Source organism: Janthinobacterium sp. PSRC1-1 (assembly GCF_049897525.1).
Taxonomy (GTDB): domain Bacteria; phylum Pseudomonadota; class Gammaproteobacteria; order Burkholderiales; family Burkholderiaceae_D; genus Janthinobacterium; species Janthinobacterium tructae.
In genome coordinates, this window is record NZ_JAFCWK010000008.1 from 168,221 (window position 1) to 225,488 (window position 57,268).

Sequence of the window (57,268 nt, forward strand, 5' to 3'; positions counted from 1 at the left end):
AAACTGGCCGAGGTGCAGATCGTCGATGCGCTGCCAGACTCGCCAGCGGCCGTCGCCATCGTCGGCACCACCAAGCTGATGCTGAAAGTGGAAATCGACGTGGCTGCAGAACGCGAACGCCTGGGCAAGGAAATCGCCCGTATCGAAGCAGAAATTGCCAAAGTGAATGGCAAATTAGGCAATGAAAGCTTCGTCGCGCGCGCCCCGGCCGCCATCGTTGCGCAAGAAAACGAGCGTTTGCTCAGTTTTTCGGCCACAATTGAAAAATTGCGCGAACAGTTTGCTAAACTAGCCAGCGCATAAGGCAAGTTTGGAAGGATTGCGCGGCCGTCCCAGTGACGCCGCGCAGCACTCTTGGTCTTGCCTTGGTATATAACTGTTCGTGCCCCGATCAAAAAAAACCATTGGAGACTGGCAATGCATACACTATTCAAAACAAGCATCACAGCAAGCATCATGATGGCCGCCCTGGCCATCGCCGGCAGCGCCACCGCGCGCGACGGCAACTACACCCCCGTCGGTACGTGGAAAACCATCGACGACGCCAGCGGCAAGCCGAAATCGCTCATCGTCATCACGGAAAACAACGGCGTCCTGCAAGGCAAGATCGACAAGCTGTTCCGCGGCCCTGACGAAGACCAGAATCCCAAGTGCGACAAGTGCACGGGCGCCAACAAGGACCAGCCCATCGTCGGCATGGTGATCCTGTCCGGCCTGAAATATGATGGCAAGGAATGGACGGGCGGCGAAATCACGGACCCGGCCAATGGCAAGACCTACAAGAGCAAGGCAGAACTGACGGAAGGCGGCACCAAGCTGCAAGTGCGCGGCTATGTCGGCGTGCCGATGTTTGGCCGCTCGCAGACGTGGGTGCGCGCAGAGTAAGCAACGCACGCCCTGCCCTGATGAGGCCGGCCCTGCGCCGGCTTTTTTGCGTCCAGCGGCGCCACCGCTGTTGTTTTCCAGGCCGAATTCCTCTCATTTCAACGTATTTCCAAGTACGAGCAAGCTAAGCGCGCCAGCGCACATACCTCCAGTTTCCTAAATGAAATAGTGCATGCCTGTGACGCCATCGCCCTGTAGCGACGGGCGGCATGGCTCTGCCGGATGACCTCATCCGCGGATGCCCGGCAGTGACTGCCATGCACAAAGGAACACACATGAACCTCTTCAAGCGATATCTGAACCCGCTGCTCGTCTCGGCCGGTTTTCTGGCCATGGCCACCCTGGCCGGTTGCGGCGGCGGCGACCAGGGACGCGATCCCATCCTCGGCTTGCCGGCGGCGACCTTGTCCAGCCTGGCTGTCACGCCAGCCACGGCGACGGTCGCCATCGGTGCCGGCCAGCAATTCACGGCCATCGCCACGTATAGCGACGGCTCCGCGCAAGACGTCAGCGCCAAGGCGGCCTGGACGTCGGCTACGCCTGCCAGCGCGACCGTCAATGCCGCCACGGGCATGAGCACCGGCATCGCTGCCGGCAACAGCAACATCAGCGCCGCGTTCGGCGGCAAGAGCGCGGCGGCCCAGCTGACCGTCTCGCCGGCCACCTTGACGGCGATTGCCATCACACCGCTCACGCCAGCCATCGCCATCGGCGCAACGCAGCAATTCGCGGTAAGCGGCAGCTTCAGCGACGGCGCCACGCGCGACATCACGGCCGTGTCGGCCTTTGCCTCTGCCAATCCCGCCACGGCCAGCATCGCCGCTGGCGGCCTGGCACTGGGCAAGGTTGCCGGCAACACGCAAATCACGGCCACCGCGGGCACGCTCAGCGCCAGCACCGTGCTGACCGTCACGCCAGCGACCTTGCTGGCTATCGCCGTCACGCCGCAAAACCCTACCGTGCAGATCGCCGCGACGCGCCAGCTGGCCGTCCTTGCCACCTACTCGGACAACAGCACGGCCGACGTCACGGCCGGCAGCAGCTTCGTGTCAGTCACGCCAGCGGCGGCCACGGTCGCCAGCAGCGGCCGCGTCACCGGCGTTGCCTTTGGTACCAGCGTCATGACGGCCAGTTTCGGCGGCAAGAGCGCCAGCACCACCGTCAACGTGCCTGCCGCCACCATCGTCAGCATCGCCGTCACGCCGGCCACCGCCAGCGTCGCCGTAGGCGCCCAGCAGCAATTCATCGCCACCGCCACGTATTCGGATACTTCGACCGCCAACATCACCGCCAGCGCCCTGTGGACCAGTTCAGCGCCTGCCACGGCCACCGTGCTCAATACGGGCATAGCGACCGGCAATGCAGTCGGCATCGCCAACATCACGGCCACTTCAGGCGCCCTGTCGGGCAGCGCCGCCCTGACGGTGACGGCGGTGGTTGTGCCGCCCGTAGTGCTCGCGTCAATCGCCGTCACGCCGCAAAACCCGACGGTGCAGATCGCCGCAACACGCCAGTTGGCCGTCATTGCCACCTATTCGGATGGCTCGACCGTTGACGTGACCGCCAGCAGCGCCTTCCTTGCCGCCACCCCGGCTTCGGCCAGCGTCGCCAGCAATGGCCTGGTCACCGGCGTCGCCGCAGGCACCAGCCAGGTCACTGCCAGCTTCAACGGCATGAACGCCAGCACCACCGTCAACGTGCCTGCCGCCACCGTGGTCAGCATCGCCGTCACGCCAGCCACTGCCAGCATCGCCGTCGGCACGCAGCAACAATTCATCGCCACCGCAACGTATTCGGACACCTCGAATGCCATCATCACCGGCAGCGCCACCTGGAGCTCGGCTACAGCGGCAACGGCAACCGTCCAGAATACGGGCGTCGCCACCGGCGTCGCCACCGGCACCAGCAACATCAGCGCCACGTTTGGCGGTCAAACAGGCAGCGCGCTGCTGACCGTCACCGCCATCCCGCCCGTCCTGAACCCGATCGTCCTGGGCCGCGCGGCGCCATTCGGCGTGCTGGCCGGTACCTCGATCACCAACAATTCGGGTGGCACCACGCTCATTCGGGGCGACGTTGGTGCGCCTTCGCAAACGGTCGACCCGACCCAGGCGGCAGGTTTTACCAACTACAAGTCGGGTGCCATCCTGGCCGGCGCCATGACGGATTTGCAAGCGGCGATCACGGACGGCAATAGCCGCACTTGCGACGTCAGCTTTGCCGGCGGCATCGACCTCGGTGGCCAGACCTTCGGCCCCGGCGTGTACTGCTATGCGGGCGCCATCAGCATCACGGGGACGCTGACGTTGAACGGTCCTGGCGTGTACATCTTCCGCACGGCATTGACGCTCGATTCGACCGTCAACTCCATCGTTGCCCTGAACAATGGCGCCACCGCGGACAACGTCAGCTGGCTGCCCGTCGGCCCGACCACCCTGGCCGCGAACAGCGTCTTCAAGGGCAATATCCTGGGCCAGTCGGCCGCCATCACGGTGGGCGACAACACGACCTTGCTCAATGGCCGCGTGCTGACGGCTGCCGCCGTGACCCTGCGCAACAATCAGATCACCAAATAATCGGGACATGACCATGACTATCGCACACACACTGGGCGCCCTGAGCGTGATGACGGCCTCGCTGCTGGCAGCGCAAGCGGCGCAGGCGCAGGACAACACTTTCATCAACCCGGACTGGGCCAACAGCGCCTGGTACATCGGCGCGGGCGTGGGCCAGTCGCGCGCCACCATCGATGAGCCGCGCCTGCGCGCCAGCCTGGCCGCCAACGGCGAAACCGTCACCGGTTTTACCAAGGACCAGCGCGACACCGGCTATAAACTGTTTGTCGGCCGTCAACTGAACCAGTATTTCGCCGTGGAAGCCGGTTACTTTGACCTGGGAAAGTTCGACTTCAAGTCGACCACCAGCGGCAACGGCGTGCTGAACGGACAAGCGGGCTTTCGCGGCGTGAACCTGGACTTGCTGGGCCAGTTGCCGCTGTCGCAGCGCCTGTCCCTGCTGGGCCGGGTCGGCATGCATTACACCAAGACCAACACGGAATTCAGCGGCAACCGCCTGCTGGGCTCGACCAATACGCATGCCAGCGAGCGCAAGCTCAACGCCAAGCTGGGCCTGGGCCTGGAATACAAGTTCAGCGAAGCGCTGGCCCTGCGCGGCGAAGTCGAGCGTTATCGCCTGAACGACGCCGTCGGCAACCGCGGCGATGCGGACCTGTATTCCGTCAGCCTCGTGTATAAACTGGGCCGCCCGGCCAGCGCCACGCCAGCCTACCAGCCGGCGCCCGAAGTCGCCCCTGTCGTCGCCATGCCGGCGCCGCTGATCGAGGCCAAGCCGGCGCCAGCCCCCGTGTCGGAAAAAGTGTCATTTGCGTCGGAAGCACTGTTTGATTTCGATCAATCGACACTCAAGCCGCAAGGCAAGGCGGCACTCGACCAGCTGCTGAGCCAGTTGACGGGCATGGACCTGGAAGTCATCGTCACGGTCGGCCATACGGATGCCGTCGGTTCCGACGCCTACAACCAGAAGCTCTCGCAGCGCCGCGCCGAAGCCGTCAAGGCTTACCTGGTGGCGCAAGGCGTCGAGACGAGCCGCGTCTACACGGAAGGCAAGGGAGAAACGCAGCCCGTGGCCGACAACACGACTGCCGCCGGCCGCGCCAAGAACCGCCGTGTAACGGTGGAAGTGGTGGGCACGAGAAAAGTCGCGCGTTAAGTTGCATGCGCATAAAAAAACCGGCTTGCGCCGGTTTTTTTTCGTCCACCGTTTTTTTGTCCACCGCTTATTGCGCTGGCGCCGGCTTGCGGTGATGCTTGCTCAGATGCCGGTCCAGGCTGTTGGCGAACTGCTGCCGGTCGGACTGGCTGAAAGCGGCCGGGCCGCCCGTGTCCACACCGCCGCTGCGCAACTCTTCCATGAAGGCGCGCATCGTCAGTTGCTGGGCAATATTGTCCTTCGTGTAAAACTCGCCACGCGGATTGAGCGCAAAACCGCCCTTGGTCAGCACGTCGGCGGCCAGCGGAATGTCGCCCGTGATGACGAGGTCGCCGGGATTCAACAGCCGCACGATTTCCTGGTCGGCCACGTCGGCGCCGGACGGCACTTGCACGGTACGGATAAAACGCGAAGGCGGCACGCGCAAGCCCTGGTTGGCCACCAGGGTGAGCGGTAACTCCAGGCGGTCGGCCACGCGGTACAGGATTTCCTTGATGACCACGGGACAGGCATCGGCGTCGATCCAGATCTGCATACCGGGCACAGCAGCTTCCGCCATCACAGTTCCCACGCTTCGCCGCCGGGGCCGATGCGCGGCGCGCTGACGCCGAAGTGCAGGTAGGCGGCCGGCGTGGCGACCCTGCCACGCGGCGTGCGCTGCAAGAAACCTTGCTGTATCAGGTACGGTTCCAGCACGTCTTCGATGGTATCGGCCGCCTCGCCGATGGCCGCCGCCAGATTGCCTATGCCGACGGGGCCGCCGCCGAACTTGAACAGCACGGCTTCGAGCAGCTTGCGGTCCATCACGTCGAAGCCGGCGGAATCGACGTCGAGCATGGCCAGTGCGCGGTCGGCCACCACCTTGGTGATCTCGCCATTGCTTTTGACTTCCGCGAAATCGCGCACGCGGCGCAGCAGGCGGTTGGCGATGCGCGGCGTGCCGCGCGCGCGCTGGGCGATCTCATGCGCGCCTTCCGGGTCGATCGGCGCTTTCAGCAAGGCGGCGCTGCGCGTGACGATCTTCGTCAATTCGCTCGTGTTATAAAACTCCAGCCGTGCAACGATGCCGAAACGGTCGCGCAGCGGGTTGGTCAGCATGCCGGCGCGCGTGGTGGCGCCCACCAATGTAAACGGTTGCAGATCGAGTTTCACGGAACGGGCAGCCGGACCTTCGCCGATCATGATGTCGATCTGATAATCCTCAAGGGCCGGATACAGAATCTCTTCCACGACGGGCGACAGCCGGTGGATTTCATCGATAAACAGCACGTCGTTCGCTTCCAGGTTCGTCAAAATCGCGGCCAGGTCGCCCGGGCGCTCCAGCACGGGGCCCGAGGTTTGGCGCAAATTGACGCCCATTTCGCGCGCGATGATGTGCGCCAAAGTCGTCTTGCCCAGGCCAGGCGGGCCGAATAGCAAGGTGTGATCGAGCGCTTCCTTGCGCTGGCGCGCGGCCGTAATAAAAATTTCCAGCTGGTCGCGGATCTTTTCCTGTCCCACGTACTCGTCGAGCTGCTTCGGGCGCAAGGCCCGTTCGATCGCCTCTTCGTTGTGCGAGATGGGCGCCGCGTCGATGATGCGCTGCTCCGTGAAGATATCGGTCTGGATGCTCATGCGTTATCAGCCTTTCGACAGCGCTTTCAGCGCCAGTTTGATGCCGTCCGACACGCCGCTGCCAGCCGGCACGTTCTTCACGGCGGCCAGCGCTTCCTTGTCCGAATAGCCGAGCGCGACCAGCGCGTTCAAAATATCCGATTGCGCATCGGGCGCCGCATGTGCGCCCAGCGGGCCGAGATCGGCACCGATCTTGCCCTTCAGTTCCAGCAACAGGCGCTCGGCCGTCTTCTTGCCGATGCCCGGCACTTTCACCAGGCGGCCCGAATCCTGCAGAGTAATCGCCTGCGCCAGGTCGGCAATCGTCATGCCGGACAAAATCGACAACGCCATGCGCGCGCCCACGCCCGTGATCTTGATCAACTGGCGGAACACGGCGCGCTCGGCCGCATTGCCGAAACCAAACAACAGATGCGCATCTTCGCGGATGGCCTGGTGCGTGAACAGCACGACTTTTTCGCCCACGTGGGGCAGGTTGTAAAAGGTGCTCATCGGCACGTCGACTTCATAGCCGACGCCCTGGCAATCGACCAGCAATTGTGGCGGATTCTTTTCAAGCAAAATACCGGAGAGACGGCCTATCATCGCGTGTTCCTAATGTTGTGTATCGTAGTTTTTATTGATTATGAGAGCCATGCAGCTATCCGACCAGGCGGCCGCGCTTCATGCGCAAGCCCTGCAGTTGGGGCGCCAGCGCGCCGAGCATGGCCAGCGCATCGATGCTGTTGGCATGGCAAATGGCCACGCCCAGCGCATCGGCCGCATCCGTGCCGGGCAAGCCGGGCAGTGACAGCAGACGCGACACCATGTCTTGCACCTGCTCCTTGGCCGCCTTGCCATGGCCCGTGACGGCCTGTTTCACTTGCAGCGCCGTATATTCGGCCACCGACAGGTCGGCGTGGACCAGCGCGCAAATGGCCGCGCCGCGCGCCTGGCCCAGCAGCAAGGTCGATTGGGGATTGACGTTGACAAACACTTTTTCGATGGCCGCGCAGTCGGGCTGGTAGGTGCCGACGATTTCGCTCACGCCCCGCAGGATGATCTTCAGGCGCGGCGGCAATTCCCCTTCGGAAGCCGTCTTGACGGTCCCCGACGCGATATAGCGCAGCTTGTTGCCGTGTTTTTCAATGACCCCAAAGCCGGTCGTGCGCAGGCCAGGATCGATGCCAAGAATAATCATCGCCAGATTCTATAATGAATACGGCAGGCACCGGTGAATAACCGGTGCCTGCCGTTTAACCACCTTCAAAGAAGGTGGGATAAACCGTAGCGAGCGGCGATGCGGCGTGGCCGAGAAGCGCAACTGTGCTATAGCACAGTGAGCATCGCAGGCCGCGCCCCGCGCCGCGCCGTAGGTTTAGACCGCCTTCTTAATGACGGAAGTGACGCGTGCCCGTATACAACATCACGACGCCGCGCTCGTCCGCCGCATCGATCACTTCCTGGTCGCGCATGGAGCCGCCCGGGTGGATGACGCAGGTCGCGCCCGCGTCGACGACGACGTCGAGGCCGTCGCGGAACGGGAAGAAGGCGTCCGACGCCACCACGGAACCGGTCAAGCTCAGGCCGGCGTTTTGCGCCTTGATGGAAGCGATGCGGGCCGAATCGATACGGCTCATCTGGCCAGCGCCCACGCCCAGGGTCATGTTATTGCCGCAGAAGACGATGGCGTTCGACTTGACGAATTTCGCCACTTTCCAGGCGAACATCAGGTCGGACAATTGCTGCGGCGTCGGCTGCAGCTTGCTGACCACGCGCAAGTCGCCGATACCGACGTTTTTCGCGTCCGGCGATTGCACCAGCAAGCCGCCGCCGACGCGTTTGAAGTCCATGGCGTTGACGCCGCTGCCCAGCGGGATTTCCAGCATGCGCACGTTTTGCTTGCTCGACAGAATCTGTTTCGCTTCGGCGGAGAACGATGGGGCGATCAGCACTTCGACGAACAGCTTGGCGATTTCGCCGGCGGTAGCGCCGTCCAGTTCGGTATTAAACGCGATGATGCCGCCAAACGCCGAGGTCGGGTCCGTCTGCAGGGCGCGCGCGTACGCTTCGGCCGCATTCTTGCCTAGGGCGACGCCGCATGGGTTCGCATGCTTGACGATGACGCAGGCGGCGCTTTGCTCGAAACCGCCCAGGCTCTTCACGCATTCCCAGGCCGCATCGGCATCGGCGATGTTGTTGTACGACAATTCTTTGCCTTGCAGCTGGCGGTAGTTGGCCAGCGCGCCATCGATGGTGACGAGGTCGCGGTAGAAGGCGGCGCTCTGGTGCGGGTTTTCACCGTAGCGCATGTCTTGCACTTTCTCAAATGCAACATTCAACACTTGCGGATAAGCACCGCGCTCGGCGTGCACTTTCGTCGGGCCCAGGCTGGTCAGGTAGTTGGTGATGGCGCCATCGTATTGCGCCGTGTGCGCAAAGACTTTTTTCGCCAGCATGAATTTGGTGTCGTAGCTGACCGTGCCGGCCGTGCCGTCGGCCGAGCGCAACTCCGCCAGCACGGCGTCGTAGTCGGTCGGATCGCAAATGACCACCACGTCCTTGTGGTTCTTGGCCGCCGAACGCAGCATGGTCGGGCCACCGATATCGATGTTTTCGATCGCGTCTTCCAAGGTGCAATCGGCCTTGGCGACCGTGCCCTGGAACGGGTACAGGTTGACCACCACCATGTCGATGGTCGGCATGTCGTGCTCGACCAGTTTCGACATGTGCTCAGGGAAATCACGGCGCGCCAGGATACCGCCGTGCACTTTCGGGTGCAGGGTCTTCACACGGCCATCGAGCATCTCCGGGAAACCGGTGTAATCGGCAACTTCCGTGACGGGAACACCGTTGTCGGCCAGCAATTTGGCGGTACCGCCGGTGGACAGGAGGTTGACGCCGAGGGCGGACAGGGCACGGGCGAATTCGAGAACGCCGGTCTTGTCGGAAACGGAGAGGAGAGCTTGTTTGATCATGGCTGTGGCTAGGTGGTTAAGTGTTCTTGGCGAATGGCGCCGCTCAGTCGTCTGGCTGAGGCGGCGGCGGATTCAAATCTTGGCGTCACTTGCATGCCGGCATTACAGCAAACCGTGCTCCTGCAATTTCTTGCGCAGGGTATTGCGGTTGATGCCCAGCATCTGCGCGGCGTGCGACTGGTTGCCATCGGCGCGTGTCATCACGACTTCCAGGATGGGCTTTTCCACGGTCAGCACGACCATGTCATAGATATTCGACGCTTGCTGTTCGCCCAGGTCATTGAAGTAATCTTCTAGACTTTTCTGTACGACTTCCTGAATGCTTTCTTTGCTCATTTTTATGCTTCAACCGGCTGAACACCAGGCCATCGGGCGCCGCGCCGCTCATGCGGTCCGCGTGCTGCCCTCTTGCCTCGGTGTTGTAATTAATATTGCATGACGCTCTGTATATAGGCGCTCGCCCTTGTACTGCTGGTCACTGATTTACCCTGCTTGTTGCTATCTGCTCATGCTGCCGTGGCCGTAGGTTCGATCACATCGAGCAGACCACTTTCACTGGATTCGGAGAGGCGGTATTGTAACCGTTCGCCAAATTTCCATTGCGACTCAAAAAATTGATCCACGGCCAGCAATTGCGCATCCGTCGACTCCAGCAAGTTCATTTGCTGTCGGAACGCCTCGCCGCCTTCCAGATCCTTGACGTACCAGCCGATGTGCTTGCGCGCCGTGCGCACACCGAGAAATTCGCCATAAAACGCGTAATGGGCGCGCAAATGCTCATCCATCAGGGTGCGCACTTCATCCACATACGGCGCCGGCAATAACGTGCCGGTGCGCAGAAAATGGTCGATCTCGCGGCAAATCCACGGCCGGCCCTGCGCCGCACGGCCGATCATGACGGCATCGGCGCCCGTTTGATCAAGCACAAAGCGGGCCTTTTCCGGACTGGTAATGTCGCCGTTGGCCACCACGGGGATGCCCACCGAAGCTTTCACGGCGGCAATGGTTTCATATTCGGCATCGCCCTTGTAACCATCGGCGCGCGTGCGGCCGTGCAAGGTCAGCATCTGGATGCCGGCCTGCTCGGCGATGCGGGCGATGGTCAGGGCATTCTTGTTTTCACGGTTCCAGCCCGTGCGAAATTTCAGGGTGACGGGCACGTCGACGGCATTGACGACGGCGTGCAAGATCTTTTCGACCAGGCTTACGTTTTGCAGCAAGGCCGAACCGCACCAGCTGTTGCACACCTTCTTCACGGGGCAACCCATGTTGATGTCGATGATCTGCGCGCCCCGGTCCACGTTGAACTTGGCGCAATCGGCCAGGTCTTGCGGATCGGCACCGGCGATTTGCACGGCTTTCGGCTCCATTTCGCCTTCATGGTCCGTGCGGCGCGCGCTTTTTTCCGTCGCCCACAGGCGCGGATTCGACGCCGCCATCTCCGACACGGCATAGCCGGCACCCAGCTGCTTGCACAACTGGCGGAAAGGCCGATCCGTCACGCCCGCCATGGGAGCGACGAAAACGTTGTTGCGCAGAATGTGAGGGCCGATTTGCACTGAAGAACCTGGAATGGACGGAGGAACCTGCTATTTTAACCGATTCCCTGCCTAATTAATAAGCACTATTTTTTTCGATCAGTGCGTCAGAGTGAGGATGGGGCCGCTGTGAGCGCTCTTAGCCCAGCTCGTCCATCGCGGGCGCGCTCAGATGTTCGATATTTCCCCAATGCACCAAATGCAGCTTGCCGTCCGCATACGAAAAACGGTTGACGCTGGCATTTTTCACCTGGAAGTCGCGCGGACTGTCGAGCGTCATGCCGACCGCCTCGCGGTAAGCGCATTCGAGCACGCCGCCATGCGCGACGATGGCGATCATCTGACCGTCATAGCGTTCGGCCCAGCGGGCGATGGCGCCGTTCGCGCGTGCGTAAAACTGGCGGAAGCTCTCGGCTTCGCGCTCGCCGGACGGCATCACGGCATCGATCTGGCGCGATTGCCATTGCGCATACTCGTGCGGATAGCGCGTGGCAATATCGGCATACAGCAAGCCTTCGAACGCGCCATAGCAGCGCTCGCGCAGCAAGGGGTCCGTCTGCACGGGCAAGTCTTTCACATCGGCCACGGCTTGCGCCGTTTGCTGCGCGCGCTGCAGATCGCTGGCGAGGATGGCGGCCAGCGGCTCATCGGCCAGCGCCTGCCCCAGCGCGCAAGCTTGCGCCAGGCCCGCCTCGTTCAGGGCGATGTCGATATGGCCCTGCAGGCGGCGGCCCGCATTCCAGGCCGTTTCGCCATGGCGTATCAGTAAGATCGTGGTGCTCATACGTTATTTCTTCAGGGTAAGTGCCAGCTCGGGGTTGAGCGAGTAGGCAACGACGAGCTGGGCTTCGTCGAGGATGTGGCCGTAGAGCGCGGCATGGGCTTGCTGCCCCGTAAAGCGCTCGGGCAAGGCCAACTTTGGCACGTCGAGCGCATACAGGCGGAAAATATAATGGTGGATGCGCTCGTCATTCCACGGCGGGCACGGACCATCATAGCCGTAATAGTCGCCTGCCATGTCCGGATCGCCGGAAAACCAGCCCGTGTAATCGTTGATGCCCTGGCGCAGCCCAGTAGCGGTCCCGGCAGCGGCAGGCTTGCCGCGCGGCGTGATGCCGCTGGAAAACTCCCCGGCGGCAATCACCCGCATGGCGGGCGGCAAGTCGAGCACGCTCCAGTGATAAAAATCGCCGCGCGGCGCCGTCAGCGGCAGGGATTGGTCGTCGCGGTTGGCCAGGCTGGCGTCTTGCGGCGCATCGGGGTCGATGCAGAACAGGGCCAGCGACTCGGTGCCGTTCGGCACCTCGTCCCAGGCCAGATGGGGATTGCGGTTACCGGCGAGGCGCACGCGGCTGGCCGGATCGATCTCGGCAAAAGCATACTCGGCCGGCATCAGGCCGCCATCACGAAACGTCTCGCTCCACAATTTCATCGCTTGCTCCTCTTTATCGTTATTGTTTGGTGCTGACCTGCAACCAGAAGGTGACGGGGCCGTCGTTCGTCAGCGACACCTGCATGTCGGCGCCGAACTGCCCCGTTTGCACGCTCGCATGGCGGTGGCGCGCCTGCTCCACGAAACGCGTGAACAGGCGCAAGCCGTCCTGCGGCGCGGCCGCCGGCGTGAACGACGGGCGCGTGCCGGACTTGGTGTCGGCCGCCAAGGTGAACTGCGGCACCAGCAGCAAGCCGCCAGCCACGTCCGTCACGCTGCGGTTCATCTTGCCCGCCGCGTCGGCAAACACGCGGTAGCCGAGCAGTTTGGTCAGCAGGGCGTCCGCTTCCTTTTCCGTATCGCCGCGCTCGGCGCACACGAGCACCATCAGGCCGGCGTCGATGGCGCCGATGGTGGCGCCGGCAACGTCGACTTTCGCCTGGGTAACGCGCTGCAGCAGCGCGATCATGCCGTCAGGGTGACGCGCGCGAAACTGCGCTTGCCAACTTGCAACACGAATTCGCCCGCCGCCACTTGCAAGCCCTTGTCGCTGATGACGGTGCCGTCGATGCGCACGCCGCCCTGGTCGATCTTGCGCATGGCTTCCGAGGTCGATGGGCACAGGCCAGCCTGTTTCAGCAATTGCGGAATGCCCAGCGGGGCGCCAGCCAGGGTCACTGCCGCAATATCGTCGGGAATGCCGCCCTTCGAGCGGTTGACGAAGTCGGCCAGCGCATCTTCGGCCGCCTGCTGCGAGTGGAAACGGGCGACGATCTCTTGCGCCAGTGCAACCTTGGCATCGCGCGGATTGCGGCCTTCTTCGACTTCGCGCTTGAGCTGCGCCAGTTCGTCGATCGAACGCCACGACAGCAGCTCGTAGTAGCGCCACATCATGACGTCGGAAATGCTCATCAGCTTGGCGAACATGATATTGCCCGGTTCCGTGATGCCGATGTAGTTATTCTTCGACTTGGACATTTTTTCCACGCCGTCCAAACCTTCCAGCAGAGGCATGGTCAAAATACACTGCTGCTCCTGTCCGTACTGCTTTTGCAGTTCGCGGCCCACCAGCAGGTTGAACTTCTGGTCCGTGCCGCCCAGTTCCAGGTCCGATTTCAGGGCCACCGAGTCGTAACCCTGCATCAGCGGGTACAGGAATTCATGCACGGAAATAGGAATGCCGCCCTGGAAGCGCTTGGTGAAGTCGTCGCGCTCGATCATGCGCGCCACCGTGTAGTGGGAAGCGAGCTGGATGATGCCGCGCGCCCCCAGCGGATCGCACCACTCGGAGTTATAGCGGATTTCCGTCTTGCTGGCATCCAGCACTAAAGATGCTTGCGCGAAATACGTCATCGCGTTAATCTCGATCTGTTCACGGGTCAAAGGCGGGCGCGTGATGTTGCGGCCCGAAGGGTCGCCGATCATGGATGTGAAGTCGCCAATGAGGAAAATGACTTGATGGCCGAGGTTTTGCAGCTGGCGCATCTTGTTCAGTACGACAGTGTGACCCAGATGCAAGTCGGGTGCAGTCGGGTCCAGGCCCAGTTTGATGCGCAGTGGAACACCGGTTTTCTCGGAGCGCGCTAATTTTTGCGCAAATTCGCTTTCGATCAAGAGTTCGTCGACGCCACGCTTGGTAATCGCGAGGGCTTCTTGTACTCTGTCCGACAGTGGAAGTGCGGTCTGAGCGGCGTTAGCCTTGGCAGGCGATGCGGTGGTGTTGATTTCCATAAAATTTGACTATAAATCTCAAAATGGTAGTAGGTTTGCGGAGTTTGTTATAATGCTCGATCCCATCAATCTTGCCGTATGAAAACGAACCAAAATAACAATAACAAAGAGCATTAGTTCAGGTCACGTTCAAGGGCAAATTTTAACTGATTGCATGAACCCTATACATAAAATCACAAGCTCACGCTTGTACACACAGCTGACGACGACACGCAAGGCGCGCATTATCGGCGCCTCCGCAGTGCTGCTCGCCGTGGCCGCCTTCGGCGCAGTCGCTGTGTCGCCCATGGCACCCGACGCATCGGACTTGCCGGTCACGTCCATCGCCCAGAACCTGGAAATGCCTGATCTTGCCTCGCAAATTTCCGCGATGGAACAGGTAGACCAGAATTTCACCCACGAAGAAAAAGTCCGCGCCGGCGATACCCTCGCCACGTTGCTGACCCGTCTCGGCGTGGATGATCCGGCGGCCGCCAATTTCATCAAAACCGACAAGATCGCGCGCGGCGTGATGTTGCTGAAATCGGGCAAGCGCGTGCAAGCGCAAACGACCGAAAACGGCGACCTCAACTGGATGCGCGCCACCCTCGTCGACGGCACGGACAAATCGGTCAAGAACATCCTGATCACCCGCAAGGGCGACAAGTTCGTGGCCACGGAAGTGGCAGCCCAGCTGGAACGCCGCGTTGAAATGCACGCGCGCAAGATTACCTCCACCCTGTTCGCCGCCACCGATTCCAGCCTGGACGGCACCCGCCTGCCAGACTCGATTTCCGCGCAAATCGTGGAAATGTTCTCCACCAATATCGACTTCCGCTCCGACCTGAAACGCGGCGACGCCTTCAATGTCGTCTACGAAACGTTCTGGCAAGATGGCGAATTTGTCCGAGCGGGCCGTATCCTGGCCGGTGAATTCACCAACCGCGGCACGACTTACCAGTCCGTTTGGTTCGAAGACCCAGCCAGCAAGCAAGGCGGCGGTTACTACAGTTTCGACGGCAAGTCCCTCAAAAAAGCCTTCCTGAAATCCCCCCTCGAATTCTCCCGCATCTCGTCCGGCTTCTCCATGCGCGTGCACCCGATTTCCGGCAACTGGAAAGCGCACAAGGGCATCGATTTCGCCGCAGCAACGGGTACGCCCATCCGCGCCTCGGGCGACGGCGTGGTCGATTCCGTCGGCAGCCAAAACGGCTACGGCAATGTTGTTGTCCTGAAACACTGGGCCAACTACACCACCGCCTACGCCCACATGAGCCGCTTCGCTTCGGGCCTGAAAAAAGGTCAAAAAGTCAGCCAGGGCGATGTGATCGGCTACGTCGGCACCACCGGCTGGTCCACAGGCGCCCATTTGCACTATGAATTCCGCGTCGGCGGCGTGGCACAAGACCCAAGCAAGCTGAACGTACAAGCCCAGGCACCACTGACGGCCGCCGAGCTGAGCCGCTTCCGCATGGTCTCGGCCGACATGATGCACCGCTTCACCCTGCTGCGTCCGAACGACACGGCACTGGCGTCGCGCTAAGCAACACTGCCTTCGGGCAATCGTCAAAGGCACCGCCCATGCAAATGGCCGGTGCCTTTGTTTTATGTACGCCAGAAAATGCGGCACAATGTACCCATCACTGACGCCTTCAAGGAAACACCCATGCTGTATATCGGTTTGATGTCAGGCACCAGCCTGGACGGCGTCGACGGCGCCCTGGTCGATTTTTCCGACGATGGCAGCGTGCGCAGCCTGGGCGACGCGTATATCGCCTTTCCGGCCAGTCTGCGCGCCGACCTGATGGCATTGCAAAGTGCCGGCCAGAATGAAATCGAACGCGAAGCGCTGGCGGCGAATCAACTGGTGCGCCATTACGCCGACTGCGTCGCCTTGCTATTGAACAACGCGGGCATCGGTGCGGACGCCGTCGCCGCCATCGGCGCGCATGGCCAGACCATCCGCCACCGCCCCGAACTGGGCTTTACGCGCCAGTTGAACAACCCGGCCCTGCTGGCCGAACTGACGGGCATCGATGTCATCGCCGACTTGCGCAGCCGCGACGTGGCGGCCGGCGGCCAGGGCGCGCCGCTGGTGCCCGCTTTTCACCAGGCCATTTTCAATGTGCCCGGCCACACGCGCGTGCTGGCCAATATCGGCGGCATCAGCAATATCAGTGTGCTGCACGCGGACGGCACGGTGACGGGCTACGACACGGGCCCCGGCAATGCCCTGATGGATGGCTGGGCCCTGCGGCACCTGGGCCAGCCGTATGACGCCAATGGCGCCTGGGCCGCCACGGGCAAAGTCTTGCCTGCCCTGCTGGCGGATTTGCTCAATGACCCGTATTTTGCCTTGCCGGCGCCGAAAAGCACGGGCCGCGACCTGTTCCATGCCGACTGGCTACAGAACAAGCTGAGCAACCATGCGCAGGCCACACCTGCCGACGTGCAGGCCACCCTGACCCAGCTGACGGCCGCCAGCCTGGCGCATGCCATCGCGCGCGACGGGGCGCAGGCGGAAAACGTGTATGTCTGTGGCGGCGGCGCGCAGAACGCCAGCCTGATGGCGGCGCTGGCGCGCGCATTGCCGGGCATGGCGGTGGAGTCCACGCAAGCACTAGGCGTGGCGCCCAGCCAGGTCGAGGCGCTGGCGTTTGCCTGGCTGGCCTGGCGTTTTAACCAGCGCAAGCCGGGCAACTTGCCGGCCGTGACGGGCGCGGCGGGCTTACGTGTGCTCGGTGCGCTGTATCCGCATTAAGCCGATGTAGAAACACAAATAGCGGATCATCGATCCGCTATTTTTATGCTGCGCCTATAAACCGGCGCGCCTGAAAAACGTTCAGGGCAAGGCGCATTGCCGAAGACAGTACGAATAGTACGGCGAGGCAATGCAACGCCGCCATGGACGTTTTCTCAGGTGTGCTTATACCGAGAAGGATGAACCGCAACCGCAGGTCGAGGTGGCTGTCGGATTCTTGATCACGAACTGCGCGCCTTCCAGGTCATCCTTGTAATCGATTTCCGCGCCGACCAGGTACTGGTAGCTCATGGAATCGATCAACAGCTGGACGCCGTTCTTGACCATGGTGGTGTCATCTTCATTGACGATTTCGTCGAAGGTGAAACCGTACTGGAAGCCGGAACAGCCGCCACCCTGCACGAAGACGCGCAATTTCAGGTCGGGATTGCCTTCTTCCTCGATCAACTGCGCGACTTTTTCGGCGGCGCTATCGGTAAAGATGATAGGCGAAGGGATCACATCTTGCATTTCAGCGACTGCATTCATTTCAGACTCCTCAGAAAACATAGCCTCATTATAGACTGTTGGCACAACTCGCGCTGCGGCCGCCGCTGATGCCGCCGGGCGGTGTTGTTCCTGCTCACATTTCCGACACGGCCAGGTGCAGCACGGGGTCGGCGCTGTCGTGGCGGCTGAGCTTGCCGTGCACCTGGGCGCCGCTGTGCATTTCCAGCACCTTGTAATAGACCTCTCCTACAATGCGGGCTTTCGGCTGGATTTCAAGCATTTCAGAGACATACACGGGGCCATTGATCTCGCCGCTGACGACCAGGCTGGAGCAGCGCACTTCGCCATCGATGCGGCCCGCCTCGCCCAGCACCACATGCGTGGGCTCGCCCGGCTCGCCGGTGACGTTGCCGCGCACATGGCCATCGATGCGCAAGCCGCCGCAAAACAGCAAGTCGCCCTCGATCCGCGTGGAGGCGCCGATCAGGGTGTCGATGGGATTTTTCGCGTTGCGCTCGAACATGAACGTCATCCTGTCGGGGTAGGCGGCAATCCAATTTATCACAGGTCCGGCAAAAAGGCGCCGCACCTGCGCAAACGCTCATGCCTATATTTAAGGCATCACGGCGATGTGTTGCAAACCGGCTGTTTCTTTCAAGCCAAACATCAAGTTCATGCATTGCACGGCCTGGCCCGCTGCACCCTTGACCAGGTTGTCCTGCACCACCAGCACGATGACGGTATTGCCGCCTTCGGGACGGTGCAAGGCCAGGCGCAGCATGTTCGAGCCGCGCGTGGAGCGGGTTTCCGGGTGCGAGCCGAAGGGCATCACGTCGACGAATGGCTCATCCTTGTATTGCTCTTCGAACAAGGCTTGCAATTCTTCATTGCTGACATCCTTGTTCAGCTGCGCGTACAGGGTCGAATGCATGCCGCGGATCATCGGCACCAGGTGCGGCGTGAAGGTCAGCCCCACTTTGTCGTCCGTGAAACGCTGCAATTGCGCCGTCGTTTCCGGCAGGTGGCGGTGACCGGCCACGCCGTAGGCCTTGAAGCTGTCGCTTGCCTCCGAGAACAGGATGCCGATTTCCGCCTTGCGGCCGGCGCCGGACACGCCCGACTTGCAGTCGGCGATGAGACCGCCCGCGTTGACCAGGCCGGCTTTCAGCAGCGGGTAAAAGCCCAGCTGCATGGTGGTCGGGTAGCAACCGGGGTTGGCGATCAGGCTGGCTTTTTTAATGTCTTCGCGGTTCAGTTCCGGCAAGCCATACACGGCCTGCTCGATCAGCTCGGGCGCCGTGTGGGCAATCTTGTACCATTGCTCGAACTTGGCCTGGTCTTTCAGGCGGAAGTCGGCGGCCAGGTCGATGACTTTCACGCCGGCGGCCAGCAAGTCTGGCGCTTGCGCCATGGCAACACCATGCGGGGTGGCAAAGAAGACCACGTCGCACTGTGCCAGGTTCGCCTTGTCCGGCGCAGTAAACGCCAGTTTGACGTGGCCACGCAGGGAAGGATACATGTCAGCCACGGGCAAGCCATCTTCCTTGCGCGAGGTAATCGCCGTCAATTCGACATCTGGATGGGTAGCGAGCAAGCGCAGCAATTCCACGCCCGTGTATCCAGTGCCGCCGACGATGCCAACTTTGATCATGTTCTTTCCTTGTGTATAGAGTGCATAAAGATGAAGGGAAACGCTGCCCTTGCGGGTTTTCCGCGTATTTTACAGCGCAACGGCGCATCCCGCTGAAATGCAAAAAAGCCGCGGGACCGAAGTCCAGCGGCTTTTCGACCAGCACCCCGGAAGGTGCTGTAGCGTAGAAATTAACGCTTCGAGAATTGCTTTGCGCGACGTGCTTTGCGCAGACCAACTTTTTTACGCTCGACTTCACGTGCATCGCGGGTCACGAAGCCGGCTTTCGCCAGTTCCGGTTTCAGCGCTGCATCGTAGTCGATCAGAGCGCGGGTGATACCGTGACGAACTGCACCAGCCTGGCCCGACTCACCGCCGCCATGGACGTTGACTTTGATGTCGAAACGCTCGACATTGCCGGTCAGTTCCAGTGGTTGACGGATGACCATCAGACCCGTTTCGCGCGAAAAGTATTCGTTTGCTGGTTTGCCGTTAACAACGATCAAGCCTGTGCCAACTTTGATAAAAACCCGAGCCACTGCACTTTTGCGACGGCCGGTTCCATAATTGTAATTACCGATCATGTCAGTTCCTTAGAGAACAAGTGCTTTAGGTTGCTGAGCAGCGTGCGGATGGGAACCTTCCGCGTACACTTTCAGCTTCTTGATCATTGCGTAGCCGAGTGGGCCTTTAGGCAGCATGCCCTTGACCGCTTTCTCAAGCGCGCGACCTGGAAAACGCTGTTGCATTTTCTGGAAGTTGGTTTCGTAGATGCCGCCTGGATAGCCAGAGTGACGGTAGTAAATTTTCTCAGTAGCTTTGGTACCGGTCACACGCAGTTTGCCTGCGTTGATGACGACGATAAAGTCGCCGGTATCGACGTGAGGAGTAAATTCTGGTTTGTGTTTGCCGCGCAGTCGGAGTGCCACTTCGCTGGCAACACGTCCGAGGACTTTGTCCGTCGCGTCAACCACGAACCAATCGCGCTGGACTTCATGTCCTTTAGCGGAAAATGTTTTCATGTTGACTTCCTAATAGATTACACGCTCAAATGGTGGTTCCGCCGATGCTGCTATGCGGACTCTGCCTTATTTACTTTTCCTGAGCGAACGGAAAGCCGACAAGTATAAGCGGCTTTGCCTTGCCGCGTCAAGCCACGATGCAGACCGGCTGCGGGCTGGCAGGCGGCACATGGACAGGCATTCCTCTATTACAATACAAAACGCTTACAATTTTCGGAGAGTACGATGGAATGCAAAGTCAGCTGGAATGGCCCGTCGGGCATGAGTTTTCGGGCAGAAACCGGCTCCGGCCACCTGGTGACCATGGATGGCGCGCCCGATGGCGGCGGCCACAACCTGGCGCCACGCCCCATGGAAATGGTCTTGCTGGGCACGGGCGGCTGCACCGCCTATGACGTGGTGCTGATCCTGAAACGCGGGCGCGAAGCCGTCAGTGGCTGCGAAGTGACCCTGAAGGCCGAGCGCGCCGAGACCGACCCGAAAGTGTTTACCAAGATTCACTTCCATTTCACCGTGCGGGGCAAGGCCCTGAAACCGACGGCCGTCGAACGGGCCGTGACTTTGTCGCACGACAAATATTGCTCGGCGTCCATCATGCTGGCGAAAACTGCCGAGATCACCCACTCGTTCGAAATCATCGAGGAGTAGGTCGGGTAGGTCGGATTAGCGCGCCAGCGCGTAATCCGACGATACCCGTAACGCCAACAATGTGTCGGATTACGCGCGGCATTGCCGCGCTAATCCGACCTACAGGTAATACGCTGTCTTGGTCATGACCTTGCCCATCAAGCCCATCAGCGCCTTCACCGGCGCCGGGGTGTCGATGGCGCCCAGTCGCTGGGCGGCGGCGCCGTGTTCCACTTCATCGATGGCCATCTGCTTGACGATGGCGCGCGACTTGGCGTCCTGCGGCGGCAGTTCCTGCAAGTGGCTGGCCAGGTGCGCTTCCACCTGGCGCTCCGTTTCCACCACGAAACCCAGGCTGCGGCCGTCGCCCATGCGCGCGGCGATGGTGCCCAGCGCAAACGAACCCGCATACCACAGGGGATTGAGCAGGCTCAGACGCGAGCCCAGCTCCGTCAGGCGCTGCGCCGTCCAGGCCAGGTGGTCTTCCTCTTCGCGTCCCGCCTCGTCGAACTGGGCACGGATGGCCGGGCTGTGCGCATAGCGCGCCTGCGAGTTGTACAGGGCCTGGGCGCACACTTCGCCCACATGGTTGACGCGCATCAAGCCGGCGCTGTGGCGCTGCTCGGCCGCGCTCAGCTGCGCATCGGGCGCATGCGCGGCCGGCGAGGGGCGTGAGGCCGAAGCCACGCCCGCGATGACGCGCAAGGCCTTGTCGGCGCCAACAATCAAACGATCCAGGGGGTCAAAATGGCGGTTCGCGGTCATCGTGGCTATGCTCATGAGTAGTAAAGCATGAATTATAGGACCATCGGGGCCAGCCGTCCCCACGCCGCGCGCAGGGTGAACGGGGCTTTATTGACTTGTGCGCGCTTTTTCCTGCTCGATCCAGTCCACCACGGGGCCGACGGCGTCCAGGCCGGACAGGCTTTTCGCCACGCCCAGGTTCAGTGAAATCAGGAAGGAAATGCTGTCGACGGGGATGTCCGGGCAGTATTCGGTAAACGCGGCGCGAAAACGCTCCGATTGCAGCACGCGCAAGACTTTCTCGCCACTCATGAATTGCAGCACGCTGGCGATGCTGTGCCCGCCACCGAGCGAGTGGTAGATAAAGCGGTTGTACTTCGCGTCGATCTGCTTGAAATCGAGCGCTTCTTCCGTCATCAGGCCGGCCAGGTAGTACAAGCCCAGGCTGACACGGAAGAAACCGATGGCTTCGGCACTGGTCATGCCGGCACGGGCCACGGCCAGTACCTTGTCCTGCATCGCCTGATCGATCGTTCGCATTGCACTCTCCCGCGCCGTCCGCCGGCGCCCACCGGGTCAGCTTGCATGAAGATGCTGCTTTTTTCAATAGATCAAACGATATTTCCACCTTGCAAGTTACATTTTTTGCATGCTACTCTCGTTCTTCACCGTCAAAGGGATGAAGCCCATGATTGAAGTCAAGCACCTGGCAAAACGTTTCCGCATGCCGCCCCACAAGGGCAAGGGCGTGCACGTCAGCGATCCGCGCGAACATGAGGGCTGGTTTCACGCCGTGCGCGACGTCAGTTTCAGCTGCGCCCCGGGCGAGGTGCTGGGCCTGCTGGGCCCGAATGGCGCCGGCAAGACCACCACCTTGCGCCTGCTGTCGACGGCCCTGCAAGCGGACGCGGGCAGCGCCCTCGTCAACGGCGTCGATGTGCTGCGCCAGCCGCTGGTGGCGCGCCAGAGCATCGGTTTCCTGTCCGGCTCGACGGGCTTGTATGGGCGCCTGACGGCGCGCGAGAACGTGGAATATTTCGGCCGTCTGCACGGCATGCCGGCCGACAAGCTGAAACGCCGCTGCGACGAATTATTTTCCCTGCTGCAAATGGAAGAGTACGGCGGCAAGCGGGCCGATCAGTTGTCGACGGGCATGAAACAGAAGTGCGCGATCGCCCGCACCGTCGTGCATGAGCCGCAGGTGGTGATCCTTGACGAGCCGACCACGGGCCTGGACGTGATGTCGGCCAAGATCCTGCTCGACTTCATCGCCAGCTACAAGGCGCTGCGCGTGCCGCTGATCTTTTCCACGCACCATCTGCACGAGGTGGAAAAGCTGTGCGACCGCGTCTGCATCATCAACCGCGGCACCACCGCCTTCAACGGCACGGTCAACGAACTGCGCCACCTGGGCGGCAGTACCGATCTGTACGACGCCTTTGTCAGCGTCATCAACCAGGGAGCCTGAGCCATGTGGACCATTTATCTGAAAGAGTTGCTGGAGCTCACGCGCGACCGCAAGACGCTGATTTTCACCATCCTCATTCCCATCTTTGCCATGCCGCTGATCTTTGGCGGCTTCGCTTACGTTTCAAGCAATATGTTCAAGAACGCCAAGACGGCGGAAATGCGCTACGCGCTGTTCGGCAAGGACCATTCGCCGGGCTTGAGCGCGCGTTTTGCGCAGCAGCACAATCTGCGCGAAGTGCCGCTGGCCAGCGAGGGCGACATCCGCCGCGCCATCGGAGACGACAGCATCAAGTTCGCCGTCGTCATTCCGCCCCGGTTTGAAGAAGCGCTGCAACAACACCAGCAAGCCAAGGTCACTCTGCACTACAACAGCGCCAGCACGGTCGACGTGACCTTGCAGCGGGTGCGCGAGATCGTCGAGGCGTACAACGCCAGCCTGCGTGAAAGCGCGCTGTCGGCCTTGAACCTGAGTCCGGCCCAACTGGCCTTCGCCCTGCACCCCATCGTGCTCGACAAGCAGTCGACGGCCAACGAGCGCGAGCAGATGGGCGCCATCGTCGGCGGCATGCTGCCCTATCTGCTGCTGATGGTGTGCCTGACGGCGGCCATGTACCCGGCCATCGACCTGGGCGCCGGCGAAAAGGAGCGGGGCACGCTGGAAACCCTGCTGCTGGCGCCCGTGCCGCGCAGCGCCATCGTGCTGGCCAAGTTCCTCGTGCTGTTTACGGTGGGCATGACCTCGGCCGTGCTGATGGTGGGCAGCATGGGCGCCCTGCTGGCCATCTTCGGCAGTTCTCTGGAAGGCAACATGGCCGTCATGGTGCGCAGCATCGGCTTGCCCGACCTCGCCATGGTGACCCTGATGCTGGTGCCGACAGCCGCCATCTTTGCCTCGCTGCTGCTGTCGATCTCGATCTACGCGAAAAGCTACAAGGAAGCGGCCGGCATGATCACGCCATTGATGCTGTTCGTCATCCTGCCCACGGTGGCGGCCATGCTGCCCGGCGTCGAGCTGAACTGGATATGGGCCATGGTGCCGCTGACCAACGTGTCGCTGGCCATGAAGGAGCTGGTCAAGGGCACCATGGATTACCGCATGTTCGGCGTGATCCTGGCCTCGACCACGGTGATCGCGGGCGCGCTGCTGATGCTGTGCCGCTGGTGGTTCAACCGGGAGTCGGTTTTGTTCCGTAACTGATGCTCTCATGGCGGGCCGAAAGCGCCACCAGCGGCCCGCCGTCCACCCCCGCCAACTGCACTCTGGGCACGCGAAAATGCCGTGTATCGCATGCAGCTGCCCAGTACGTCTTAAATTCAATACAATGCCAGCATAGAGTAGCCCTGTAGCATCGGGCAGCAACGCATGAGTCAGGAGTTGTATGGAATTGCAGATTCGCAAATTGTCGAAGACCTACGCGAATGGCGTGGTGGCGCTGGATAACGTGTCGCTGACGATACCGCCCGGGATGTTTGGCTTGCTGGGCCCGAACGGCGCCGGCAAGTCGACCCTGATGCGCACCCTGGCCACCCTGCAGGAGTGCGATTCGGGCTCCATCTTCTTCGGCGACTACGACGTGCTCGACGACAAGGACGAGATCCGCCGCATGCTCGGCTACCTGCCGCAAGACTTCGGCCTGTATCCGAAGGTGACGGCGTATGAACTGCTCGACCACTTCGCCATGCTGAAAGGGCTGTCGCAGCGGGCGCGCCGGCGCGAAGTCGTCGATGGCCTGTTGCAGCAAACCAATTTGTTCGACGTGCGCCACCAGCGCCTGGGCAGCTTTTCCGGCGGCATGCGCCAGCGCTTCGGCATCGCGCAAGCCCTGCTGGGCGACCCGAAACTGATCATCGTCGACGAGCCGACGGCCGGCCTCGACCCGCAGGAGCGCGTGCGCTTCCATAATCTGCTGTCCGATATCGGCGAAGACAAGACGGTGATCCTGTCGACCCACATCGTGTCCGACGTGGCCGACCTGTGCGCCAACATGGCCATCATCAACAAGGGCCATTTGCTGCTGTGCGGCAAGACCCAGGAACTGATCGACGAAGTCAGCTGCAAGATCTGGGCGCGCTTTGTCGACAAGAAAGAGCTGGCCAGCTTCCAGCAGCGCCACGCCGTCATTTCCACGCGCTTGCTGTCGGGCCGCACCCTGATCCACGTCTACAGCGACGACGACCCGGGCGACGGCTTCGAGGAAGCCATCGGCGACCTGGAAGACCTGTATTTCGCCACCATTGCCGGGCGCCACCGCGTTGCCCCGCAGTGCGACTGAGGGGGCGGCCATGTTTGCCATCGCCCGCTTTGAAGCGCGACAGCGGCTCAAGCTGCTGTCCACCTGGGTGTATTTCGCCATGTTTTTGGCCCTGGCCATGCTGTGGATGGCCGCCGCCGGCGGCGTCTTCAAGGAAGCGAGCATCAGTTTCGGCGGCAAGTTCCTGATCAACGCGCCGCGCTCGCTGGCGTTCACATGCAGCCTGCTGGGCTGCTTCGGCGCCGTGGTGGTGGCCGCCATGATGGGCCGCTCGGTGCAGCAGGATTTCGAGTACGGCATGCAGCATTTCTTCTTCAGCGCGCCGATCAAAAAATACCAGTATGTCTTTGGCCGTTTCCTCGGCGCCTATCTGGTGCTGGCCGTGGTGTTTTCCAGCATCGTCATCGGCGCCTGGCTGGGCGCCTGGCTGCCCGGCATCGATCCCGAACGGCTGGGGCCGCAGCGCGCGCTGGCCTATTTGATGCCGTATGTGTTTACCCTGCTGCCGAACCTGTTCATCTTCGGCGCCATCTTCTTCGTCATCGCCGCCCTGACGCGGCGCATGCTGCCCGTGTACATCAGCTCGGTGGTCATGCTGATCGGCTACCTGGTGGCGCCCTCGCTGGCGCGCGACCTCGACTACAAGACCCTGGCCGCCCTGATCGACCCCTTCGGCACCACGGCGCTGATACGCCTGACGGAATACTGGCCGAATGCGGAGCGCAACACGCGCCTGGTGACATTAGAGGGCGTGTATTTGCTGAACCGCGCCATCTGGTCCGGCTTCGCCCTGGTGGCCTTGCTGCTCGGCTACTGGCGCTTCCAGTTCCACGCCACGACGGACGCGGGCGCCAGCAAGCGCCGCAGTGACGGCGATGTGCCGCTGCGCCTGTCGAGCGCGTCGCTGTCCACGCAGGAAGCGCCTGATTTTGCGCAGCGCAACCTGGCCGCCCTGCTCGTCAAGATGAGCTGGCTGAACCTGCGCGAAACCATCAAGAACATCTATTTTGTCGTCATCGTGCTCGCTGGCGTGCTGACCATGTATGCGGGCGCGCTCGACATGGGTTCCATGTACGGCACGAATACCTATCCGGTGACGGAAAAAGTGCTGGACATGGTCAGCGCCTCGTTCGCCCTGTTCATGCTGATCATTACCACCTTCTATGCGGGCGAACTGGTGTGGCGCGAACGCGAGACCAGCATCCACCTGATGCTCGACGCCCTGCCCGTGCCGAACTGGCTGCCGCTGCTGTCCAAGCTGTTCGCCCTGATCGGCCTGCAAGCATTGCTGAGCCTGGTCATCATGCTGTGCGGCATGTCGATCCAGGTCTTCAAGGGCTATTACCGCCTCGACCCCGGCCTGTACCTGGAATCGCTGTTCCTGTCGCACCTGCCCTACTACGCACTGATCGCCGTGCTGGCCATCTTTTTGCAGGTAGTGATCAATCACAAGTACCTGGCGTATTTCGCCATGATTCTGTACCACATCGCCAGCATCAGCTTTGCCTCGCTGGGCCTGGGCGACCCGCTGCTGCTGTACGCCAGCACGCCGGATTTCATCTACTCGGCCATGAACGGCGCCGGCCACTACCTGGTGCGCGAGCGCTGGTACCTGCTGTACTGGAGCGGCGCGGCCATCCTGCTGACGGTGCTGTCGCTGCTGCTCTGGCCCCGCGGCGCGCACGATAGCTGGCGCATCCGCTTGCGCCTGGCGCGCCACGGCCTGACGCACGGCGTGCTGGCCAGCTTTGCCATCGGCCTGTTGATTTTCGTGGGCGCCGGCGGCGTGCTGTTCTACGTCTTTCACGTGGCCAACGATTACAAGTCCGAATTCGCCCGCGATGCGGACCGCGCCAGCGTCGAGCGCCGGTACCGCAAGTTTGCCGCCACGCCGCAGCCGAAAATCACCGACGTGAAACTCGACGTGGCCATCTACCCGGCGCAGCGCACCCTGGCCGTCACGGGCCGCTACATGCTGCAAAACAAGACCAGCCTGCCGATCAGCCACATTTTTGTGCAGCAAGACCCCACCGCCACCATGCGCCTGCGCTTTGACACGCGCGTGCACCCTGGCCTCGATGACGGCAAGCTGGGCTTTTATAGCTACCGCCTGGCCGCGCCGCTGGCGCCGGGCGCCAGCCTGGGCCTCGATTTCGACGTCCGCTACGCGCCGCGCGGCATCTTCGGCCTGGGCCAGGACACGCCCGTCGTGGCCAACGGCACCTTCTTCACGAATGCCGTGCTGCCGCACATCGGCTACCAGCCGCAGCTGGAATTGACGGACCCGCGCGACCGCAAGAAACACGGCTTGCCGGCGCGCGAACGGGCCTTGCCGCGCGACGATGCACGGGGGCTGGCCGACAATTACGTCAGCATGGACGCCGACCGCATCAACTTTGACGCCACCGTCAGCACCGTCGACGGCCAGACGGCCATCGCGCCGGGCATGCTGGACAACGACTGGATCGCCAAGGGCCGCCATTACTTCCATTACACGATGGACCAGCCGATCCTGAATTTCTACGCGTTCCAGTCGGCCCGCTACGCCGTCAGGCACGAGCGCTGGCAGGATGTGGCCATCGACGTGTATTACCATCCTGGCCATGAATACAACCTCGATCGTTTCGTGCGTGGCAGCAAGGAAGCGCTCGATTACTACACGAAAAACTTCGGCCCCTACCAGCACAAGGTCTTGCGCATCGTGGAATTTCCCCGCTATGCCACGTTTGCGCAATCGTTCCCGAACACGATTCCGTACTCGGAAGGCCTGGGTTTCATCGCCAAGGTGGACGACAAGAACCCGAAGGACCTCGACTATCCGTTCTACGTCACGGCGCATGAAGTGGCGCACCAGTGGTGGGCGCATCAATTGGTCGGCGGCAACACGCGCGGCGCCACCGTGCTCAGCGAAACCCTGGCCGAATATTCGGCCCTGATGGTGATGAAAAAAACCACGGGGCCGGCCAAGATGCGCCGCTTCCTGCGCTATGACCTGAATCAATACCTGATGGGGCGCAGCGAAGAACGCAAGAAGGAGTTGCCGCTGGCCGAGAATGAAAACCAGGCCTACATCCATTACCACAAGGGCAGCCTGGCCATGTATTTGCTGCAGGACATGATCGGCGAAGACAAGGTCAACGGCGTGCTGCGCGAGCTGCTGAAGACGTATGGCCAGAAGGGGCCGCCGTATGCGAGCGTGACGGCGCTGGTGCAGGGCTTGCGCCAGGTCACGCCGCCCGAGCAGGCTTACCTGATCGATGACCTGTTCGAGAAAATCGTGCTGTTCGACAACCGTGCGCTGTCGGCCACGGCCACCAAACGCGGCGATGGCAAGTACGCCGTCACCATGAAAGTGCAGGCGAGCAAGTTGACGGCCGGCGAACAGGGAGAGGAACACGATGCGCCCCTGCACGACTGGATCGAGATCGGTGTCGACGACGCGAATGGCCATCCGCTGCTGCGCGAACGCCTGCGCATGACGGCGCGAGAAGCGAGCTACACCGTCATCGTCGGCAACCGGCCCGGCAAGGCGGGCATCGATCCCGACAACAAGCTGATCGACCGCAAGCCCGATGACAATATGGTCACCGTCGAGCTCAACGAACCATGACGAAAAATGGCCACCCTGAACAGGTGGCCATTTTTTTCAGTGTCACACGGGAATCAGGCTGCGGCGCAGCGCGTCACCAGGCTCAGGCTGATGCCCATCTCCGTCAGGTGCTGCATGTCGGCCAGGGTCAGATCCAGCGGTGCATCGACCGTGTCGTCGCCGTTCAACTCCAGTTGCAGCTCGGCCACGATGCGCGGCATGCTGAACGTGACGCCGCGCGAGCGGCATTCGGCCAGGTAGCTGCGTATGCGCGAGGGCAACACTTGCGCTTTGGACGCCTGCGCGATGACCACTTCGAAGCCGGAATCGAGATGCACGCGACCTGCCGCGCCCTTCGCCTCGCCCTTGCGCCATTGCCGTTCCGGATCCGTGGGCAAGACTTCGAGAATGGATTTGAGCGTGGGATCGTCCCCATGCACCGACAGCTTCACCATATTCATATTGCAAGACTTTCTAGTCAGGATGCCGCCAGGAAGACGGCACCATCATCAGACCGACAAGTCTACGCATGGAAGACAAATATGTCCATACGGCAATATTTAATATCTGCCAGCAATTTGGGCTATATCAACAACAGGCGGAACAGGATAGGTCCGCCTGTGATCGCCGATTACTGCGCCGCGCCGCGCGCCTGCAAGGCGGCCCGCACGCCGGCGCCATAGGCCGGGTCGGCCTGGTCGAAGTGAGCCAGCTGACGCTGCAAGGTTTCCGGCCGCACCAGACTCAAGGGACCGGCCAGGTTGTCGAACAGGTTTTGTTTCGCCTGCGCCGACATCAAACGGAACAGATTGCCGGCCTGCGTGTAATCGTCTTCCACGCCGCGCCCATCATAGCGCGCCGCGCCGCCATCGAGCGCCAGCGCCGGCTCACCATGGCCCAGCCCTTGCGGCTGCGTGCCTGCCGCCGCCACATTCGCGTAGTTCTGCGCCGCACCGCCATTGTGGATCGCCATGCCGCCGTCGCGCTGCTGGTTGTGGAAGGGGCAGCGGGCCGCATTCACGGGCAGATGCTGGTGGTTCGTGCCGACCCGGTACAGCTGCGCGTCGTGGTAGGCGAACAGCCGGCCTTGCAGCATCTTGTCCGGCGAGTATCCCATGCCCGGCACGGCATTGGCCGGCGAAAAGGCTGCCTGCTCGACTTCCGCGTGGTAATTGTCCGGGTTACGGTTCAGCTCGAAAATACCCACCGGCAACAGCGGGAAGTCGGCGTGCGGCCACACTTTCGTCAGGTCGAACGGGTTCCAGCCCGTGCGCTGCTCCCATGCATCGAGTTGCTCCTGCGTCGCCACCTGCAGCTTGACTTCCCACTGCGGGAAATCACCGCGCTCGATGGCGCCGAACAGGTCGCGCTGGGCGTAGTCGGGGTCGGCACCGGCCAGGCGGGCGGCCTCCGCCGCAGGCAGATTCCTGATGCCCTGGCGCGTCTTGAAGTGCCATTTCACGTACACGCGCTGGCCCTCGGCATTGATCAGGCTATACGTGTGGCTGCCGAAGCCATCCATGTGACGGTAGCCGTCCGGCGTGCCGCGGTCCGAAAACAGCATGGTGACCTGGTGCAGACTTTCCGGCGCATGGCTCCAGAAGTCAAACATCATCTCGGCCGATTTCAAGTTGCTTTGCGGATCGCGCTTTTGCGTGTGGACAAAGTCGGGGAACTTGATCGGGTCCTTGATGAAAAACATGGGCGTATTGTTGCCGACGAGGTCCCAGTTGCCCTCTTCCGTATAGAAACGCACGGCGAAGCCGCGCGGGTCGCGTTCCGTATCGGCACTGCCGCGTTCGCCACCGACGGTGGAAAAGCGCGCGAAGGTGGCCGTCTGCTTGCCTACTTCACTGAACAGCTTGGCCTTGGTGTAACGCGCAATGTCGTGCGTGACGGTAAAGGTGCCGTAGGCGCCCGAGCCTTTTGCATGCACGACGCGCTCGGGAATGCGCTCGCGGTTGAAATGCTGGAGTTTTTCGATCAGGTGGAAGTCTTGCAGCAGCAGCGGGCCGCGGGGGCCGGCGCTGAGGGAATTCTGGTTGTCGGCGACGGGGATGCCCGAGGCGGTACTGAATGGCGGCTGTTGACTCATGGCTGCTTTTCCTTCGTTGTTGACTGATGGAACTTAGTGTAATGAAGTCAACGACAAAGGAAAAGCTAATTGATTTTATCGAAACGATAGATATTTACAATGAGCAACCGTGGGCGTCGCATACGCCGCCCAGCTGCGCCTGCAACTTCGCCGGTTGACCCAAAAAATCCCCGACATCGATCACGGACAACTTGCCGCTGCCATCGTCAAGCACGAACGTGGGAAAGCCCTGCCCGCCCACCTGCGCCAGCAAGGCGCGGCTGGCATCGATGTGCCGCTGCGTGGCGGCGCCCGCCTGCCGCGCATACTCGGCCTGGAAGGCCGTCCCGTCCATGCCCAGTTCTTGCGCCAAGGTCACCAGCACGGGCAGGTCGGCGATGCGCAAGCCGTCCACGTAATGGGCGCGCTGCACGCGCTGCAGCATGTCCAGGCCCTTGCCGGCCAGCACTTCCGCCGCCAGGATGGCCGTGATCGGCGGTGCGGAATCCATCATGGCCGTGGTGTCGTTCAGCAAGCCGTTGACATAGGCGTCGCCGAAGGGCTGGCCCGACAGTTGCTCGATGCGCCGGTCATGCGGCAGCACATAGCCGCGCCAGTCGGGCGTGATCTGGCGGCGATTGCTGCCCGTCATCATGCCGCCGCCGTGGAACGCCACCGTCAGGCCGGGCACGGCGCGCGCCGCCTCGACCAGCGGCGCGGCGCCGTAGCACCAGCCGCACAGGGGATCGAAAATGTAGTGCAGTGTGGGCATGACAGGCTCCTGGTTGCCGCTTACCATGTCATTTCGCCCTTGGCGACCTTCGCGCTGGTTTCTAAAGCGCCATCCAGACCCAGCTTCGGATAGCGCATTTTCATCGCCTCGATCAGCGCGGCCGAATTGGCGGCCTTGGCCGTTTCCGCTTCAAACGTCACCAGGTAGTCACGCGTAAAACCGATGCTGTCGGGCGTCAGGGGCGAACCCACCTTGAAGTGGCCGGGCACGACGGTCACAGGTTTCAAAGCGGCGATACCGTCCAGGGTCTTGAGCCAGTCCTGGCGCGATTGCGCGCTTTGCGTATCGGCCGTCCAGACGTGCAGGTTGCCAAACAGCACCACGCCGCCGACGACGGCCTTGATCGACGGAATCCACACATAGGTGCGTGAAGGCGTCGGGCCGGCGATGTCGAGCGACTGGCCTTCCAGCGTGATGCGCTGGCCTTTCAATGCGTCGGGAATGACGATGCCGTGCGGCGCGTTGTCTTTCAAAATCGGGCCCCAGTAGGCGACCTTGGCGTCAGCCTTGCGGCGGATCTCGGCCACGGTTTCCGGCGTGGCGACGATTTTTGCCTGCGGGAAAGCTGCCTTGATCACGTCGAGGCCAAAGTAAAAATCGGGATCACTGTGGCTGATGTACACCGTCGTCAGTTTCTTGCCGCTGGCGCGGATCTTTTCCACCAGTTTTTGCGCTTCGGCACGCGAGAATTGCGCATCGATCAGCACGGCGTCATGCTTGCCAGCGACCAATACGGAAGCGACGGGGAAGATGGCCGCTTCTCCCGGGTTGAACACTTCCAGGGTCAGGGGCGCGCTGGCGGCGGCCGAGGCGGCGCCGGCGGCAAACAGGGTGGAAACAAGAACGCTGCTGATAGATTTGGAGAACATGATGTGCCTTCACAAGATGATGGGATGCATGCATCTTACGTTGCTTGATTCGGTAGAAAAACCCAATAAAACGCAATAGTTTGTTGCATATTTCGGGTCAATCGCGGGCCATCGAACGCGAAACGTGTCACAACGTCATGAGGGTGTCACATTGAATTGTTATCTTGCTAGCTCTTTCAAACCTAGCCGGATGAACCACATGACACGCAGAAAAATTTCCGTCGCTGGCTGCAGCGTCGCCATCACCCTGATGCTGGCCGCCTGCGGCAGCGACGCCAAAAAAGAAGAGGTAGTGGCGGAAGCACCGCCGAAAAACGTCATCTTCTTCCTCGGCGATGGCATGGGCCTGACCACCATGACGGCCGCGCGCATCTACTCGGTAGGCGAAGAAGGCGCACTGACCATGGACACCTTGCCGGAAACGGCCTTCGTCAAGACCTTCTCGAACGACGCGCAAGTCACCGACAGCGCGCCATCGATGGCTGCCTACATGACCGGCGTCAAGATGAACAATGAAGTCATTTCCATGTCGGCCAACACGCTCGCCATCGATCCGGGCAAGGATGCCAACGGCAACAAGCTGGTCAACAAATGCGGCACCGGCAACGGCACGCCCGCCACCACCTTGCTGGAACTGGCCAAGGCCAAGGGCTACGCGGCCGGCGTCGTCAGCACGGCGCGCGTGACGCACGCCACCCCGGCGGCGACCTACTCGCACATCTGCCACCGCGACCTGGAAAACGATATCGCTGCGGCCCTCGTGCCAGGCGGCACGGGCTACAACAGCGCCCTGGGCACCACCGGCCTGGAAGTGGTGCTCGGTGGTGGCGCGCAATTCTTTACGCCATTCAAGAACGGCGGCAAGCGTTCCGACGACCGCGACCTGGTGGCCGAGCTGAAAGCGAAGAGCTACACCATCGCCAACAACGCCACCGACTTCAAGGCTGTCGATGCGGCCAAGACGGAGCGTTTGTTCGGCGTGTTTACCTCCAGCCACATGAGCTACGACCTGGACCGCGATGCGGCCAAGGAACCTAGCCTGGCGGAAATGACCACCAAGGCCATGGATGTCCTGGCCAAGAACAAGAAGGGTTATTTCCTGATGGTCGAAGGCGGCCGCATCGACCATGCGCTGCACGAAACGACGGCCAAGAAGGCCCTGCAAGACACCGTCGCGTTTGACAACGCCATCAAGGCCGCCATCGAGAAAGCCAAGCTCACCGATCCGACCCTGGCCAATACCCTGATCGTCGTCACGGCCGACCATGACCACACCCTGGTGCTGAACGGCTATGCCAAGCGCACGGGCAAGACGGCTGCCGGCAACGCCGGCGTGCTGGGCGTGGTGAAGAACTACGTCACCGGCGCGGTCGAGAAAGACCTGGACGGCGCACCGTACTCGATCATCGGCTTCGGCAATGGCGAAAAGCGCACGCAATCGAGCCGCGCCGCCATGGCCAGCCTCGATGAAACCGTCACCAGCGCCAACACTTATCACCAGGAAGCGGTGATCCGCACTGCGGTCGGCAATGAAACCCACGGCGGCACCGACGTCTTCCTGGGCGCCATCGGCAAGGGTTCGGAAACCTTCCTGGGCACCATCGACAACACCACAGTATTCGGCCTGGTCAAGACCGCCGGCGGTCTGTAATCCCCAAGAGACAAGAATTGGACAAGCACATGAAATTCACCTTGAAACCCGTTGCATCGACACCCGCCGCACTGAAATCGGCCCTGAAACTCTCCTTGCTGACCACACTCGTGGCGGCCAGCGTCGCCAGCGCCTATGCCGCCGACGCCAAGAACGTCATCTTCTTCCTCGGCGACGGCATGGGTCCTTCCGTCGTGACGGCGGCACGCATCTTCAAGTACAAGGAAGAGGGCAGCCTGAACATGGACAAGCTGGAACGCACGGCGCGCATCAAGACGTTCTCGAACGATGCACAAACGACGGACAGCGCCCCCTCGATGGCCGCCTACATGACCGGCGTCAAGATGAACAATGAAGTCATCTCGATGGCGCAGGACACCATCGCCAAGGAACCGGGCCGCGACGTCAACGGCAATCTGGGCGTGGACAACTGCCCGGCCGGCGGCAAGAGCGTGCCGACCATCCTGGAACTGGCGAAAGCCAAGGGCAAGGCCGTGGGCGCCATCACCACCACGGAATTGACGCACGCCACGCCGGCAACGACCTTCTCGCACATCTGCAACCGCAATGCGCAATACGCGATCGCCGCGCAAACGGCGCCGGGCGGCGCCGGCTACAACACGGCCCTGGGCGACGGCGTGGATGTGCTGATGGGTGGCGGTCGCAACCACTTCACGCCATGGTCGGCCAGCAACAAGGCCGGCCGCGTCGACGGCCGCGACCTGCTGGCCGAATTCGCCGCCAAGGGCTACACCGTGGCCGCCAACAAGACGGAAATGGCAGCCGCGCCGAGCAACAAGAAGTTCATCGGCCTGTACAGCGCGAAGAGCCACCTCGACTATGAACTGGACCGCACCTCATCCAAGCCATCGGCCGACGGCGCCAACCAGCCTAGCCTGTCGGAAATGACGCTCAAAGCCATCGACCTGCTGTCGAAAAACAGCGCTGGCTACTTCCTGATGGTCGAAGGCGGCCGCATCGACCACGCCTTGCACGGCATCAATGCCAAGCGCGCGCTGGTCGACACCATCGCCTTCGACGACGCCATCAAGGCGGCCATCGACAAGGTCAGGGAAACCGATCCGAAGCTGGAAAATACCCTGATCGTCGTCACGGCCGACCACGACCACACCCTGGCGTTCAACGGCTACGGCAAGCGCGGCAACCCTATCCTCGACATCAACCGCGGCTACAAGGATAACGCGCCAAGCAAGGATGAAGACGGCAATACCTACACCACCCTGGTGTTCGGCAATGGCCCGAACCGCCCTGACCTGCGCACCAACGTCGACAGCGCCACGGCCCTGTCCGACAACTACCTGCAAGAAACAGGCGTGCGCCTGGCCAGCGAAACCCACGGCGGCGGCGACGTCAAGCTGCTGGCCACGGGCGCCGGCGCCAAGGCCTTCAAGGGCACGCTGGACAACACCAAGGTGTTTGACTTGCTGAAGGCGGCATTCGGCTTCTGATCTGCATCAACACGGTAACCCCACCGGGGCGGATGGCAGTTTTGCCCTCCGCCCCTCTGCACGTAAAGGCAACACCATGAAATCGACCCTGATCGCCGTCCTCCTGGCCGCCGGCTTTGCCGCCAGCGCGCAAGCCGCTCCTGCAACCGCTTCCGCTCCCGCCGACCTGGACCTGGGCATCACTTATTACAGCCGCGTGCTGACGCCGGAAGGCGTGACGCGCGAAAGCCGCTACGAAGAAAAAATGCTGCGCCGCCCCGGCCACGTGTGGGTCGAGCGCGTGCTGGCGCCGGCGACCGACGCGCATGCCGGCCACAAGCATGGCGAGAACACCAAAGTCGCGCTGAAGGCCACGCAACATGAACACAAGCACTTCAATCCTGTGCTGATCCCGCGTCACGTGATGCTGGAAAAGAACACCGTGCGTGTGGAATACATCGATGCACACGACAAGATCGTCGTCTCCATCCCCAAGGCCGAGTACGAAAACGTCAATTTCGACGGTTCCTGGGAAAACAGTTTTTATCTGCTGGATCCGAAACTGGTCACCGCCATGCCACTGTCGAAACAGGCATCGAACGTGACGGGCGCGCGCTGGCGCGAAGTGGAAAAGAATGGCGTGTTCCAGCGCATCCTGTGGGATGAGCAAAAACAGATTCCGCTGGTCATCGAAAGCGGCGACCGCGCGAATACCTTCTATCGCCGGGTCGACGTCAAACTGCAGCCGACCGTCAGCAAGGCGCAGCCGTGGGCGAATTTGCAAAACTACGCGCAGCGCGAATACTCGGACTACCTGGACTAAGCTAGCCTCGGGACGTAAAAAAAGCCAGGGAGCGATCCCTGGCTTTTGTCTGCCTGTCTGGCTGGCGCCGGATTACTCCGCCGCTGCCGCTGCCTTCTTCGCCGGCGCCTTCTTGGCGGCCGGCTTTTTCACGGCAGCAGCTTTCTTCGCTGGCGCCTTCTTGACGGCTGCCGCTTTCTTGACGGCCGGTTTCTTCGCTGGCGCCGCACCTTCTTCGCCTTCGGCCTCGACGGCTGCCGCCTTGGTCTTCGCGCCCGGCTTGGCCTTGCGCTCTTCAAACTCGAAGCTCACCTTGCCATCCTTGCCGCGCACGAGGAAAGCCTTGAACGGGCGACGGGTACGCTGCGATACAAAGCCCGGCAGCAAGTCCGTCTTGCCATCGTTGAGCAGTTTTGCCATTTGTTCCGGCAAGATTTCCTGCTGCAAGATGATGCGGCCGCTGCGGAAATCGCAGGTCTTCGGCTTGGCCATGCTGTGTTCGCACACATAGGCCAGACCCATTTCATACACGCCGGCGTTGCACTTGGGGCAAGGTCCCACGGGCGTCTGACCCGTGAAATCGACGCCTTCGCCATCTTCGCTTTCGTCGTTCTGGCCGAAATCGAATTCCAGCTTGAAATTCTTGATCTCTTCATCGCGCACGATGCGCAGGATGGCGGCGAACGGACGGCCCATCTTCGAGCGGAAGCCTTGCAGCGGGCCGATGGTGCGGTCCTTCAGCAATTGTTCCACTTCGGCGATTTCGAACTGGCGCGAACCCGGCGTCTTGCTCATCGAGAATTCGCACTTGGTGCAGGCGAAACGACGGTAGTTTTCCTTCACCACGCCGCTGCAATTCGGGCACGGCGTTTCCAGCGTGGCGTAATCGCCGGGAATGGTGTCGTTGTCGTATTCCTTGGCGCGCTTGACGATGATTTGCGTCATCTGCGCGATTTCACGCATGAATTCTTCGCGCGAAATCTTGCCTTTTTCCATCTGCGACAGCTTGTATTCCCACTCGCCCGTCAGCTCCGGCGCCGTCAATTCGTTCACGCCCAGGCCCTTGAGCAAGGTCATCAGCTGCGAGGCCTTGGCCGTCGGGATCAGTTCGCGGCCTTCGCGGATCAGGTAGCGTTCCGTCAGCAAGCCCTCGATGGTGGCCGCGCGCGTCGCTGGCGTGCCAAGACCCTTGCCCGCCATCGCATCGCGCAACTCGTCGTCGTCGATCAGCTTGCCGGCGCCTTCCATGGCCGACAGCAACGTCGCCTCGGTATAGCGCGCTGGCGGCTTGGTCACCAGGCCGTTGGCGCTGACGCTTTCGGTCTGCACTTTCTCGCCCTTGGCGACCGGCACCAGATTGCCGTTGCCATTGCTTTCCTTGTCCGCGTCCGTCGACGCTTCCTTGCCGTAGATGGCCAGCCAGCCCGGATTGGTCATGACCTTGCCTTCAGTCTTGAACTGATGGCCGGACACTTCCGTGTAGCGCGTGGTGACCTGGAATTCCGCAGGCGGGAAGAACACGGCCATGAAGCGGCGCGTGACCAGGTCATACAATTTTTGTTCCGGCTCGGACAAATTCTTGGGCGCGATCGTCGTCGGGATGATCGCGAAGTGATCCGAGATCTTGGTATTGTCGAAGATGCGCTTGTTCGGCTTGACCCAGCCCTTGTCGATGATCTGCTTGGCGAACTGGTGGTAGTTGCTGTTGTCCTTGACCGTTTCCAGCGCCTGCAGCACGGTCGGCATGTAGTCTTCCGGCAGGTGGCGCGAATCGGTACGCGGATACGTCAATACCTTGTGCTTTTCGTACAGCGCCTGGGCCAGGCCCAGCGTGTTCTTGGCCGAGAAGCCGAAACGCGAGTTCGCTTCACGCTGCAGGCTGGTCAGGTCGAACAGGCCCGGCGCCATCGAGGTGGTCGGTTTCGATTCTTCCGTGACGATGCCCTGGCGGCCGCGGCAGGCGGTGGCGATCGAGTCGGCAGCCGTCTTGCTCCACAGGCGCTCGGCGCGCTTCTCAGGGTCGTTCTCGTCTTTCTTGAACTTCGTGTCGAGCCAGCGGCCTTCATAGATACCGGCCGCGCAGACGAATTCGGCGCGCACTTCCCAGAAGTCGCGCGGCACGAATTTTTTGATCTTGTCTTCGCGTTCGACGACGATGGAGAGCGTTGGCGTCTGCACGCGGCCCACGGTGGTCAGATAGAAGCCGCCTTCTTTCGAATTGAACGCCGTCATGGCACGCGTGCCATTGATACCGATCAACCAATCGGCTTCCGAACGGCAGCGGGCCGCGTCCGCCAGCGGCAGCATTTCTTCATCGCTGCGCAAGTGGGAAAAGCCGTCGCGGATGGCGCCCGGCGTCATCGACTGCAGCCACAAACGCTTGACCGGTTGCTTGGCTTTCGCGTTTTGCGCGATCAGGCGGAAAATCAGCTCGCCTTCGCGCCCCGCATCGCATGCGTTGATGAGGGTGGTAACGTCTTTACGTTTGATCAGCTTGTTTAATACTTTGAGGCGCGCTTCCGTCTTGGCGATCGGGTTCAGCGCGAAATACGGTGGAATCATCGGCAAGTGCGCGAAACTCCATTTGCCGCGCTTCACGTCGAATTCTTCCGGTACGGCGATCTCCAGCAAGTGGCCGACCGCCGACGACAGGACGTATTCATCCGATTCAAAGTACTCATCGTGCTTGGTGAAGCCGCCAAGCGTCTTCGCGATATCGTTCGCGACAGAAGGCTTCTCGGCGATGATGAGGGTTTTTGTCATATTTTGTGGTCTCGAAAAATGCTCTAGGATAGTTTCAGCATGCGCATCATACAGTGCATTGCCAGGCACCGACGCTTTTGTCTGCGCAATGCCTTGTGACTTGTGGTCTTGTCAAGCGGCCAATGATAAGCGCCTATTGAAGAATTCGGCAAGTTATCTGCAAGCAAGAATGCGCCAGCGCAAACATAACGGGCTGGCGGGCGCGCCGGTGCAGCACATGCTAACGGGGATGGCGCGGCGGCGGCGCCAGGGTCGGGCAGACAGCGAAGAATATGGATATATATTAGTGCAATAAGCGCGGCGGGAGGTCTTCGTCGTCGACAAATAAATCGTCGAACATCAGCGCGTCCGGTTCCTTGCCCTGGCTCCACAGCAGCATCAGCACGATGACTTTCAGCTTGCCCAGCGAAACGGGCGCCTCGTCGAGCGCCAGCGCCCGTTCGATGACGATTTCACGCTGCAGCGGCGAGAGCACCTTGGCGCTTTCCAAAAACTGGATGAAACCGATGGCGGCCGTACCCAGCACGTCGCTTTCCTGCTTGACATAGAAGCGCGTGCCTGTGGAACTGGCCGTCAGGGTTTGCTCGACACCGGCCATGGCGTTCAAGTCCGTCAGCCAGACAAGCGCTTCGGAAATCTCCACGTCGTCGAAACCGACGGCCGACAGTTTGCGCGCCAGGACGGCCGGCTCGGGGCAGGCGTCGGGGCGATAGTAAGTCTCGTAGAGGTACACCAGAATATCGAACATGGCTCTACTCTATCAGCTAAGTTCGCTGCGACACAAGGGCGCGCGCCGACAAAGCCCCCCTGTGCGGCAAGGCCGCCACACAAGTGACAAGCTGTCATTTGCAGCGTTGAAATAGTCCTCCCGGCAAGCGTTCAAGCAGGCCCGCCAGCTCCAGCGCCAGCAATTCGCCCATCAGCGCGCCCATGGCCAGGCCGCTGCGCGCGGCCAGGGTATCGGCATCGAGCGGATCGTGCCCCAGTGCGGCCAGCAGCGGCGTCTCGTCTGCCACCACTGGCGGCACAAGGGGAACGCCGCCCAGCCATTGCAACTCTTGCAGTACGTCATCGGCCGACTCGACCAGCTTGGCACCCTGCTTGATGAGCGCATGGCAACCCTTGGCCAAAGTCGCGTGGATGGAGCCGGGCAAGGCATACACATCGCGCCCCTGCTCGCCGGCCAGGCGGGCCGTGATCAGGGAACCCGATTGCGCGGCCGCCTCGATCACCAGCACGCCGCGCGTCAGGCCGCTGATCAGCCGATTGCGACGCGGAAAGTTAGCTGGCATGGCCGGCAAGCCGAGCGCGTACTCGCTGACGATGCAGCCTTGTTCGGCAATTCTTTGCGCCAGATCAAGGTTGCGTCGCGGATACACCAAATCGGCGCCCGTGCCGATCACGGCCACGGTGGCGCCGGCGCCGCGCAAGCCGCCCTCGTGCGCGTGCGTGTCGATGCCCAGCGCCAGCCCGGAAATGATGGTCAGGCCCGCCGCGCTGAGGGCGTGCGCAAAAGCGGCCGCATTCTGCATGCCTTGCGCGCTGGCATTGCGGCTACCGATGATGGCGACGCCGGGACGCGACAGCAGTTCCGCCCGCCCCCGTACATATAACAATAGCGGCGGATCGGCGATTTCCAGCAACAGGGGCGGATACGCGGCATCGGCCAGGGTCAGCACGGCATTGCCGGGCCGCTGCAGCCACTGCAGGGTGAGCGCCAGCTGGCTGTTGGCCACCGGTTTGGGCGGCTGCACGATGGCACGCGCCACGCTGGCCGGCACCACCTCGCGCAAGGCCTCGAACGGCGCGGCAAAGATTTTTGGCGGCAAGCCGAAGCGGGTCAGCAAGGCGCGCGCCGTCACCGTCCCCACGCCGGGCAGATGCTGCAGGCGCAGCCAGCCCGCCAGTTCCGTGGCCGTGTCTGCCGTTGTTGCAATTGCATGCATGACAACCTCACTGTGTACTGTGCCCTCCCATGCTAGCGCCCTGCCAGACACGCGATGCCGACGCGCGCAAGGATGCGTGCAATGGCGCTGCAAAACGGCCCCGCATCCACAGCGCCATGGGCGTCTGTGATAAAATTTCCCTTTGCAGCAAACGAATCGCGCACTGGCAAACGCATCTGCCGCGCCGTTGCGCCATCCGCGCCCCACCGTAGCACATTCAAATACAATAGCCCTGCCATCGTCCGCATGGCCCAGGCATGAATAATCAGGCGCACCGCGCCCACCTTAACCAGTCGAATCCGTATGTCCATATTAAATATCCTGCGTTACCCCGATCCTCGCCTGCATACGATCGCCAAGCCCGTCACCGAATTTGGCGAGCGCCTGCAAACCCTGATCGACGACATGGCCGAAACCATGTACGACGCCCCTGGCGTCGGCCTGGCCGCGTCGCAAGTGGACGCGCATATCCAGATGATGGTGATCGACATCACCGAAGAGAAAAACCAGCTGCAAGTGTTCGTCAACCCGGAAATCACCTGGGCCAGCGAAGAAAAGCAGATCTACGACGAAGGCTGCCTGTCCGTGCCTGGCGTCTACGATGGCGTCGAGCGTCCGGCCCGCATCAAGGTGCGCGCCCTGGACCGTCACGGCAAGCAGTTCGAACTGGAAGCCGATGGCTTGCTGGCCGTCTGCATCCAGCATGAGATGGATCACTTGCTGGGCAAGGTATTCGTCGAATATCTGTCGCCGCTCAAGCGCAACCGCATCAAGGCCAAGATGATCAAGGAAGTCCGTGGTCTCGAGCGCGAAGCGAGTCTGCGCGCTCAGAACCGCCGCTTCTAACACCTGACCAAACCTACTGCGCGTCGCGACTTGCGGCCTGCGATGCTCACTGTGCTCCAGCACAGTTCCGCTTCTCAGCCACAATTCGCTTCCGCTCGCTACGGTTTTGTAAGGTGTTAAAGGAGTTTTTGCAGTACTGCTGATAGACTAAGCAGCAACAGTCGTCGTTACACCATGCCAGCCTGGCGCCTCCGGCGCGGGCCTGCGCACCTCACGTCAAGGAACCATATGAAAGTGATCTTCGCAGGCACGCCTGAATTCGCCGCCACGGCCCTGAAAGACTTGCACGAAGCGGGATTCGACATTCCGCTGGTGCTGACCCAGCCCGACCGCCCGGCCGGACGCGGCATGCAGCTGCACGCCTCGGCCGTCAAGCAATATGCGCAGCAGCATGGCATCGAGGTGCTGCAGCCCTTGTCCCTGCGCATGGACAGCAAGGACCCGCAGCGCGCCGCCGAGGCAAAAGCGGCCCACGAGCGCCTGCTGGCCACCGACTACGACGTGATGGTGGTGGCGGCGTACGGCTTGATCTTGCCGCGCAGCACGCTCGACCTCAAACCCTGCATCAATATCCACGGTTCATTGCTGCCGCGCTGGCGCGGTGCCGCACCGATTCACCGCGCCATCGAGGCCGGCGACGATGAAACGGGCGTGACCATCATGCAGATGGAAGAAGGCCTCGATACGGGCCCCATGCTGGCCATCGAGCGCACGCCCATCGAAGCGGGCGATTCCACCGCCAGCCTGCACGACAAACTGGCCACCCTGGGCGGCAAGATGATCGTCGAGACCCTGCGCAAGATGCAGCAGCAGCCGCTGGAAGCCGTGCCGCAGCCGGAAGCGGGCGTCACTTACGCGGCAAAAATCGCCAAGGACGAGGCGGCGCTCGATTTCAGCCAGCCTGCGCTGGAACTGGGGCTGAAAATCCGCGCCTTCAATCCGTTTCCCGGCGCCTGCGGCCAGGTCGATGGCGTCACCATCAAGATCTGGGCCGCCGAGGTACTCGAAGCGGACAGCCAGGAAGCGCCGGGCCAGGTGCTGGCGGCCGACGCCCAGCACGGCATCGTCGTGGCCTGCGGCAATGGTTCCCTGCGCCTGACGGAACTGCAAAAACCGGGCGGCAAGCGCCTGCCCGCGGCAGAATTCATCAAGGGTTTCCCGCTGGAAGGCAAACGCTTTACTTGATGGCACGGCATCGTCTGTCGACGACCATTAAAAAAGGGCTTGCCGCGGCAAGCCCTTGTTGCATCCAGCGACTGCCCTTAGCGGCGCTGCACCTTCATCAAACGTGCGCCCACGGACGACGACAGGCTGACCTCGAAACGTCCGCCGGCCGGCAAGGCGCTCACGTCAACGCTGGCGTTGCCACCGTTCAAGCCGCTGGCGACCACCATCTTGCGGCCATCGGCTGCCACGTGCAGCACGGCCGCATACGGCTCCGCCTGGGCATCCCAGACCAGCGCCAGCTTGCCAGCGCTTTGCGTTACCTCAAAGCTGCCATCGTTGGCGGCCTTGCCGCGGCGCGCCGAACGCTCCAGCCGGGTCAATGGCTTACCATTTGACAATACTTCCACGTCGCTGATATCGCCCGGGTTGGCGAAACTGACGCGGAAGTGGCGCATGGCGCTACCGCCGTGGTCGGCCACGGTGACCGCATCGAAAGGCAAGTCGATAGTCGTTCCCGATGCCCTCAGAACCCGCAGGGTGTACGCCTGGCCACTGCCGCTGGCCGCTGCGCCCACACGCGTGGACGAGGCAACGGCTGGGCGCAGGGCCACGCCGGTCGGCGTGATGCTGCCGGAAATGGTCAGGTAGCCATTTTCGGCCACGGACATGCTGGCGGCCAGCACATTGCTGCCCGTCATTTGCGTGCTGCGTTTTTCCAGGAATTGCTGCACCCGCGCATAGCTGTAGTCGGAGAACCAGGCGCCGCTGCAATAGCTCATCACGTCCTTCATCGGCGTGCCGCCATTGACTGCCTTGCTCAGTTGGCCGATGCTGCCCGCATAGTCGCTGTTATACAGCGGTTGCGGGCCCAGATTGCCATTTGCATACGGGTAGTCGGCGACCGCGCCGGCCGCGCCGCCGCAGGCAACGTGCTGCAGCGAGTGATTGTGGCCCAGCTCATGCACGAGCGTGGTCAGCCATTCAGGCCATTTATTGCCGAAGGGATCGAACGCCGCGCTGGTATTGAATCTGGCGTCCAGGCCGATGGCCGAGGTGCTGTCGTTGCCGCTGCTGCGGCCGTTGATGTAGGCCAGGCCCGCTGCGCGGGTGACAGACATTTTCGGTACGAAACCATAATAATAGGCGCCGCTGTCTTCCTGCACCCGCTTGCTTTCCAGCTCTCCCAGGGCATTGCTCCACCAGCTGTCGGCCGTGCTGCTGCCCGGCATGCTCAGCGCAGTGCGCGTGGTGATGCTGATGTTTTCCGTCGCATACGGATATACGCGCAGCAGCGCGGCGCGGATATCCTGGGCGTCAGGCAGTTGTGCCACGCCATCATCGGTACTCAAGGGTACGAGTACCAGGCGGATGCGCGCCGCGCTGGACACGGCCGGCGCCGCTTCCTGGCTCACTTGCACGCCGTCATTGCCCACGGCCGTCACGCGCACGCGCACGCCGGGCAAGATCCAGCCTGCAGGCAGGACGGCACTGAAATTGCCATTGAAACTGTCATCGCTTTTCGCCGTCGGCAAGACTGACGGGCCACTCATGCTGATGCTGCCCAGGTTGCTGCCATTGGCGGCGGTCGCCATCAAGGTCACGGCGGGGCTGGCCTGGCCCGCTTGCAAGGCCAGCACGGACACGCGCACGGCGGCCTGCTTGCCGCGCGTCAGGCGCAAGGCCGTATTGCTGGCGTTCAAGTTCAGTACCTGCGCGAAATCAATACTGCCCAGGGTAAACGCCGACACCGTGCCTGCATTGACGGCGATGCGCGACGCGGCCGACAGCATCACATCGCCCGTTGCCGAGCCTGGGGCAGACAACAGCAACTGGCTGGCACTGGCGCTGACGATAAGGGCTGGCGTATTGCCCACCGACGCCGAGCTGACCTGGTCGAGATTGCTGCCCTGCAGCGTCACCGACAAGGTCCCGTTGCTGACAACCGACGTGATCGACGTCACGGCCACGCTCGCCAAGACCTTGTAGGTATCGCTGCTGATGGCATCGTTGTAAGGACCGCGCACCGTCAGCGCCCCCGTGGCCGCACCCAAGGGCACCAGCACGGTCACGCTGCCGGCCGTCTGGCTTTGCGGCGTCGCCGCCGCACCATTGCCAAACTGCACCGCCGTCACGGCGCCCATGCCACCGCCCGCGATCGTCACGCTGGAACCGACGCCGCCCGTCGCCGGTGCGATGCTGCCCACGCTCAATGGCAGGTACACATTGACGTTATAGCTGGTGGCCGCCGTGCCGCTGGCGCTGACCAGGCTCAAGGCGCCCGCTACGGGCACGCCCGGCATGGCCAGGGTCACGCTGGTGTCGCTGGCGGCGCTGGTGGCAAGCGGCACGCCGCCCACCTGGAAGGCCGTCACGCGGCTCAGATTCGTGCCCGTGACCACCAGGCTGCCACCCACGGCGACATTCGCCGCCGAGACGGCCGTCACGGCAGGAATCACGACGGGATTAGCCGAGGTGGTCGTCACCGCCGTGTCGCCACCACCACCACCACCGCCGCAAGCGGACAGGCCCAGCATGACAAACAATGCAACAAGCAAATGGTTTTTCACGGCTGGCATCCATGCTGATGCGGCGCGAGGCAGGGGAGGAGACGAGAGAAATGTGACATATAGGTGACTTTTGGTGGGAATTTACTTTCGAGGAACCAATATTATCGGTTAATTCGATTCCTAACGACAACTATTGCTGCTGTTGATTCACTTAGTTTTGATCATGATTGAAACATCGGCTTGGCAAACTTTATGTGGAACCCTCTTCCTCTCGCTCTGCATTGGCTGAAAAATTGACATTTTGAGCAAAATTTTCAGGGATGTCTTTTTCAGAAACAGGCCAGGCGCAAGGCGATGTGTTGCAAGAAAGCTTGCCGTGGGGCGAACGGCCGCTTTTGCTTAAAACCAAAGCAGCCTGATGCCGTATAATTTTAGACCCGGTGAAATCAGGCGATTGCCACCTTCTGCCTGCCCTACCCGGCCGGCACTCTCCGTCAGCGGATCCTGCTGGCCAGCAACCGCCCCGTACCTGTCTTGTCGCCGCGCCGCCGCCCGTTTGCCTATTGAAAGCATGAAATGAACGATACCGTGATCCCCGCCATGTCCCCGACCGAAGCCACCTTGCGCGCCATTCTGGCGCAGCGGATCATGATCCTCGACGGCGCCATGGGCACGATCATCCAGCAATACAAGCTCGACGAAGAAGCGTACCGTGGCGGTCCCGCTGGCCGCTTCATCGATTTCGCCGCGCCGGCCGACAGCGGCGCGCGCGAACTGTTCGTTAAAGGCAACAATGAGCTGCTCACGCTCACCCAGCCGCACATCATCCAGGAAATCCATGAGCGCTACCTGGCGGCCGGCGCCGACCTGATCGAAACGAATACCTTCGGCGCCACGACGATCGCGCAGGACGATTACCACATGGCCCACCTGGCCTATGAAATGAACGTGCAGGCGGCAAAACTGGCGCGCGCCGCCTGCGACAAGTATTCCACCCCGGACAAGCCGCGCTTCGTTGCCGGCGCCCTGGGCCCCACGCCGAAGACGGCATCGATCTCGCCCGACGTGAACGACCCGGCCGCGCGCAACGTCAGTTTCGACCAGCTGGTGGCCGCCTACATGCAGCAGACGCAGGGCCTGGTGGAAGGCGGCGCCGACGTGCTGCTGGTGGAAACCATTTTCGATACCCTGAACTGCAAGGCGGCCCTGTTCGCCATCGACCTGTTCTACGAGCAAAATCCGACCGTCGTGCGCCTGCCCTTGATGATTTCCGGCACCGTCACGGACGCCTCGGGACGCATCCTGTCGGGCCAGACCGTGCCCGCCTTCTGGAATTCCGTACGCCACGCGAAACCGCTGACCATCGGCCTGAACTGCGCGCTGGGCGCCGCCCTGATGCGCCCGTACGCGGAAGAGCTGGCCAGGATCGCCGACACCTTCGTGTGCATCTACCCGAACGCGGGCTTGCCCAACCCCATGAGCGACACGGGCTTTGACGAGTTGCCAGCCGATACGTCCGCCCTGCTGCGCGAATTCGCCGACGCGGGCTTTTTGAACATGGCCGGCGGCTGCTGCGGCACCACGCCCGAGCACATCGCCGCCATCGGCGAATTGCTGTCGAAAAACACGCCGCGTACCGTACCAGCCCCATCGCACGACTTGCGCCTGGCGGGCCTGGAGCCGTTCGTCGTCAATGACGATTCGCTGTTCGTCAACGTGGGCGAGCGCACCAACGTCACGGGCTCGAAAGCGTTCGCGCGCATGATTCTCAACGAGCAATACGACGAGGCGCTCTCCGTGGCGCGCCAGCAAGTGGAAAACGGCGCGCAAGTGATCGACATCAACATGGATGAAGCGATGCTCGACTCGCTGGCGGCCATGACGCGCTTCCTGAACCTGATCGCCTCGGAACCCGATATTTCGCGCGTGCCCATCATGGTCGACTCGTCGAAATGGTCAGTCATCGAAGCGGGCTTGAAATGCGTGCAGGGCAAGGCCATCGTCAACTCGATTTCCATGAAGGAAGGCGAGGCAGAATTCCTGCGCCAGGCCAAGCTGTGCCGCCGCTACGGCGCCGCCGTCATCGTCATGGCTTTCGATGAGAAAGGGCAAGCCGACACCTTCGAGCGCAAGATCGAAATTTGCGCGCGCGCATATCACTTGTTGATCGATGCGCTGGACTTCCCGCCGGAAGACATCATTTTCGACCCGAACATCTTTGCCGTCGCCACCGGCATCGAAGAGCACAACAACTACGCCGTCGACTTCATCAACGCCACGCGCTGGATCAAGGAAAACTTGCCGTACGCGAAGATTTCGGGCGGCGTGTCGAACGTGTCCTTCAGTTTCCGCGGCAACGATCCGGCCCGCGAAGCCATCCATACCGTCTTCCTCTACCACGCCATCAAGGCCGGCATGACCATGGGCATCGTCAACGCCGGCATGGTGGGCGTGTACGACAACCTCGACCCGGAACTGCGCGAGCGCGTGGAAGACGTGGTGCTGAACCGCCGCGAAGACTCGACCGAGCGCATGATCGAGATCGCCGGCACGCTGAAGGCGGGCGGCAAGGCCGAGGCGCAAACCCTGGCCTGGCGCGAAGGCACGGTGCAGGCGCGCCTGTCGCACGCGCTGGTGCACGGCATCACGCAATTCATCGTCGAAGACACGGAAGAAGCGCGCCAGGAACTGCTGCACAATGGCGGGCGCCCGATCCACGTGATCGAGGGCCCGCTGATGGCCGGCATGGACGTGGTCGGCGACCTGTTTGGCCAAGGCAAGATGTTCCTGCCGCAAGTGGTGAAATCGGCGCGCGTGATGAAGCAGGCTGTGGCCCACTTGATTCCGTTCATCGAGGAAGAAAAGCTGCTGGAAGAAAAACGCACGGGCATCGTCGCCAAGCCGAAAGGCAAGATCATCATGGCCACCGTGAAAGGCGACGTGCATGACATCGGCAAGAACATCGTCACCGTCGTCCTGCAGTGCAATAACTTCGAAGTGGTGAACATGGGCGTGATGGTGCCGTGCTCGGAAATCCTGGCGCGCGCCAAGGTGGAAAATGCGGACATCATCGGCCTGTCGGGCCTGATCACGCCGTCACTGGAAGAAATGGCGTATGTCGCCAAGGAAATGCAGCGCGACGAACACTTCCGCATGCTGAAGATTCCCCTCTTGATCGGCGGCGCCACCACCAGCCGCGCCCACACGGCAGTGAAAATCGCGCACAACTACGAAGGCCCCGTGATCTACGTGCCGGACGCCTCGCGTTCCGTGTCCGTGGCGCAATCGTTGCTGACACCGGAACAGCGCGACAAATATGTGCAAGACATCGAACTCGACTACGCGCGCATCCGCGAGCAGCACGCCAACAAGAAGGCGCTGCCCATCCTGCCGCTGGCGCAGGCGCGTGCCAACAAGATGGTCGTGCCCTTCGACGGCGCCTGCACGCCCGTGAAACCGAAGTTCATCGGCCGCCGCGTGTTTAAAAATGTCGACCTGGCCGCCCTGGCCAATTACATCGACTGGGGCCCGTTCTTCCAGACCTGGGACCTGGCCGGCCCTTTCCCCGCCATTTTGACGGATGAAGTGGTGGGCGACGCGGCCACCAAGGTGTACGCGGAAGGCCAGGCCCTGCTGAAAAAACTCATCGACGGGCGCTGGCTGACGGCCAATGGCGTCGTATCCTTGCTGCCGGCCAACAGCGTCAATGACGACGATATCGAGGTATACACCGACGATACGCGCAGTAGCGTGGCGTTCACGTATTACGGCATGCGCCAGCAGGGCGTCAAACCCGTGGTCAATGGCGTGCAACGGCCGAACCAGTGCCTGGCCGATTTCATTGCGCCGAAGGCATCGGGCGTGAAAGATTACATCGGCATGTTCGCCGTCACGTCCGGCCTGGGCATCGAGAAATACGAAAAGCGCTTCGAGGATGCGCACGACGATTATTCGTCCATCATGCTGAAGTCCCTGGCCGATCGCCTGGCCGAGGCGTTTGCCGAATACCTGCACGAGCGCGTGCGCAAGGATTTGTGGGGCTATGTGCCGGATGAGCACTTGAGCAACGACGACATGATCGGCGAGAAATACGTCGGCATCCGCCCCGCGCCCGGCTACCCTGCCTGCCCCGAGCACACGGTCAAGAAACAGATGTTCGAGGTCATGCAGGCCGAGGACATCGGCATGCAGCTGACGGAATCGTATGCCATGTTCCCCGGCGCGGCCGTCTCCGGCTTCTATTTTGCCCACCCCGAGTCGAAATACTTCGTCGTCGGCAAGATCGGCATGGACCAGGTGGAAGACATGGCCAAGCGCCGTGGCGCCAGCATCGAGGACGTGGAACGCTGGCTGGCACCCAATCTGTCATGATAAGCACACGGCGCGCGGAACTTATCGCGCGCCGCAGCGCACTAACGCAGTATGCCGGTCGGCATGCTGCATGCCCGCTCCGGCCCGTTCCCTGACTGGCTAAGGAGGATATATGGCAAGTAAATTCAAACTGAAACGCTGGCAAGATCAAGTGATCCTGCTGCTGGGCCTGTGGCTGCTCGTCTCGCCCTGGGCCTTTTCCTATCCCGAAGGCTCGCCGCAGATGCTCAACGCCTTTGTCTCGGGCCTGGTGATCGCCGTGCTGGCCGCCTTCGATCTGTACAAGACGTATTTCTGGGCCGTCGTCGTCAACCTGCTGGTGGGCGTCTGGGTCGCCGCCTCGCCGTGGATCTTGCGGCTGGCCGAACAGCGCGTCGTCCTGTGGAACGAGTTGCTCGTCGGCATCGCCGTCGTCGTGCTGGCCCTGTGGGAATTGCGCACCGATCCCGAGCTGCACAAGCACTGGCCAGGTGCGGCCGCGTAGCGGCGTAAAAAGCCCTGTCACGGCATCGCCGTGCAGGGCTTTTTAAGGGATGCTACGACAGCGGGTAGGTCGGATTAGCGCTTGCGCGTAATCCGACACCAGCACAGTCAGCGTCAACAATGTTGTCGGATTACGGCCCTTTGGGCCTAATCCGACCTACAGCGCGTATCGTACGACGTTGTCGCTCCATTCGTAGGCGGCCATTTCCAGCTCCACCAGGTCGTCCGGCGACATGGCCAAGTCGCGCAAGGTCGGCACGATCTCGCCTTCCATGTCTTCGATGCGTTCGATGCATTCGGCCAGGCGCAGCAGGTCGCCGTAGAAGCCTTCGCGCGACAGCAGCGCTTCGGCCACTTCGTCGATCACTTCGATCTGGCTGAGGATTTCCGACATCGGCACGCCGAACAGGGTATCCATCAGGGACATGATGCCGACCGTAAAGGCGATATCGGCCGAATGGGACTGGTTCGGGCGCAGTTTATGCGCGAGCAATTCGAGCAAACGGCCGCGCGTGGTGGCCAGCATCAGCAGCGGCGTCATGCTATGGCCGCGCTTGCTTGGCTCCGCATACAGCATGATTTGCAGCCAGCGCTGCAGCTGGCGACGGCCCAGCACGGTAACGGCCTGGCTCAGCGAATCGATGCGCTGGCGCGCGCCCACGGCCGGTGTATTCACCAACCGCAACAGGTTCAAAGCCAGCGACACATCGCGCTTGATGGCGCGCTCGATATCCATGTTGTCGGCGTCGGAGGTGACCAGGGTCATCAGTTCCATGACGGCCAGTTGCGACGGCGACAGCTTCTTGCCCGTCATGATGGCGGGCTTGGCGAAATAATACCCCTGGAAATAATCGAAGCCCAGGTCCAGGCCCGACTTGAATTCTTCGCGCGTTTCGACCTTTTCCGCCACCAGTTTCTTGTTTTCCCGCTTGAAACGGGGCGCCAGCGCTGCCAGCACTTTCGGGTCGACCGTGCTCATGTCCATCTTGACGTACTGCACCAGCGGCAACAATTCCTGCACTTGCGCCGTATCGGCCACCACGTTTTCCAGCGCGAAAGTAAAACCATGGCCCACCAGTTCGCTGATGCGCGCGCGCACTTCCGGCGTGACGGGCATCGATTCGACGATTTCCAGCACGACTTTTTCACGCGGCAGGAAAACGAAGATGTCGCTCATGATCACGTCGGCATCGACGTTGACGAAACCGAGCGCGTCGCCGATGACCTTTTCCATCCCCAGCTGGGAAGCGTGGGCGATGACGGACGCCGTGGCGGACAGGTCGCTGGTAATGTTGGCGGGGCCGACCGGAGCGTTGCGGAATAGCAACTCATAGCCGAACAGGGCCTGGTTGCGGTCGAGGATAGGTTGTCGACCCAGATAGAACTCGCGCACGCGCAAGGGTTTCGGGGTGATGTCGTTGCTGGAAATATCGATCATTAAGTCTTCATCAATCAGGTCGAGTGACACCGGCCGCGCGGTGCCCGCATCAAGGTTCACTATTGACAATACTTTAGCTGAATTTCGCCCGCGCTGTGGGTATTTTGGCAGCAATCCAGCGTATTGTCGTCAACAAATTAAGCCACTGGCGTGTCTTGCACCATCCCGTCGATAAATAATTTCAATTCACCGGGCGCAAACGCCGTCCACTGCTCATTCGTCGTCAGCGGCTGGGTAACGATCACGGCCACGCGGTCCTGGGGCGTCGTCACCTGGGAAAAGTCCACGCTCAGGTCTTCATCGGAGAGTTTAGCAGTTGGAAACGGATGTTGTCGCACCAGATAGTGCAAGCTGGTCGAGCAATGGGCAAACAGCGCCTCGCCGCTCGACAGCATCATGTTGAACGTGCCGTGGGCGGCGATGCTGGGCAACAATTCCGCCAGCGCGGCATGCAGTTGCGGCAAGGCCGGCGGAGCATCGCCAAAACGCGCATGCAATTGCTGCAGCAGATAGCAGAAAGCCAGTTCGCTGTCCGTGCAGCCGACAGGGCGGTAACTGCCCGTCAGCACGGGGTTGAATTCCTTCAAATCGCCATTGTGGGCGAACACCCAGTAGCGGCCCCACAGTTCGCGCACGAACGGGTGGCAATTTTCCAGCGCCACCTGGCCTTGCGTGGCCTTGCGGATATGCGCGATGACATTGCGCGACTTGATGGGATAGCGTTTGATCAGTTCGGCCACGGGCGAGGCGATGGCCGCCTGGTGGTCGACGAAATGGCGCACGCCGGCGCCCTCGAAAAAGGCGATGCCCCAGCCGTCATGGTGGGTATCGGTATGGCCGCCGCGCATGGCGAAGCCGGTAAAACTAAAGACAATGTCCGTGGGGACATTGCAATTCATTCCGAGAAGTTGGCACATGGTCTGTTTGCAGCTGGATAACACGGCCACCATACCACGCCGCCTGGCGGATTGGTATGGTGGCGAGCACCATCAGACAGCCACTGTCAGTGCAACAGGACCGGCTGGCTCATGAGGGAATCGTAGCTGCCCAAAAATTCATCGATCTCTTCCATGCTGGGTTCGCTGGCGATCAATTCCGTGACGTCGCGGCGGAAGTGTTGCGCAAGGATGCCGGCGATAAACGTCTCGCGTTTGCCGCCCTTGTCGACGATTTCATAGCCGCCAAAGCGCAGGGCTTCCAGGTCGACGTCGGCGCCGAATTCCACGACGCTGTATTGTTCGCTGTTATAGATCAGGTTCATTTTGCATCCTTCGCTCAAGCAGGAGAGCCTCCTGCGGTTTCAGAACAGAGGTGGGGCTGATACGGCGCCATTTCAAGCGCCATGCCACCGGGCGGGCTACAGAGTTGTAACGAGATGCAAACTGCGACTGCGGTAAGTCGATCGGGAAATCGTCAGGAAAGCACGATGTCGGCTTGCAGCGCCAGCAGGACGTCGTAGGGACTGGCAGTGAGCCAGGCGCGCAATTGTTCGATGTGCGTGGCATCGGCCAGGCTGATGAACAAGCGCGCGGGAGGATGGCGCAGCAGACGATTCAATGTTACACGCAATACGAGATTGCCGCTGCAGCACAGGCAACCAGGCGCGATGCGTAACAGTTGCAATGGAAACGAGGAAGAAGGGGAAGCTTGCCCGGCCAGGTCGGCCAGGATGGCGTTGCCGTCAGCGAGACCCTCAAGGATCACGGCGGCCGGCTCGCCAGGCGCCAACGCTTGCGCGATGGCGGCCTCGCGCCCGGCGGCGCGTCCACCGCTGACCAGGGTCAGCGGTGTCGGACGCCGCACGGCTGCCGTCACAGGTTTTTCTTGGCCAGCTTGCCCGGTTCGACGCCCAACTGTTTCAGCTTGCGGTACAAATGGGTGCGCTCCAGGCCTGTTTTTTCCGCCACGCGGGTCATGCTGCCGCCTTCGCGGCCCAGGTGGTGTTCGAAATACATGCGCTCAAACGCGTCGCGCGCCTCGCGCAGCGGCAAGTCGAACGACAGGTTGTAGCCATGCCCTTCGGCCACCGCCGGTAGCGCGATGCCCGGGCGTACCATCAGCTGCTGCGGCGCGCTGCCGCCAAAGCTGGGCACGGGATGGCTGCTTTCCTCGACCACCACGGGTGCCACGGGACGCGGCGCCACGCTCGGTGCGCGCACGGTTTCCTGTGCCCGCGTCAAGCCTTGCTGGACTGCCTTCAGCAGTTTTTGCAGGGCAATCGGTTTTTCCAGGAAGTTCATGGCACCGATGCGCGTCGCCTCCACCGCCGTATCGATGGTGGCGTGGCCCGACATCATGATCACCGGCATGGTCAGCAAGCCGTCGCGCTGCCATTCCTTGAGCAAGGTCACGCCGTCCGTGTCGGGCATCCAGATATCGAGCAATACCAGATCCGGCGCACCGGCGGCACGCGCTTCACGCGCCTGCTGCGCATTTTCGGCCAGCTGGATAGCATGCCCTTCGTCGCCCAGAATTTCCGAGAGCAACTCACGGATACCCATTTCATCATCCACTACGAGTATGTTTGCCATTCGTGTCTTGCCTTCCTCATTTCGCCGGCCGTCGCGCACAAGATGCACACGGCGGACAGCTATGATTTTATTAGTGTTTTAAATACTAAACCAGACCCTCACGCCAGAAATTCCTGGGCAGGAGTGTCGGGAGCTAACTTTAACAGCAAAATGACCACCGAAGCGCCATTGCCGTCGACCCGGTTCTCGATGTCGATGCGTCCGCCATGTTCATCGATAATTTTCTTGACCATCGCCAGGCCCAATCCCGTGCCGCGCGCCTTCGACGTCACATAGGGTTCGAAGGCGCGCGCCAGGATTTTTGGCGCGAAACCAGGGCCATTGTCGGTGATGGCCAGCCGTACGGCAATATTCACGCCGCCGTCCGCACTGCGATAATGAATTGCTTCCGTCCTTACGTCAATCCGCGGATGCGGCGAGTCCGGCGGCAGGTCGGCCATGGCGTCCTGCGCGTTCTGCAGCAAGTTATGGATCACCTGGCGCAACTGGGTCGGATCGCCCATCACCATCGGCAGATTCGGCGCCAGTTGCGGGTGGATGATGTCGCCATCATCGCCGCGCAGGTACAGGTTCAGGATCTCTTCGATCAGTTCGTTCAGGCGCAACGGCGTGAGCACGGCCGGCGGCGTGCGCGCATAGTCGCGGAAGTCATCGACCATGCGCTTCATCGCATCGACCTGCTTGACGATGGTGGTGGTGGCGCGGTTGAGCAAGTCCGCATCGGGCTGCTCCAGCTTGCCTTCGAGCTTCATCTGGAGGCGCTCGGCCGACAGCTGGATGGGCGTGAGCGGGTTCTTGATTTCATGCGCCAGGCGGCGCGCCACCTCGCCCCAGGCGATCGAGCGCTGCGCGGAAATGACGTCGGAAATATCATCGAAGACGACGATGTAGCCGCTGCCGGACTCCAGCGGCAAGCGCGAACCGCGCGCCAGCAGGGTGATGTCATGCTCGTCGGCACTGCTGCCCAGGCGGCGCGGAATCTCGATCTGGCGCTGCCAGTGCAGGCGCTGCTGGTTGCGGCCCGACGCCGATTGCGCGCTTTGCGCCGTGAAGGCGCTGATGATGGCGCCGCCAAACTCTTCCATTCCAGCAATATGCGCCAGCGGCTGCCCCACGATGCTCATGCCCGAATGCTGCAAGATGCGCTCGACCGATTCATTGCACGTCACCAATTTGAAATCGCCGTCGAGCACCATCACGCCGGCCGACATGTTCGCCAGCACCGATTCCAGGTGGGCCTTGGCGTTTTGCAGCGCGGCGCGGTTGCTTTCCACGGCCGTGCGCGCATCGAGCAACTGGCGCGTCATGATGTTGAACGACTGCGTCAAGGTGCCCAGTTCATCCTTGGTGGCGACGATGGGGCGCGGCGACAGGTCGCCCTCGGCCACGGCGCGCGTGCCTTCTGCCAGCAGCAGCAGGGGCTCGGCCAAATTGCCCGCGATCAGGAAAGCGCTGCCGATGGCGCCAAAAATGGCCAGCAGCAAGGTCAAGGTGAGGATTTCCATGTACATCTTGCGCAAGCCCACGCGCGCGACGAAACGTTCCTTGTATTCGCTGTAGGCGGCGCGCAGCACCTCGCCATTCGTCGCCAGCTTGGGCGGCGCCGATTGCAGCAATTGCAGGTAGCGCGGCGAGACGGAGGGACCGGGCACGGGCACGAGCACGCGCAGACGCAGGCTGGTCACCGTTTCCAGCGACGCCGGCGTACCCGCGCGGAAACCGCCGCCACCCGACTCCGTGCCATCGTCGTGCAACTCCTGGCCCCCTTCGGCGGAGGCATAACCGGCCGGCGAGGCGGCCTGCACCAGCATGGCCGGCGTGGGCAAGTCGGCCGCGCTGTGCGGCCCGGCGCTGGCCAGCAGCACGCCGTCGCCGCTGACAACCATGACATTTTGCATGCCTTCTTCGCGCAGCAGGCTGGTCAGCACGGCCGGACCGGCCACCGGATCGGTGCCCAGTTCCGCGACCGCCTTGTGACCCCGGTGGTCCAGCTCGACCAAGGCGGCATCGAGGCCGGCGCGGCCCAGCTCAATCCCCGATTCCAGCGCCGCTTCGATCTTGACGTTGAACCAGGATTCGATGGAGTGGGACACAAATTGCACAGAGACAAGAAAAATCACCAGACCCGGCAGGATGCCGACGGCGGCGAACAGCATCACCAGACGTGTCATCAGCTTGGAGCCGAACTTGCCGCTCTTGTAGCGCACATACAGACGGCCCAGGGAAATACCCACCAGCGTCAGCAGCGATACGGCCACGGCGGCGTTCAGACCCAGCAGCCAGGTGTAATAACGGTCGAAAAAGCCGGAATTGTCGGAAGCCGACGCCAGCAGGAACAGCAGGATACTGACAATGCCGCCGCCCACCACCAGCAGATAGCGCAATGCTTGACTCACTACTCCGCCGTATACAAGAAGGTTTTTTTATTCGAAGCCAGGCGCCAGTCGCTGTTATTGAAGGCATTGACCTGTATCGGCTTGGGCAGGTAGTCGCGGTCCATGCCCATGCGCAAGGTGACGTTATACGTCTGCCCCACTTTCAGCGCGCCGCGCGGCGCCACCAGCCAGCGGCTGGGTCGGCGGATCAGGAACAGCGCGTCGTCGAGCGTGGGGAAGCTTTGCTGCAAGCCGCCGCCCGACACATGATACTGGCGCGTGAGCACGTTGTACGACAGCCGGCTGGTCTGGCGCGCCACGATGGCCTTTTCATCAAACCAGTACCAGCGGGGCCGGGTCAGTTCGATTTCTGTCGTGAAAAACAGCGGCACGCCATGCTGCACAGCATCATCGAGGTCGTGATTGAGATCGAAGGAGTAGGTGGCGGCCAGCTTGTAGCCCTCTTCGCTCGACTCGATGTAGGCGCGGGTGATCTCGACCATGTCGGCGGCTTGCGCGCGCGGCATGGTACATGCCAGCATCAGCAGCAGGGCCAGGAGTCGGAAGAGTCGTGTTGTCACAAGTGTGCCGGTGGTGTCCGTAGGAAAAGGTGCGACGAATCGCTCAAGCCGCATTTTTTTGGAATAGCGCATAGAACAAACCGTCATGGTCCTGCTCCGCGCTGCCAGTCGGCAACAGTTGGCCAGGCGCTGTCAAGCGGGTCGCATTATTGCGCACCGCAAATGCTGCCGCCT

At 61.8% G+C, this 57,268-nt stretch carries 53 protein-coding genes (2 of these 53 cut by a window edge); 18 read left to right on the top strand and 35 right to left on the bottom strand.

The annotated features are described in order from the left end of the window. From ACP7DW_RS18960 to ACP7DW_RS18975, 4 genes are all read left to right on the top strand, one after another. A protein-coding gene (locus ACP7DW_RS18960; RefSeq protein WP_426056102.1) for a valine--tRNA ligase crosses the window boundary here: on the top strand, positions 1-303 show its end. It extends 2,505 nt beyond the left edge of the window; only the last 303 of its 2,808 coding nucleotides appear in the window; the start codon falls outside the window, past its left edge; it ends in the stop codon at positions 301-303. Between the two features lie 114 nt (positions 304-417). After that, on the top strand, positions 418-885 hold the full coding sequence (locus ACP7DW_RS18965; protein ID WP_298403372.1) for a DUF2147 domain-containing protein: 468 nt from the start codon (positions 418-420) through the stop codon (positions 883-885). Positions 886-1,160: 275 nt separating this feature from the next. Next, the gene (locus tag ACP7DW_RS18970; protein WP_426056101.1) at positions 1,161-3,461 is read left to right on the top strand and encodes an Ig-like domain-containing protein; all 2,301 of its coding nucleotides are present in this window, start codon (positions 1,161-1,163) and stop codon (positions 3,459-3,461) included. A 13-nt stretch (positions 3,462-3,474) separates the two neighbouring features. Then, complete coding sequence (locus tag ACP7DW_RS18975) at positions 3,475-4,614, top strand: OmpA family protein (RefSeq protein WP_426056100.1); 1,140 nt, start codon at positions 3,475-3,477, stop codon at positions 4,612-4,614. Positions 4,615-4,681: 67 nt separating this feature from the next. Here ACP7DW_RS18975 and ACP7DW_RS18980 read toward each other — a convergent pair whose 3' ends face one another. The 11 genes from ACP7DW_RS18980 to tyrS all read right to left on the bottom strand — a co-directional run bounded on the left by ACP7DW_RS18980 (position 4,682) and on the right by tyrS (position 13,886). Further along, complete coding sequence (locus tag ACP7DW_RS18980; protein ID WP_092613064.1) at positions 4,682-5,149, bottom strand: YaiI/YqxD family protein; 468 nt, start codon at positions 5,147-5,149, stop codon at positions 4,682-4,684. A 23-nt stretch (positions 5,150-5,172) separates the two neighbouring features. Further along, positions 5,173-6,228, bottom strand: a complete 1,056-nt coding sequence (ruvB, locus tag ACP7DW_RS18985) for a Holliday junction branch migration DNA helicase RuvB (protein ID WP_071079481.1) — start codon at positions 6,226-6,228, stop codon at positions 5,173-5,175. 6 nt (positions 6,229-6,234) lie between these two features. Continuing rightward, on the bottom strand, positions 6,235-6,813 hold the full coding sequence (ruvA, locus tag ACP7DW_RS18990; RefSeq protein ID WP_034784779.1) for a Holliday junction branch migration protein RuvA: 579 nt from the start codon (positions 6,811-6,813) through the stop codon (positions 6,235-6,237). A 55-nt stretch (positions 6,814-6,868) separates the two neighbouring features. Further along, positions 6,869-7,408, bottom strand: coding sequence for a crossover junction endodeoxyribonuclease RuvC (gene ruvC, locus ACP7DW_RS18995; protein WP_426056099.1), 540 nt, complete (start codon positions 7,406-7,408; stop codon positions 6,869-6,871). Positions 7,409-7,598: 190 nt separating this feature from the next. After that, positions 7,599-9,185 carry a bifunctional phosphoribosylaminoimidazolecarboxamide formyltransferase/IMP cyclohydrolase gene (gene purH / locus ACP7DW_RS19000; protein ID WP_102123178.1) on the bottom strand — a complete coding sequence of 529 codons (1,587 nt, stop codon included), beginning with the start codon at positions 9,183-9,185 and terminating at the stop codon, positions 7,599-7,601. Positions 9,186-9,287: 102 nt separating this feature from the next. After that, the gene (locus ACP7DW_RS19005; RefSeq protein ID WP_008445162.1) at positions 9,288-9,521 is read right to left on the bottom strand and encodes a helix-turn-helix domain-containing protein; all 234 of its coding nucleotides are present in this window, start codon (positions 9,519-9,521) and stop codon (positions 9,288-9,290) included. A 170-nt stretch (positions 9,522-9,691) separates the two neighbouring features. After that, complete coding sequence (gene dusB / locus ACP7DW_RS19010; protein ID WP_298403336.1) at positions 9,692-10,744, bottom strand: tRNA dihydrouridine synthase DusB; 1,053 nt, start codon at positions 10,742-10,744, stop codon at positions 9,692-9,694. 118 nt (positions 10,745-10,862) lie between these two features. Then, positions 10,863-11,507, bottom strand: coding sequence for a histidine phosphatase family protein (locus ACP7DW_RS19015; protein ID WP_426056098.1), 645 nt, complete (start codon positions 11,505-11,507; stop codon positions 10,863-10,865). 3 nt (positions 11,508-11,510) lie between these two features. Further along, complete coding sequence (locus ACP7DW_RS19020) at positions 11,511-12,155, bottom strand: YbhB/YbcL family Raf kinase inhibitor-like protein (protein WP_426056097.1); 645 nt, start codon at positions 12,153-12,155, stop codon at positions 11,511-11,513. Positions 12,156-12,174: 19 nt separating this feature from the next. Beyond that, on the bottom strand, positions 12,175-12,624 hold the full coding sequence (gene dtd / locus ACP7DW_RS19025; protein ID WP_426056096.1) for a D-aminoacyl-tRNA deacylase: 450 nt from the start codon (positions 12,622-12,624) through the stop codon (positions 12,175-12,177). Beyond that, positions 12,621-13,886 carry a tyrosine--tRNA ligase gene (gene tyrS / locus ACP7DW_RS19030; protein ID WP_426056095.1) on the bottom strand — a complete coding sequence of 422 codons (1,266 nt, stop codon included), beginning with the start codon at positions 13,884-13,886 and terminating at the stop codon, positions 12,621-12,623. The genes dtd and tyrS overlap by 4 nt, the downstream gene beginning before the upstream one ends. 154 nt (positions 13,887-14,040) lie before the next feature. Between tyrS and ACP7DW_RS19035 the strand changes: the two genes are divergently transcribed. Both ACP7DW_RS19035 and ACP7DW_RS19040 read left to right on the top strand, forming a co-directional pair. Further along, entirely contained in the window at positions 14,041-15,408 is a 1,368-nt protein-coding gene (locus tag ACP7DW_RS19035; RefSeq protein WP_099760701.1) for a M23 family metallopeptidase, read from the top strand. Between the two features lie 123 nt (positions 15,409-15,531). Then, the gene (locus tag ACP7DW_RS19040) at positions 15,532-16,626 is read left to right on the top strand and encodes an anhydro-N-acetylmuramic acid kinase (RefSeq protein ID WP_426056094.1); all 1,095 of its coding nucleotides are present in this window, start codon (positions 15,532-15,534) and stop codon (positions 16,624-16,626) included. Between the two features lie 165 nt (positions 16,627-16,791). Here ACP7DW_RS19040 and erpA read toward each other — a convergent pair whose 3' ends face one another. The 5 genes from erpA to rplM form a co-directional block, all read right to left on the bottom strand. Next, positions 16,792-17,154: an iron-sulfur cluster insertion protein ErpA gene (gene erpA / locus ACP7DW_RS19045; protein ID WP_029496047.1), complete on the bottom strand. Its 363-nt coding sequence runs from the start codon at positions 17,152-17,154 to the stop codon at positions 16,792-16,794. A 94-nt stretch (positions 17,155-17,248) separates the two neighbouring features. Beyond that, on the bottom strand, positions 17,249-17,638 hold the full coding sequence (locus ACP7DW_RS19050; RefSeq protein WP_426056093.1) for a bactofilin family protein: 390 nt from the start codon (positions 17,636-17,638) through the stop codon (positions 17,249-17,251). 90 nt (positions 17,639-17,728) lie between these two features. Continuing rightward, on the bottom strand, positions 17,729-18,766 hold the full coding sequence (gene argC / locus ACP7DW_RS19055; RefSeq protein WP_426056092.1) for an N-acetyl-gamma-glutamyl-phosphate reductase: 1,038 nt from the start codon (positions 18,764-18,766) through the stop codon (positions 17,729-17,731). A 170-nt stretch (positions 18,767-18,936) separates the two neighbouring features. Next, positions 18,937-19,329, bottom strand: a complete 393-nt coding sequence (gene rpsI / locus ACP7DW_RS19060) for a 30S ribosomal protein S9 (RefSeq protein ID WP_010393285.1) — start codon at positions 19,327-19,329, stop codon at positions 18,937-18,939. A gap of 9 nt (positions 19,330-19,338) precedes the next feature. Continuing rightward, positions 19,339-19,767 (bottom strand): 50S ribosomal protein L13, encoded by a 429-nt coding sequence (rplM, locus tag ACP7DW_RS19065; RefSeq protein ID WP_010393282.1) that lies wholly within the window; start codon positions 19,765-19,767, stop codon positions 19,339-19,341. 225 nt (positions 19,768-19,992) lie between these two features. Between rplM and ACP7DW_RS19070 the strand changes: the two genes are divergently transcribed. Next, a complete protein-coding gene (locus tag ACP7DW_RS19070) occupies positions 19,993-20,415 on the top strand; it encodes an OsmC family protein (protein ID WP_141171700.1) in 423 nt (140 codons plus the stop codon). Between the two features lie 99 nt (positions 20,416-20,514). Here the strand turns inward: ACP7DW_RS19070 and coq7 are convergent, their stop codons facing one another. Beyond that, a complete protein-coding gene (coq7, locus tag ACP7DW_RS19075; protein WP_426056091.1) occupies positions 20,515-21,159 on the bottom strand; it encodes a 2-polyprenyl-3-methyl-6-methoxy-1,4-benzoquinone monooxygenase in 645 nt (214 codons plus the stop codon). Between the two features lie 87 nt (positions 21,160-21,246). Further along, a complete protein-coding gene (locus ACP7DW_RS19080; RefSeq protein ID WP_071079494.1) occupies positions 21,247-21,678 on the bottom strand; it encodes a hypothetical protein in 432 nt (143 codons plus the stop codon). A gap of 148 nt (positions 21,679-21,826) precedes the next feature. On the opposite strand from ACP7DW_RS19080, the gene ACP7DW_RS19085 reads away from it, so the two are divergent. From ACP7DW_RS19085 to ACP7DW_RS19100, 4 genes are all read left to right on the top strand, one after another. Further along, a complete protein-coding gene (locus ACP7DW_RS19085) occupies positions 21,827-22,606 on the top strand; it encodes an ATP-binding cassette domain-containing protein (RefSeq protein WP_426056090.1) in 780 nt (259 codons plus the stop codon). Between the two features lie 3 nt (positions 22,607-22,609). Beyond that, positions 22,610-23,806: an ABC transporter permease gene (locus ACP7DW_RS19090; protein WP_426056089.1), complete on the top strand. Its 1,197-nt coding sequence runs from the start codon at positions 22,610-22,612 to the stop codon at positions 23,804-23,806. A gap of 181 nt (positions 23,807-23,987) precedes the next feature. Beyond that, entirely contained in the window at positions 23,988-24,881 is an 894-nt protein-coding gene (locus ACP7DW_RS19095) for an ABC transporter ATP-binding protein (protein ID WP_099760708.1), read from the top strand. 10 nt (positions 24,882-24,891) lie between these two features. Beyond that, a complete protein-coding gene (locus ACP7DW_RS19100) occupies positions 24,892-28,470 on the top strand; it encodes an ABC transporter permease/M1 family aminopeptidase (protein ID WP_426056088.1) in 3,579 nt (1,192 codons plus the stop codon). 53 nt (positions 28,471-28,523) lie between these two features. Here the strand turns inward: ACP7DW_RS19100 and ACP7DW_RS19105 are convergent, their stop codons facing one another. The 4 genes from ACP7DW_RS19105 to ACP7DW_RS19120 form a co-directional block, all read right to left on the bottom strand. Beyond that, positions 28,524-28,910 carry a hypothetical protein gene (locus ACP7DW_RS19105; RefSeq protein WP_071079497.1) on the bottom strand — a complete coding sequence of 129 codons (387 nt, stop codon included), beginning with the start codon at positions 28,908-28,910 and terminating at the stop codon, positions 28,524-28,526. Between the two features lie 170 nt (positions 28,911-29,080). Continuing rightward, a complete protein-coding gene (locus ACP7DW_RS19110) occupies positions 29,081-30,544 on the bottom strand; it encodes a catalase (RefSeq protein ID WP_426056087.1) in 1,464 nt (487 codons plus the stop codon). Between the two features lie 94 nt (positions 30,545-30,638). Continuing rightward, positions 30,639-31,295, bottom strand: a complete 657-nt coding sequence (locus tag ACP7DW_RS19115; RefSeq protein ID WP_426056086.1) for a DsbA family protein — start codon at positions 31,293-31,295, stop codon at positions 30,639-30,641. A 20-nt stretch (positions 31,296-31,315) separates the two neighbouring features. Beyond that, on the bottom strand, positions 31,316-32,185 hold the full coding sequence (locus tag ACP7DW_RS19120; RefSeq protein WP_426056085.1) for an MBL fold metallo-hydrolase: 870 nt from the start codon (positions 32,183-32,185) through the stop codon (positions 31,316-31,318). A 199-nt stretch (positions 32,186-32,384) separates the two neighbouring features. Here ACP7DW_RS19120 and ACP7DW_RS19125 point away from each other — a divergent pair, with 199 nt between their 5' ends. From ACP7DW_RS19125 to ACP7DW_RS19135, 3 genes are all read left to right on the top strand, one after another. Next, positions 32,385-33,836: an alkaline phosphatase gene (locus tag ACP7DW_RS19125; RefSeq protein ID WP_426056084.1), complete on the top strand. Its 1,452-nt coding sequence runs from the start codon at positions 32,385-32,387 to the stop codon at positions 33,834-33,836. 29 nt (positions 33,837-33,865) lie between these two features. After that, positions 33,866-35,305, top strand: a complete 1,440-nt coding sequence (locus tag ACP7DW_RS19130) for an alkaline phosphatase (protein WP_426056083.1) — start codon at positions 33,866-33,868, stop codon at positions 35,303-35,305. 76 nt (positions 35,306-35,381) lie between these two features. Continuing rightward, positions 35,382-36,107, top strand: a complete 726-nt coding sequence (locus tag ACP7DW_RS19135) for a hypothetical protein (RefSeq protein WP_298403264.1) — start codon at positions 35,382-35,384, stop codon at positions 36,105-36,107. A 72-nt stretch (positions 36,108-36,179) separates the two neighbouring features. Here the strand turns inward: ACP7DW_RS19135 and ACP7DW_RS19140 are convergent, their stop codons facing one another. The 4 genes from ACP7DW_RS19140 to ACP7DW_RS19155 form a co-directional block, all read right to left on the bottom strand. Next, the gene (locus ACP7DW_RS19140; RefSeq protein ID WP_426056082.1) at positions 36,180-38,849 is read right to left on the bottom strand and encodes a DNA topoisomerase III; all 2,670 of its coding nucleotides are present in this window, start codon (positions 38,847-38,849) and stop codon (positions 36,180-36,182) included. A 283-nt stretch (positions 38,850-39,132) separates the two neighbouring features. Continuing rightward, entirely contained in the window at positions 39,133-39,597 is a 465-nt protein-coding gene (locus tag ACP7DW_RS19145) for a DUF494 family protein (protein WP_096233791.1), read from the bottom strand. A gap of 94 nt (positions 39,598-39,691) precedes the next feature. Further along, positions 39,692-40,795 carry a DNA-processing protein DprA gene (gene dprA, locus ACP7DW_RS19150; protein ID WP_426056081.1) on the bottom strand — a complete coding sequence of 368 codons (1,104 nt, stop codon included), beginning with the start codon at positions 40,793-40,795 and terminating at the stop codon, positions 39,692-39,694. A 32-nt stretch (positions 40,796-40,827) separates the two neighbouring features. Further along, complete coding sequence (locus tag ACP7DW_RS19155) at positions 40,828-41,106, bottom strand: hypothetical protein (RefSeq protein ID WP_426056080.1); 279 nt, start codon at positions 41,104-41,106, stop codon at positions 40,828-40,830. On the opposite strand from ACP7DW_RS19155, the gene def reads away from it, so the two are divergent. After that, on the top strand, positions 41,099-41,641 hold the full coding sequence (gene def / locus ACP7DW_RS19160) for a peptide deformylase (RefSeq protein ID WP_426056079.1): 543 nt from the start codon (positions 41,099-41,101) through the stop codon (positions 41,639-41,641). The two genes, ACP7DW_RS19155 and def, sit on opposite strands and share 8 nt — an antisense overlap. Before the next feature lie 228 nt (positions 41,642-41,869). After that, positions 41,870-42,826, top strand: coding sequence for a methionyl-tRNA formyltransferase (fmt, locus tag ACP7DW_RS19165; protein WP_298403249.1), 957 nt, complete (start codon positions 41,870-41,872; stop codon positions 42,824-42,826). Positions 42,827-42,903: 77 nt separating this feature from the next. Here fmt and ACP7DW_RS19170 read toward each other — a convergent pair whose 3' ends face one another. Beyond that, the gene (locus ACP7DW_RS19170; protein WP_426056078.1) at positions 42,904-45,375 is read right to left on the bottom strand and encodes an IPT/TIG domain-containing protein; all 2,472 of its coding nucleotides are present in this window, start codon (positions 45,373-45,375) and stop codon (positions 42,904-42,906) included. 516 nt (positions 45,376-45,891) lie between these two features. On the opposite strand from ACP7DW_RS19170, the gene metH reads away from it, so the two are divergent. Next, on the top strand, positions 45,892-49,686 hold the full coding sequence (metH, locus tag ACP7DW_RS19175; protein ID WP_426056077.1) for a methionine synthase: 3,795 nt from the start codon (positions 45,892-45,894) through the stop codon (positions 49,684-49,686). 112 nt (positions 49,687-49,798) lie between these two features. Further along, positions 49,799-50,170: an SPW repeat protein gene (locus ACP7DW_RS19180; RefSeq protein ID WP_298403243.1), complete on the top strand. Its 372-nt coding sequence runs from the start codon at positions 49,799-49,801 to the stop codon at positions 50,168-50,170. A 156-nt stretch (positions 50,171-50,326) separates the two neighbouring features. Here the strand turns inward: ACP7DW_RS19180 and ACP7DW_RS19185 are convergent, their stop codons facing one another. The 8 genes from ACP7DW_RS19185 to rsmB form a co-directional block, all read right to left on the bottom strand. Further along, entirely contained in the window at positions 50,327-51,607 is a 1,281-nt protein-coding gene (locus tag ACP7DW_RS19185) for an EAL and HDOD domain-containing protein (RefSeq protein WP_426056076.1), read from the bottom strand. Positions 51,608-51,744: 137 nt separating this feature from the next. Then, on the bottom strand, positions 51,745-52,524 hold the full coding sequence (locus tag ACP7DW_RS19190) for a class II glutamine amidotransferase (RefSeq protein ID WP_426056075.1): 780 nt from the start codon (positions 52,522-52,524) through the stop codon (positions 51,745-51,747). Between the two features lie 86 nt (positions 52,525-52,610). Further along, complete coding sequence (locus ACP7DW_RS19195; protein ID WP_215405902.1) at positions 52,611-52,868, bottom strand: BTH_I0359 family protein; 258 nt, start codon at positions 52,866-52,868, stop codon at positions 52,611-52,613. 152 nt (positions 52,869-53,020) lie between these two features. Next, positions 53,021-53,422 carry a GTPase gene (locus ACP7DW_RS19200; RefSeq protein ID WP_426056074.1) on the bottom strand — a complete coding sequence of 134 codons (402 nt, stop codon included), beginning with the start codon at positions 53,420-53,422 and terminating at the stop codon, positions 53,021-53,023. Then, complete coding sequence (locus ACP7DW_RS19205; protein ID WP_426056073.1) at positions 53,419-54,138, bottom strand: response regulator; 720 nt, start codon at positions 54,136-54,138, stop codon at positions 53,419-53,421. Before ACP7DW_RS19205 ends, ACP7DW_RS19200 begins: the two co-directional genes overlap by 4 nt. 98 nt (positions 54,139-54,236) lie before the next feature. Further along, complete coding sequence (locus tag ACP7DW_RS19210; protein WP_426056072.1) at positions 54,237-56,534, bottom strand: sensor histidine kinase; 2,298 nt, start codon at positions 56,532-56,534, stop codon at positions 54,237-54,239. Beyond that, positions 56,534-57,166, bottom strand: a complete 633-nt coding sequence (locus tag ACP7DW_RS19215; protein ID WP_099760727.1) for a DUF4390 domain-containing protein — start codon at positions 57,164-57,166, stop codon at positions 56,534-56,536. Before ACP7DW_RS19215 ends, ACP7DW_RS19210 begins: the two co-directional genes overlap by 1 nt. Continuing rightward, positions 57,138-57,268, bottom strand: partial view of a 16S rRNA (cytosine(967)-C(5))-methyltransferase RsmB gene (rsmB, locus tag ACP7DW_RS19220; RefSeq protein ID WP_070289970.1) — the 3' end only. It continues 1,291 nt past the right edge of the window; only the last 131 of its 1,422 coding nucleotides appear in the window; the start codon falls outside the window, past its right edge — the gene reads right to left on this strand; its stop codon occupies positions 57,138-57,140. Before rsmB ends, ACP7DW_RS19215 begins: the two co-directional genes overlap by 29 nt.

Coding starts and splice junctions, on each gene's coding strand:
- ACP7DW_RS19100 (WP_426056088.1), top strand. CDS start 24,892: ATGTTTGCCATCGCCCGCTTTGAAGCGCGACAGCGGCTCAAGCTGCTG.
- ACP7DW_RS19110 (WP_426056087.1), bottom strand. CDS start 30,544: ATGAGTCAACAGCCGCCATTCAGTACCGCCTCGGGCATCCCCGTCGCC.
- ACP7DW_RS19180 (WP_298403243.1), top strand. CDS start 49,799: ATGGCAAGTAAATTCAAACTGAAACGCTGGCAAGATCAAGTGATCCTG.
- rplM (WP_010393282.1), bottom strand. CDS start 19,767: ATGAAAACATTTTCCGCTAAAGGACATGAAGTCCAGCGCGATTGGTTC.
- metH (WP_426056077.1), top strand. CDS start 45,892: ATGAACGATACCGTGATCCCCGCCATGTCCCCGACCGAAGCCACCTTG.
- ACP7DW_RS19130 (WP_426056083.1), top strand. CDS start 33,866: ATGAAATTCACCTTGAAACCCGTTGCATCGACACCCGCCGCACTGAAA.
- ACP7DW_RS19070 (WP_141171700.1), top strand. CDS start 19,993: ATGGAATGCAAAGTCAGCTGGAATGGCCCGTCGGGCATGAGTTTTCGG.
- tyrS (WP_426056095.1), bottom strand. CDS start 13,886: ATGGAAATCAACACCACCGCATCGCCTGCCAAGGCTAACGCCGCTCAG.
- fmt (WP_298403249.1), top strand. CDS start 41,870: ATGAAAGTGATCTTCGCAGGCACGCCTGAATTCGCCGCCACGGCCCTG.
- ruvB (WP_071079481.1), bottom strand. CDS start 6,228: ATGAGCATCCAGACCGATATCTTCACGGAGCAGCGCATCATCGACGCG.
- ACP7DW_RS19015 (WP_426056098.1), bottom strand. CDS start 11,507: ATGAGCACCACGATCTTACTGATACGCCATGGCGAAACGGCCTGGAAT.
- erpA (WP_029496047.1), bottom strand. CDS start 17,154: ATGAATGCAGTCGCTGAAATGCAAGATGTGATCCCTTCGCCTATCATC.
- ACP7DW_RS19080 (WP_071079494.1), bottom strand. CDS start 21,678: ATGCGAACGATCGATCAGGCGATGCAGGACAAGGTACTGGCCGTGGCC.
- ACP7DW_RS19195 (WP_215405902.1), bottom strand. CDS start 52,868: ATGAACCTGATCTATAACAGCGAACAATACAGCGTCGTGGAATTCGGC.
- ACP7DW_RS19115 (WP_426056086.1), bottom strand. CDS start 31,295: ATGCCCACACTGCACTACATTTTCGATCCCCTGTGCGGCTGGTGCTAC.
- ACP7DW_RS19095 (WP_099760708.1), top strand. CDS start 23,988: ATGGAATTGCAGATTCGCAAATTGTCGAAGACCTACGCGAATGGCGTG.
- ACP7DW_RS19145 (WP_096233791.1), bottom strand. CDS start 39,597: ATGTTCGATATTCTGGTGTACCTCTACGAGACTTACTATCGCCCCGAC.
- ACP7DW_RS19005 (WP_008445162.1), bottom strand. CDS start 9,521: ATGAGCAAAGAAAGCATTCAGGAAGTCGTACAGAAAAGTCTAGAAGAT.
- ACP7DW_RS19035 (WP_099760701.1), top strand. CDS start 14,041: ATGAACCCTATACATAAAATCACAAGCTCACGCTTGTACACACAGCTG.
- ACP7DW_RS19205 (WP_426056073.1), bottom strand. CDS start 54,138: ATGGCAAACATACTCGTAGTGGATGATGAAATGGGTATCCGTGAGTTG.
- argC (WP_426056092.1), bottom strand. CDS start 18,766: ATGATCAAAGTTGGCATCGTCGGCGGCACTGGATACACGGGCGTGGAA.
- ACP7DW_RS18965 (WP_298403372.1), top strand. CDS start 418: ATGCATACACTATTCAAAACAAGCATCACAGCAAGCATCATGATGGCC.
- ACP7DW_RS19020 (WP_426056097.1), bottom strand. CDS start 12,155: ATGAAATTGTGGAGCGAGACGTTTCGTGATGGCGGCCTGATGCCGGCC.
- rpsI (WP_010393285.1), bottom strand. CDS start 19,329: ATGATCGGTAATTACAATTATGGAACCGGCCGTCGCAAAAGTGCAGTG.
- ACP7DW_RS19040 (WP_426056094.1), top strand. CDS start 15,532: ATGCTGTATATCGGTTTGATGTCAGGCACCAGCCTGGACGGCGTCGAC.
- ACP7DW_RS19050 (WP_426056093.1), bottom strand. CDS start 17,638: ATGTTCGAGCGCAACGCGAAAAATCCCATCGACACCCTGATCGGCGCC.
- ACP7DW_RS18970 (WP_426056101.1), top strand. CDS start 1,161: ATGAACCTCTTCAAGCGATATCTGAACCCGCTGCTCGTCTCGGCCGGT.
- ACP7DW_RS18980 (WP_092613064.1), bottom strand. CDS start 5,149: ATGCAGATCTGGATCGACGCCGATGCCTGTCCCGTGGTCATCAAGGAA.
- ruvC (WP_426056099.1), bottom strand. CDS start 7,408: ATGATTATTCTTGGCATCGATCCTGGCCTGCGCACGACCGGCTTTGGG.
- ACP7DW_RS19105 (WP_071079497.1), bottom strand. CDS start 28,910: ATGAATATGGTGAAGCTGTCGGTGCATGGGGACGATCCCACGCTCAAA.
- purH (WP_102123178.1), bottom strand. CDS start 9,185: ATGATCAAACAAGCTCTCCTCTCCGTTTCCGACAAGACCGGCGTTCTC.
- def (WP_426056079.1), top strand. CDS start 41,099: ATGTCCATATTAAATATCCTGCGTTACCCCGATCCTCGCCTGCATACG.
- ACP7DW_RS19185 (WP_426056076.1), bottom strand. CDS start 51,607: ATGATCGATATTTCCAGCAACGACATCACCCCGAAACCCTTGCGCGTG.
- ACP7DW_RS19140 (WP_426056082.1), bottom strand. CDS start 38,849: ATGACAAAAACCCTCATCATCGCCGAGAAGCCTTCTGTCGCGAACGAT.
- ACP7DW_RS19090 (WP_426056089.1), top strand. CDS start 22,610: ATGTGGACCATTTATCTGAAAGAGTTGCTGGAGCTCACGCGCGACCGC.
- dtd (WP_426056096.1), bottom strand. CDS start 12,624: ATGATCGCGCTGCTGCAGCGCGTTACCCAGGCGAAAGTCGACGTTGCC.
- ACP7DW_RS19155 (WP_426056080.1), bottom strand. CDS start 41,106: ATGGACATACGGATTCGACTGGTTAAGGTGGGCGCGGTGCGCCTGATT.
- ACP7DW_RS19085 (WP_426056090.1), top strand. CDS start 21,827: ATGATTGAAGTCAAGCACCTGGCAAAACGTTTCCGCATGCCGCCCCAC.
- coq7 (WP_426056091.1), bottom strand. CDS start 21,159: ATGACCGCGAACCGCCATTTTGACCCCCTGGATCGTTTGATTGTTGGC.
- dprA (WP_426056081.1), bottom strand. CDS start 40,795: ATGCATGCAATTGCAACAACGGCAGACACGGCCACGGAACTGGCGGGC.
- ACP7DW_RS18975 (WP_426056100.1), top strand. CDS start 3,475: ATGACTATCGCACACACACTGGGCGCCCTGAGCGTGATGACGGCCTCG.
- ACP7DW_RS19135 (WP_298403264.1), top strand. CDS start 35,382: ATGAAATCGACCCTGATCGCCGTCCTCCTGGCCGCCGGCTTTGCCGCC.
- ACP7DW_RS19125 (WP_426056084.1), top strand. CDS start 32,385: ATGACACGCAGAAAAATTTCCGTCGCTGGCTGCAGCGTCGCCATCACC.
- ruvA (WP_034784779.1), bottom strand. CDS start 6,813: ATGATAGGCCGTCTCTCCGGTATTTTGCTTGAAAAGAATCCGCCACAA.
- ACP7DW_RS19190 (WP_426056075.1), bottom strand. CDS start 52,524: ATGTGCCAACTTCTCGGAATGAATTGCAATGTCCCCACGGACATTGTC.
- ACP7DW_RS19120 (WP_426056085.1), bottom strand. CDS start 32,185: ATGTTCTCCAAATCTATCAGCAGCGTTCTTGTTTCCACCCTGTTTGCC.
- ACP7DW_RS19215 (WP_099760727.1), bottom strand. CDS start 57,166: ATGCGCTATTCCAAAAAAATGCGGCTTGAGCGATTCGTCGCACCTTTT.